Source organism: Mycobacterium sp. E787 (assembly GCF_001668725.1).
Taxonomy (GTDB): domain Bacteria; phylum Actinomycetota; class Actinomycetes; order Mycobacteriales; family Mycobacteriaceae; genus Mycobacterium.
In genome coordinates, this window is sequence record NZ_LZKL01000104.1 from 1 (window position 1) to 40,503 (window position 40,503).

Consider the following 40,503-nt stretch of genomic DNA (forward strand, 5'->3'; position numbering starts at 1 on the left):
GTCCGACCAGCACCCCCGCAAGCACCGCGCCACCCGCGCCGGCGACCACGTCGCCCACCTCCACCCAGACGGTGACTGCGCTCCCGCCACCCCCACCTAAGCCGGGCATCGACTGCCGGGCGGTGGCATGACCACACAACTCCAGCCGCCGGTCGCAGTCACCCCTCCGCTGCCTACTCGGCGCAACGCCGAACTGTTGTTGTTGTGCTTCGCCGCACTGATCACCGTCGCGGCGTTGCTCATCGTGCAGGCGAACCAGGACCGCGGCCTCCGCTGGAACTTGGTCAGCTACGGGCTGGTCTTCCTGGTCATGTTCGGCAGCGCGCACTTGGCGATCAGGCGCTTCGCCCCCTACACCGACCCGCTGCTGCTGCCAATTGTGGCCCTGCTCAACGGGCTTGGTCTGGTGATGATCCACCGACTCGATCTCGTCAACAACGAGTCGAGCGGCCGGCATCATCCCAGCGCAACCCAGCAGATGCTGTGGACCGTGGTCGGGGTTGCCGCGTTCGCCTTGGTGGTCACCTTTCTCAGGGACCACCGGCAATTGGCCCGCTACGGCTACATCTGCGGGATCGCCGGCCTGATTTTCCTGGCGATTCCGGCGGTGCTGCCGGCATCCATGTCCGAGCAGAACGGTGCAAAGATCTGGATTCGCTTCCCCGGCTTCTCAATTCAGCCGGCGGAGTTCTCCAAAATCCTGCTACTGATCTTTTTCTCGGCGGTGCTGATCGCCAAGCGCGGCCTGTTCACCAGTGTCGGAAAGCATTTCATGGGCATGACCCTGCCGCGCCCCCGCGACCTCGCGCCGCTGTTGGCGGCGTGGGTGATCTCGGTGGGCGTGATGGTCCTCGAAAAGGACCTCGGCACTTCGCTTTTGCTGTACGCGTCGTTTCTGGTGGTGCTCTACCTCGCCACCCAACGGTTCAGCTGGGTCGTCATCGGCCTGGTGCTGTTCGTCGCGGGAAGCGTTGCGGCGTACTTCCTTTTCGACCACGTCCGCGTCCGGGTGCAGATGTGGTGGGACCCGTTCTCCGACCCCGACGGCAGCGGCTACCAGCTCGTGCAGTCGATGTTCAGCTTCGCCACCGGTGGGATTTTCGGCACCGGCCTCGGCAACGGTCAGCCCGACACCGTACCGGCGGCGTCCACCGATTTCATCATCGCCGCGTTCGGTGAGGAACTCGGACTGGTGGGCCTGGCGGCGATTCTGATGCTGTACACGATCGTCATCGTGCGCGGCCTGCGCACGGCGATCGCGACGCGGGAAAGCTTCGGCAAGCTGCTGGCCGCGGGGCTCGCGTCGACGCTGGCCCTGCAGCTGTTCATCGTCGTCGGCGGCGTGACGCGCCTGATCCCCCTGACGGGGCTGACCACACCATGGATGTCCTACGGCGGGTCGTCGCTGCTGGCCAACTACATCCTGTTGGCGATCCTGGCGCGCATCTCGCACAGCGCCCGGCGCCCGTTGCGCACCCGCGCCCGTAACCCGTCGCCGATCGCGGCGGCCAGCACCGAGGTGATCGAGCGGGTATGAACACCTCTCTTCGCCGGATCTCGGTGACCGTGATGGCGTTGGTGGTGCTGCTGCTGCTCAACGCCACGATGACGCAGGTCTTCGCCGCGGACGGGCTGCGCGCCGACCCGCGCAACCAGCGGGTGCTGCTCGACGAGTATTCGCGCCAGCGCGGTCAGATCGTCGCCGGCGGCCAGCTGCTGGCGTACTCCGTGGCGACCGACAGCCGCTTCCGGTTCCTGCGGGTCTACCCCAATCCGGCGGTGTACGCGCCGGTTACCGGCTTCTACTCGCTGCGTTATTCGAGCACGGGGCTGGAACGGGCCGAGGATCCGGTCCTGAACGGATCCGACGAGCGCCTGTTCGGGCGCCGGCTGGCCGACTTCTTCACAGGTCGCGATCCGCGCGGCGGCAACGTCGACACCACGCTCATCCCGCGGGTTCAGCAGGCGGGGTGGGACGCGATGCAGCAGGGCTGCGGCGGGCCGCCGTGCAAGGGAGCCGTCGTCGCGCTGGAGCCGTCCACCGGCAAGATCCTGGCCATGGTGTCGTCGCCGTCCTACGACCCCAACCAGCTGGCGTCGCACGATGCGGACGTGCAAGCCCAGGCCTGGCAGCGGCTCCGCGACGACCCCGATAACCCGCTGACCAACCGCGCCATCTCCGAGACCTATCCGCCGGGCTCCACCTTCAAGGTGGTCACCACCGCGGCGGCGCTGCAGGCCGGCGCGACCGAAACCGAGCAGTTGACCGCGGCGGCCACGATTCCGCTGCCCAACAGCACCGCCACCCTGGAGAACTACGGCGGGCAGCCGTGCGGCAGCGAGCCGACGGTGTCCCTGAGCCAGGCGTTCGCCCTGTCCTGTAACACGGCGTTCGTTCAGCTGGGCATCCTCACCGGGGCCGACGCGCTGCGCAGCATGGCGCGGTCGTTCGGGCTGGACAGCACCCCCAGCGTCATTCCGTTGCAGGTCGCCGAATCGACCGTCGGGATCATCCCGGACGCCGCCGCGCTCGGCATGTCGAGCATCGGCCAGAAGGACGTCGCGCTGACGCCCCTGGAGAACGCCGAGATCGCCGCGACCATCGCGAACGCCGGGGTGACGATGCAGCCCTACCTGATCGATAGCCTCAAGGGACCGGACCTTTCCAACATCAGCACCACCGCGCCCTACCAACAGCGCCGCGCGGTGTCACCGCAGGTCGCCGCTAAGCTAACAGAGCTGATGGTCGGCGCCGAGAAGGTCGCGCAGCAGAAAGGGGCGATTCCCGGCGTGCAGATTGCATCAAAGACGGGTACCGCAGAGCATGGCACCGACCCGCGCAACACCCCGCCGCACGCGTGGTACATCGCGTTCGCGCCCGCGCAGGCGCCGAAGGTTGCCGTGGCGGTGCTGGTGGAAAACGGCGCCGACCGACTGTCCGCGACGGGGGGCGCGCTCGCCGCGCCGATCGGACGGGCGGTGATCGAGGCCGCGCTACAGGGAGGACCATGAGCCCGCGAGTTGGTGTGACGCTGTCAGGCAGATACCGCCTGCAGCGCCTGATCGCCACCGGTGGCATGGGCCAGGTGTGGGAAGCCGTGGACAGCCGCCTGGGTCGGCGCGTCGCGGTCAAGGTGCTGAAACAGGAGTTCTCCCAGGACCCCGAGTTCATCGAGCGGTTCCGCGCCGAGGCGCGCACCACCGCGATGCTGAACCATCCCGGGATCGCGCAGGTCCACGACTACGGCGAGAGCCAGCTGGACGGCGAGGGACGCACCGCTTACCTGGTGATGGAGCTGGTCAACGGCGAACCGTTGAATTCGGTGCTCAAGCGAACCGGACGGCTCTCGCTGCGACACGCACTGGACATGCTCGAGCAGACCGGCCGGGCGCTTCAGGTCGCGCATGCCGCGGGCCTGGTGCACCGCGACGTCAAGCCGGGCAACATCCTGATCACCCCGACCGGCCAGGTGAAGATCACCGACTTCGGTATCGCCAAGGCAGTCGACGCCGCCCCGGTGACCCAGACCGGGATGGTGATGGGCACCGCCCAATACATCGCCCCCGAGCAGGCGCTGGGTCACGACGCGACCCCGGCCAGCGACGTCTACTCGCTGGGAGTCGTTGGCTACGAAGTGGTTTCGGGCAAGCGCCCGTTCAGCGGCGACGGCGCGTTGACGGTGGCGATGAAACACATCAAGGAGCCGCCGCCGCCGTTGCCCGCGGAGTTGCCGCCCAACGTGCGCGAGCTCATCGAGATTACGCTGGTCAAAAATCCCCAGATGCGCTATCGCAGCGGGGGACCGTTCGCCGACGCCGTCGCCGCGGTGCGCGCCGGGCGCCGGCCCCCCCGGCCGAGCCAGTCACCGCCACCCGGGCGCGCCTCGCCCGCGGCCATTCCGTCCAGCCCGCACACCAGGGCGGCCGTCGCACCCGGCCGCAGCGTCCCGGCCCGTCGGTCCGGACCCTCCACCGGCCGGTCGCGGCCCCCGGCCAGGCGCACCTTCTCGTCGGGCCAGCGCGCCCTGCTGTGGGCCGCAGGGGTGCTCGGGGCGCTGGCGATCCTCATCGCGGTGATCATCGTCATCAATTCTCGCGCCGACCAGCAGCAACAGCCCCCGACCGTCACCGACACCGGGACCCCGCCGGCGACGGCGCCGCCCCCGGCGAGCAAGACCCCCAGCGGGGCGGCGCCGCGCCTGCGCCTCAATTGGACGGATCGCGGAAGCATAGGTAATTCTGGACTTCGGATTAGGCCGCACGAAAATGGCTGGGCTACCCCCTCCCCGCTCAGCGCATCGCCGGCCCGACTTGGAACGCCTCGATGACAACCCCGCAGCACCTGTCCGACCGCTACGAACTCGGTGAGATCCTCGGTTTCGGGGGCATGTCCGAGGTTCATCTGGCCCGCGACGTCCGTTTGCACCGCGACGTCGCGGTCAAGGTGCTGCGCGCCGACCTGGCCCGGGATCCCAGCTTTTATCTGCGCTTCCGCCGCGAGGCGCAAAACGCCGCCGCGCTGAATCACCCGTCGATCGTCGCGGTGTACGACACCGGCGAGGCGGATACGCCGACCGGCCCGCTGCCCTACATCGTCATGGAGTACGTCGACGGCGTCACGCTGCGCGACATCGTGCACACCGACGGGCCGCTCCCGCCCCGGCGCGCGATCGAGATCATCGCCGACGCCTGCCAGGCGCTGAACTTCAGCCACCAGAACGGCATCATCCATCGAGACGTCAAGCCGGCCAACATCATGATCAGCTCCACCAACGCGGTGAAGGTGATGGACTTCGGCATCGCGCGCGCGATCGCCGACAGCGGCAACAGCGTCACCCAGACTGCGGCCGTGATCGGGACCGCCCAGTACCTGTCACCCGAACAGGCGCGCGGTGATTCCGTCGACGCCCGGTCCGACGTGTACTCGTTGGGTTGCGTCCTGTACGAAATCCTCACGGGCGAACCGCCTTTCACCGGTGACTCGCCCGTCGCGGTCGCCTATCAGCACGTGCGTGAGGACCCGGTCCCACCGTCGAAGCGGCACGAGGGGATCTCCGCCGACCTCGACGCCGTCGTGCTCAAGGCGCTGGCCAAGAATCCGGAGAACCGATACCAGACGGCGGCGGAGATGCGCGCGGATCTGGTGCGGGTGCACAACGGTGAAACGCCCGAGGCGCCGAAGGTGCTCACCGACGCCGAGCGCAGCTCGTTTCTTTCTTCCGCGACGGGCCACGGCCCGCGCACCGACCCGCTGCCGCGCCAGGCGCTCGACGACACCGACCGCGATCGCCCCGGCGGATCCATCGGCCGCTGGGTGGTCGCTGTCGCCGCGCTGGCGGTGCTGACGATCGTCGTCGTCATCGCCTTCAACACCTTCGGCGGCACCACCCGCGACGTTCAGGTGCCCGACATGCGCGGCCAGGTGTCCGCCGACGCCATCGCCGCGCTGCAGAACCGGGGCTTCAAGACGCGGACCCTGCAGAAGCCGGACTCGTCGGTTCCGCCCGATCACGTGATCAGCACCGACCCGGGCGCCAACGCGTCGGTGAGCGCCGGCGACGAGATCACCATCAACGTCTCCACCGGACCGGAGCAACGCGAAGTGCCCGACGTCTCCTCGCTGACCTACACCGACGCGGTCAGCAAGCTCAAGGCCGCCGGATTCAGCAAGTTCAAGCAGGCGAACTCGCCGTCCAGCCCGGAGCTGCTGGGCAAGGTCATCGGAACCAACCCGCCGGCCAATCAGACGTCGGCGATCACCAACGTGATCACCGTCATCGTCGGATCCGGGCCGGAGACCAGGCAGGTGCCCGACGTCGCGGGCCAGACCGTCGACGTCGCGCAGAAGAACCTGACGGTCTACGGGTTCACCAAGTTCAGCCAGACGCCGGTGGACAGCACGCGGCCGGCCGGCGAGGTGATCGGCACGAATCCGCCCAAGGGCCAAACCGTTCCGGTCGACTCCGTGATCGAGATCCAGGTGTCCAAGGGCAATCAGTTCCTGATGCCCGACCTGACCGGGATGTTCTGGACCGACGCCGAACCGCGGCTGCGGGCGCTGGGGTGGACCGGGGTGCTCGACAAGGGGCCCGACGTCGACGCCGGCGGTGCCCAGTCGCACCGGGTGGTCTACCAGAACCCGCCCGCCGGCGCCGGTTGCAACCGGGACGGGATCATCACGCTGAAGTTCGGCCAGTAGCCGCCGCGTCCTCCGGGAAATGCGGCCGGACGGCCGCGCGGACCTCGTTCTCCAGCCGGCGCACCAGCGTATCGTCACGCGTCCAGCCGCAGTAGGACAACCAGTTCGCCAGCATCCGGTGCCCGCCCTCGGTCAGGATCGACTCCGGGTGGAACTGGACACCGTGGATCGGCAATTCGGTGTGCCGGACGCCCATGATGACGCCGCTGCGGGTGCGGGCCGTGACTTCCAGCGCCGCCGGCAGCGACTCCGGCAGGATCGTCAGCGAGTGGTATCGGGTTGCCGTGAACGGGTCCGGAAGCCCTTGCAGCACACCGACATTGGTGTGGAAGACGCTGCTGGTCTTGCCGTGCAGCAACTCCGGCGCGCGGTCCACGGTGGCGCCGAACGCCACGCCGATCGCCTGGTGTCCCAGGCACACCCCCAGCATCGGGGTGCGCAGCGCCGCGCAGGCCCGCACCAACGCGATCGAGGCACCCGCGCGTTCCGGGGTGCCGGGACCCGGGCTCAGCAGGACGCCGCCGAACTGGGCGGCGACGGCGTTCTCGTCGGAGAGCCGGGCGTCGTCGTTGCGCCACACCTCGGCCTCCACGCCCAGCTGGCCCAGGTACTGGACCAGGTTGAACACGAAGCTGTCGTAGTTGTCGACAACCAGGATCCGCATCGTGTCAGGGTACCGTCCGGCTCAGTACCCCACCGGGCCCGCCGGCTGCGCGAAGTGCGTGCGGACCGGTTCGGAGTGCCCGGCGACCTGCACGTCCGGCTTGACCTCTTCGTGGTAGCCGAGACCGAAGCGGACGACGTACTGCTTGTAGAGGATGACGAGGGGCGCGGCCGCCAGGGCCGCCTGCATGGCCGCAGCATTGCCGATCGCGGTGATGGTGTACGGCGGGCTGTAGGTGCGCCCGTTCAGCAACAGCGTGTTCCCGACGCAACGGGGCACCGAGGTGGCGATGATCCGCTGGTCCTGCATCTGGATCGCCTCGGCGCCGGCGCTCCACAGCGCGTTGAGCACCGCCTGGATGTCCTGCTGGTGCACGACGAGGTCGTCGGGCGAGGCGTCGCGGGGGAAGCGGCCGTTGGCGTCGCGCTGCGCGTCCTGCAGCGTCACCACCAGCCCCGGCCCGTGCACCGGGTCCATACCCGCCTCGGCCGCCAGCTCGGCGGCGCGGCGCAGCATCGCCGCGAGCGCGGCGTCCGAAGACCGGCCGTGCGCCGAATCGATCTTGTTGGTCAGTGCATCGCGCTCGGCGCTGAGGCGGGCCACCGACGACTGCGCCTCCCGGACCAGGTCGACCAGGCGCGGGGCGTCGCTGCGGCGGATCTCGGCGCCGCCGGAGACGCCGTGGGTGGCGGCCAGCAGCAACCCGGCCAGCAGGCACACCAATGGAACGCCGAAGCGCCACGGTGAGCGACGCCGGTCAATCATCGACTCTCCATTTCCTGGTCATGGCCCCAGGTGAGTTAGTCTCGTAGCCGAGCTATCCGTACAGCTGCCAATCGCTATCGTCGCACCCCGTCCCGTTCAACGTGTTGTTCAGGTAATACCGAGGTACACAAATGCCCAAGTCGAAGGTCCGCAAGAAGAACGATTTCACCGTCAGCGCGGTCAGCCGCACGCCGGTGAAAGTGAAGGTCGGACCGTCAAGCGTGTGGTTCGTCTGCCTGTTTGTCGGCCTCATGTTGATCGGGCTGGTGTGGTTGATGGTGTTCCAATTGGCCGCGGTCGGAAGCCAGGCGCCGGCCGCCCTTAATTGGATGGCGCAACTCGGTCCGTGGAACTACGCCATCGCGTTCGCTTTCATGATCACCGGACTGTTGCTCACGATGCGCTGGCACTGACCGCGACCGCGAGGGTAATGAATTCAACTTGCGGTCCGTCTGTAACTGGTTCAGCAACCATGCGACCACCCAATCACACGCGTGTGATTTATCCCCACTGTTGATAGCGCTTGTGGATAACCGCATAGCCAGTGGTGGGAGGGGTTAGCCAGCCCGTGCAGCAAACAGAATGGTCGCCGTCTGCGACCGGAGTCGCTGGTTGTGGGGTCGTCGGTGTTTTGATGGCTATCGCGAGTGTGACCATAGTCACAGATCCGCCCGGCCGCATTTTGGCGGGGATTGCCGCGGCCGGCCTGATCTTGTTTGCGGGCATGACGTGGCGCGCGCGCCCCAAGCTGGCAATTGGTCCCGACGGCCTGGTGTTGAAGGGCTGGTTCCGGACGCAGGTATTACGGCGCTCCGACATCAAGATCATCCGGATCACCGAGTTCCGCCGCCACGCGCGAACGGTTCGGCTGCTCGAGGTCGAAACGACCGACGGCGGGTTGGTGGTCCTCTCGCGTTGGGACCTCGGAACGAACCCGCTCGAGGTGCTCGACGCGCTCACCGACGCCGGCTACGCGGGCGGCAACCCGCGCTGACCGGCGGTCGGTTCAGGTGATGGTGATCGACTCGATGACGACCGGCTCGGTGGGACGGTCGTTGCCGTCGGTGGCCGTCGTCGCGATGGCGTCGACGACCTTCTGCGAATCCGGATCGGTCACTTCGCCGAAGATCGTGTGGCGCCGGTTCAGGTGCGGCGTCTGGGTCACCGTGATGAAGAATTGGGAGCCGTTGGTGCCCGGCCCGGCGTTCGCCATCGCCAGCAGGTAGGGCTTGTCGAACTGCAACTCGGGGTGGAACTCGTCAGCGAACTTGTAGCCCGGGCCGCCACGGCCCGTGCCGGTCGGATCGCCGCCCTGGATCATGAAGCCCTTGATCACCCGGTGAAATACCGCGCCGTCGTAGAACGGGCCGGAGGGGCCGCCCGATGCGTTCTGGGTCGAGTACTCCTTGGTGCCCTGCGCCAGGCCGACGAAGTTGGCGACGGTCTTTGGCGCGTGGTTTCCGAAGAGCGCGACCTTGATGTCTCCACGGTTGGTGTGCAGCGTTGCGGTGGCGGTCTGAATGGGGCTGTTAGTCACGGCGTTAGAGTCTGCCATTGCGGGCGGGCGGGCCCGCAGCCGGTACCGAAACCCGCCCACGCACAATGTGCCCGTCGGTGATCGATTGATGGCAGTCTGATGGGGCATCGGGCAGGCGGCACAGAAGGGCGGCAGATGAGGGCGAAGGCGGAAACCCGGTTAACCCCACGCGAGCGACTGGCCCGGGGCCTTACCTACTCGGCGGTGGGACCGGTCGATGTCACCCGCGGAGTCATCGGGCTCAGCGTCAACGGCGCACAATCGACCGCCTCCGCGCTCCGGCGCCGTTACCGGGAGGGGCGGCTCGCCCGCGAACTCGCCGCCGCCCAAGAGACGCTCACGCAAGAGCTGGCCGCCGCGCAAGAGGTGGTCGCCGGGCTGCCGCAGGCGCTGCAGGACGCGCGCCTGGCCCAGCGCCGGCGTCCCAGGCCGTGGCTGATCGCCGGGGCGGCCGTCGTGGTGGTGGCCGGCGCCGTCGCGTTCAGCATCGTTCGGCGCTCGATGCGTGAAGGCCGCGAGGAGCCGTCGCCCCTGCCGCCCAGCGTCGAGGTGCAACCGCGGCCGTAACCGTTATCGGACGGCCAGCCGCAGGCATTTCCGGCGCCGGACGAGGATGCTCGGCAGCCATTCGCCGACATCGATCGCCTCGATCCAGGTGGTGCGCTCCAGTAGTTTGCGCAACACGATGTGGGCTTCGAGGCGCGCAAGCGCGGCACCCACGCAGAAATGCACGCCCTTGCCGAAGGCGAGGTGGCCCTTGGCGGTGGCGCGATCGAGACGGAATTCGTTCGGTGAGTCGAAGTGCGCCGGATCGCGGTTGGCCGCGCCCCACATCAGCAGCAGATGGGAATCGGCGGGCAAATCGACCCCGGCCAGCGTGGTGTCGCGCCACACGTGTCGATAATGACCGCGGAACGGCGACTCGAGGCGCAATGTCTCCTCGATGAAAGCTGTTAGTAATTTCGGGTTTTCACGGAGCCGGCGTTGGATCGCGGGACGATCGGCGAGAATCCACGCGGCGCTGCCCAGCAGCGACGCCGTCGACTCCCCGGCGGCGCTGAAGAGCGTCATCATGATGCCCATGGCCGGGAGTTGCTCCAGTTCACCCGACGCGCAGCGCGTCGCCAGATCGGCGATCAAGCCGAATTCTCCTGTATCACAAGCCTTTTCGAAATGCTCGGTGACATACCCCGATAGTTCCAGTGCCGCCGCGAACGCCTGCTCGAGTTGGTCGGGGGTGACGATCCCGTCGAGCAATGTGGTGGTGGCATAGCCGAGCCGAATGAGTTTGTCGACGTCGTCGTCGGGCAGACCGAGAAGCCGGGCGACCACCATCATCGGGAGCCGGTTGGCGATGGCGCTCATCCATTCGATCTGACCGTCGACCAGGTTCTGCTCCCACAACCGGTCGGCGGTGCGGGCGGCGAAGTCCTCGATGATCCGCACCCGCTTGGCCGACAGGTGCGGCAGCAGGATCTTGCGGTGCATCGCGTGCACCGGATCGTCGGCGGTGGCCAGCGCGTGGGCGGCGCCTCCCGCCGGCCCCATGTCGAACGGGGTGACGGTGCCGTCCTCGTGAAAAACCATGGTGGCGGTCAGGTTTGACGAGAAGTCGTCGACGCGCTCGATGGCCTCGTGGACGGCGTCCCAGCCGCATACCGCATAGAAGACGGAGTCGCCGATGCGCTGCACCGGCAGTTCGGCGCGTATGCGCTCGTACAGCGGGTACGGATCCTGCAGCGCCTCGGGGCCTAGGAGCTCGCTCGGTTTGTCCAAGACCGGCATACGTTCAGGCTCGGTGCGCCCACCTGCGGCGTCAATGGGCCAGGACGAAGTTGAGGGGCGGCCGCGGCCGGCGTCACCATCCGTTGACAGGGCCCACCCGCCGCCAGCACTGCATTGGCGTGAGAAAAAGACTGTGAAAATTCTCAGGGTGCGAGAAGTATTTCTACCAGGTGCGACGGCGAAGGAGCACAGATGGCGCGCGACGACTGGTTGGTGGGACGTGATCGCCGTAGCGAAGCAACGGACAGGATTTATGGCGCGGCCGCCGATCTCATCTCGCGCAAGGGCTATGAGGGATTCACCATCGAGGCCCTGGCGGCCAGGGTGCACTGCTCACCCGCAACGATATACCGGCACGCCGGGGGCAAAGCGGCCATCCGCGACGCCGTCGTCGCCATCCAGGCGGCCCGCATTGTGGACACCACCCGGGAAGCGATCAAGGACCTGAGCGGCCCCGATCGCGTGGTGGCGGCCACGACCGTCGCCTTGCAACGCCTGCGGTCGGATCCGCTGGCCCGGGTCATGCAGTCCATCCACGCGACACCCGTCAGCGATTGGGTCATCAGCTCACCCACCGTGACCCGCTTGGCTGCCGAAATGCTCGGTCCGGACAAGGACGACCCGCTGGCCGCGCAGTGGCTGATCCGCGTCTTCCTGGCGCTGTGGAGCTGGCCCCTCAAAGACCCGGCCGACGAACGCGCCCTGGTTCATCGCTTCCTCGGTTCGCTTCAGGCAGCCGACAATTGCGGGTGACCGAGGTCGGCTCGGCGCCGGTACGCATGTGACCGATGGAGGCGACCGGCGATCGGAGCACCGAGCCGAGAATTCAGAGGTGCGCCCCGGTGGGTCCGGTGGTGCCGGCTGCTCCCAAGAGAATCCCGCCGTTGCCGCCGGCACCACCGGTCCCGCCGGAGCCGGTGCCCGCCGCGCCGCCCTCGCCGCCGTCGCCGCCGTTGCCGAAGAGCCCCACCGCGTTGCCGCCGGCGCCCCCCGTTCCCGGAGTGCCGAACACCGCCTGCCCGCCCGTGCCACCGTGACCGCCGTTGCCCGCAAGGAGCCCGCCGCTGCCGCCGGTCCCGCCGGGTCCTCCGGGGTTCACGGAACTGAAAACGCCGCCGCCGGTCCCTCCGGCCCCGCCGTTTCCGATCAGCCCGGCGTTGCCGCCGGCGCCGCCGCCGAGTCCCAGGGAGCCGTCGCCACCATCGCCACCATCGCCGAACAGCAGTCCGCCTCTGCCGCCGGAACCGCCCACGTTGCCGGCGCTGCCGAATCCGGCGTCGCCGCCGTCGCCCCCCACGCCGTAGAGCAGGCCGCCGCTGCCGCCGCCACCGCCCGCCCCGCCTGGGCCGGTGCCACTGTTGGCAACGCCGCCGGCGCCCCCGGTCCCCCCGGCCCCGAACAGCCCGATGGCGCTACCCCCTAGGCCGCCGTTGCCCCCTCGACCGTTGACGAAGTTGTTTGCGCCACCGCAGCCGCCCGCGCCACCGTTGCCGTAAAGCAGGCCACCGGCGCCGCCCGTGCCGCCGGTGCCCCCGGTGCCGCCCGCCACGTTGGCGCTGCCACCCGTGCCGCCCGCGCCGCCGTGGCCAAACAGGCCGGCCGGACCGCCGTTGCCGCCGTTTTCGCCGCCGGCCCCGGACCCGCCGTTGCCGCCATTGCCCCAGAGGATCCCGCCGGCCCCGCCGTTTTGCCCGGTCCCGGGGGCCCCATTGGTGCCGTTGCCGATCAGGGGGCGCTGCAACAGCAGCTCGGTGGGTGTGTTGATCACGCCGAGCACGTCTTGCAGGGCGGTTTGTAGCGGTGACACACTGGCCGCCTCGGTGCCGGCATACGCGGCAGCGCTCGCGCTGAGGCTTTGCACGAACCGCTGATGGAATGCCGCCGCCTGGGCGCCGACTGCCTGGTAGGCCCGCCCGTACTCGGCGAACAGCGTCGCGACCGCGGCCGACACCTCGTCGGCGCCGGCGGCCAACACCCCTGCTGTCGGGCCCCATGCGGCCGCATTGGCCGCGCCGACTGCGGCACCGATGCTTGTGAAATCGCTTGCGGCTGAGGTGATTACGTCGGGCATTGCGATGACGTACGACATCCCGGACCTCCCGAAGCGTCACGACCAGGCGGTCGGCACCTCAGCGGGATCGTCGGGTCATGCGGAATACAGAAAGCGTAGGAACGTCAATGACCAATCGCAACGGCCTATAAAGCGTTGGCCGCAGATTTGTCAGCTAACACCCGGAATCGACATGTGCATCACGCATCGTTCGGCAGTGGCCAACCCGGCCAGGTCCAGCGATGGACTTAGCAGTGGGGGGCCCAGCACCTCTGGTTGGGACAATAGGTCGAACGTGCGGTATTCACCAAAGATCCGACGTCCAGCAACGTCACACCCGCCGGATCCAAGTTGGCGTGGATTTGGTTGGCGATCTGCTGGGGCGTCCAACCCCACCCGAGATCGTCGCAGATGAGGTGCCCCATGCCGATGAGTGCCTCGTCGTGGCCTGCCGGCCAGCTGAGCCCGGCGGCGCGCAGTTGAGCGAGGTAGGCGTCATTGGTGGGATCGGCGGTGGCAGTCGCAGCGCCGGTGGCCAGCGCGACGCCGACCATCACGGGAATGCTCAATCCTGCCAGCCAGCGAGGTGAGGGCATTTGACGCACTTCCTTTCTTCTCGGCATCGAGGATGCCGTTGTGCGGTCCAGAGCGACACGAATATGAAGAATAAAGAAGTCTGGAGAAATACCGCTGATGAACAGCTGAATAATCGGCGTTTTGGACGATGGACCGCTGCCGGCACCTGTGCCGGGCGGACGTGATTTCACTTTGTGGAGCCTAGGGGAATCGAACCCCTGACACCCGCCTTGCAAAGGCGGTGCTCTACCAACTGAGCTAAGGCCCCTCGTCGTGGCTCGGCGGCTGATCGGGTGAATCGGCCACCGCCACGTGCCAGACCTCGACCCCGCGCCGTGACCGCACCACCGCCGCCGCTATCGCGACCACTGCCAGTGGCAATGCGAGCCTCACACAACGTCTGGACGGGCACATGGTTGTGGGCCTGGGAGGACTCGAACCTCCGACCTCTTCGTTATCAGCGAAGCGCTCTAACCGCCTGAGCTACAGGCCCTTACTCGCGTACGACCGAGCGACGAGATTACCGCACTCGCCGCCGGACCCCCAAAACCCCGTGATCGCCACTGGTCCGATGGCGTCGACCCACCGCGCCCGGCTGCGCCGCGCTTGTGATCGCCACTGGTCCGATGGTGTCGACCCACTAGTCCCGATCGGCCAGTGTGACTTCGATGCCACCGATCAGATCGGTGGTGAGGTTGTAGACGAACGCGGCGATGGTGGCCATCGCGGTCAGCAGCACGATGTTGACCAAGCCGATCAGCACGGCGCCGCCGAAGATGGTGCCACTCGAGACCAGTTCGCCGCTGCTGCCGCTGGTGTTGTTCAGCAGGTCGCCGACGTTGCTGTTCAACTTGGCCCACACGCCCATGCCGCCGAGCACGAGGTAGAGGAAGGCCACCGCGATCATCCACACGAAAAACAACGCCACCGACAGCAGCAGCGACACCTTCAGGGTGCTCCACGGATCGATCCGGCGGATCTGCATGCTGGCCCGAACGGGCCCGCGGGTACGCCGCGACACCTGCAGCCGGTTCTCCCGGCCCTCGCGGTTTTCCCGGCTCTCGGCCGTCGCCGTCCGGGCGGACGACGACGAGGGGCTCGGCGCCTCGGCGTTGCGGTCCGGTGCGGGTTTGCGCTGCGGGGGCCGCGGCAGCGGTCCGGACAGATCGGGCAGCTCGCTGGCGTAGGCCTCGGCGGGTGGGCCTTCGCCCCGCGCCGGTGCGGCATCGAACTCGTACGCCGGGTGCTTCGGGCGCGACCCCGCGCCGCCCCCCGGCGCCGCGGTGCCGAAGATGACGCGGTTCGTCCGCGCATCGGCACCGGAGGGCGGGCCCGCCGGCCGCGGCGCGGCCTGGGGTTCGGCTTCGCGATGCGCCGGCGCTGACGGCCGCGCCCCGCCCTGGGGGCCACCCGCCTGCGCGGGCGCCGCGCGGTGTGCACCGGCACGCTCGACCGCACCGTCCCCGTTGATGCTGTCGCCCTTGTTGGGGGCGCCCGGCTCGTTCGGTGAGGTCACCCCGACTCCTTAGGTCTTTTGCGATGGCTCCTGCGCGGCGGCAGTTGAATTATGTCTGGTCGGCCCGAGTTTATGCCTTAGGAATCCTGTCCGCCGTCGGCCTCCTCGACGACCTCGTCCGCGGCTTCCTCGGCGTTGCGCGCGATGGCCAACAAGGTGTTGTCCTCGCCCAGGTTCATCAGCCGCACACCCTTGGTCTGCCGTCCCGCCTTGCGGACCTGGCGCGCCGCCGTGCGGATGACGCCCCCTCCGGAGGTGATCGCGTACAGCTCGCTGTCGTCGTCGACGATCAGCGCGCCGACCAGCCTGCCACGGCGGCGGTCGTACTGAACGGTCAGCACTCCCTTGCCGCCGCGCCCCTGGACCGGGTACTCCTCGATCGCCGTGCGCTTGGCGTACCCGCCGGACGTGGCGACCAGCAGATACGTGCCCTCGCGGACCACGTTCAGCGACAACAGGTAGTCGTCGGCGTTGAACCGCATGCCCTGCACGCCGGACGTCGCCCGTCCCATCGGGCGCAACGCCTCGTCGGTCGCCGAGAACCGGATGGACTGCCCGTTGGCGGAGACCAGCAGCAGGTCCTCCTCGGACGAGCAGAGCACCGCGCCGACCAACTCGTCGCTGTCGCGCAGGTTGATCGCCACGATCCCGCCCGAGCGGTTGGAGTCGAAGTCGGTCAGTTTGGTCTTCTTGACCAGGCCGTTGCGCGTCGCCAACACCAGGTACGGGGCGTCCTCGTAGCTGCGGATCTGGATGACCTGCGCGATGCGCTCCTCCGGCTGGAAGGCCAGCAGGTTGGCCACGTGCTGGCCTCGCGCCGTCCGAGAGGCCTCCGGCAGCTCGTAGGCCTTGGCCCGGTACACCCGTCCCTGCGTGGTGAAGAACAAGATCCAGTCGTGGGTGGACGAGACGAAGAAGTGCGCGACGATGTCGTCCTGCTTGAGGCCGGCGCCCTGCACGCCCTTGCCGCCGCGTTTCTGGCTGCGGTACAGGTCGGTCTTCGTGCGCTTGGCGTAGCCCGTTTCGGTGATCGTGACGACGACGTCCTCGCGGGCGATCAGGTCCTCGTCACTCACCTCACCGTCGGCGGCCACGATGCGGGTGCGACGGTCGTCGCCGTGCTTGTCGACGATCTCGGTGAGTTCGTCGCGCACGATGGCCCGCTGGCGCTCCGGCTTGGCCAGGATGTCTTCCAGGTCGGCGATCTCGGCCTCGATCTTGGCCAGGTCGTCGATGATGCGCTGACGCTCCAGGGCCGCCAGGCGCCGCAGCTGCATGTCGAGAATCGCCTGGGCCTGGATCTCGTCGATGTCGAGGAGCTCGATCAGGCCGGTGCGGGCGATGTCGACGGTCTCCGACGCCCGGATCAACGCGATCACCTCGTCCAGCGCGTCGAGCGCCTTGACCAGGCCGCGCAGGATGTGGGCCCGTTCGTTGGCCTTGCGCAGCCGATAGGTGGTGCGGCGGACGATGACGTCGAGCTGGTGGGCGACGTAGTGGCGGATCAGCTGGTCCAGCCGCAGGGTGCGCGGCACGCCGTCGACGATCGCCAGCATGTTGGCGCCGAAGCTGGTCTGCAACTGGGTGTGCTTGTAGAGGTTGTTCAGCACCACCTTGGCCACCGCGTCGCGCTTGAGCTCGATGACGATGCGCAGGCCCACCCGATCGCTGGATTGGTCTTCGATGTTGGCGATGCCGGCGAGCCGGGCGTCGCGGACCTGCTCGGCGATCGAGGTGATGAAGTTGTCGTGGTTGACCTGGTACGGCAACTCGGTGATCACCAAAGACGTTCGGCCCCTGGCCTCTTCGACCTCCACCACGCCGCGCATCCGGATCGAGCCGCGGCCGGTCTTGTACGCGTCGCCGATGCCCTGCGTCCCGACAATCAGCCCTGAGGTGGGAAAGTCGGGTCCTTTGACCCGTTCCATGACGGCGGCCAGCGTGGCTTCCTCGTCGGCCTCGTGGTTTTCCAGGCACCAGAAGACCGCCTCGGCCAGCTCACGCAGGTTGTGCGGCGGGATGTTGGTCGCCATGCCGACCGCGATGCCACCAGAACCGTTGGCCAGCAGGTTGGGGAACCGGCTGGGCAGCACCGTCGGTTCTTGTACGCGCCCGTCGTAGTTCGGGATGAAATCGACTGTCTCCTCGTCGATTTCGCGCAGCATCTCCATCGCGAGCGGAGTCAGCCGCGCCTCGGTGTTGTGGCTGACGAAGCCGTTTGTGATGAACGCGTGGTCGTCGGTGTCGACGCGGAGGCTGTAGACGGGTTGCACGCCGGCCTCGGTGACCGCAGCGACTTTGGCGTAGTAGAACCGGCCGTCGGTGAGCTCGGTTGCGATCGCCGCGGCGTCTGCATCATCGCCGTAGTGAAGCAGGAACGCTGCCAGTCCGGGAACCTCATCGACCGTGGGGGCTGCGTACGCCATTGGCGGCGTGTTGCGTGCGTAGGCCCCATGCTCGGCGCTCATTACAGCGCAGTCGCCGGGTCGGATCTCGTCAATCAACTTCCACAGGAGTGTCGGCACACCGCCCACGGCCACGAGACACAGCAGCGGATGGTTGCCGGTGCCCGTAACCTCGCAGCCCTCGACCGTCCGCACGGTGTAGGTCTCGTGCTCGCCGGAGTGGAACAACCGGTCGGCGCGCACCGGATTGCCATGCCGATCAAGGACTTTGATGTCTATGACGTTGTCGGTGTTTGGCAGCGCGCCGGGCACGATGTCGGCGATCCGTATCGATTCGCCGGAAGCCAGCGCCACCGACGTATCCGCGCTGACGCAATACCTCATCGCGGCCGGCGGGTCGTTGCCCGGCGAGCCGAAGTTGCCCTGCCCGTCGACGAGCGGGTAGCGCAGCGACCACGGCTGGGCCATGCGCACCAACGTGTCGTAGATCGACGCGTCGCCGTGCGGGTGGTAGTTACCCATCGTCTCGGCCACCGACCGCGCAGACTTGGCGTGGCTGCGGTCCGGCCGGAACCCGGAGTCGTACATCGCGTACAGAACCCGGCGGTGCACCGGCTTGAGGCCGTCGCGCACCTCCGGCAGGGCGCGGCCCACGATCACGCTCATCGCGTAATCGATGTAGCTGCGCTGCATCTCCTGCTGGATATCGACCGGTTCGATGCGGTCGCCGGCCTCGTCGCCGGGTGGCAGCGTGGTGTCAGTCATCTATTCCTCGTTTTTCCGGGGTATGCGCGTCTGACCGATCAGACATCCAGGAAGCGAACGTCCTTGGCGTTGCGGGTGATAAAGCTGCGGCGCGCGTCGACGTCCTCGCCCATCAGGATCGAGAACAGCTCGTCGGCGGCCGCCGCGTCGTCCAGGGTGACCTGCCGCAGTACCCGCACGGACGGGTCCATCGTGGTCTCCCACAACTCCTTGGCGTCCATCTCGCCGAGACCCTTGTAGCGCTGGATCCCGTCTTCCTTGTTGATCTTCTTGCCGGCCTTCAGTCCGGCCTCCAGCAGACCGTCGCGCTCGCGGTCGGAGTAGGCGAACTCGGGATCGCTGCGCTGCCACTTCAACTTGTACAGCGGCGGCTGCGCCAAGAACACGTGACCGTTTTCGATCAGCGGCCGCATGAAGCGGAACAGCAGCGTCAACAGCAGCGTCGAGATGTGCTGGCCGTCAACGTCGGCGTCGGCCATCAGCACGATCTTGTGGTAGCGCAGCTTGCTGAGGTCGAACTCGTCGTGGATCCCCGTGCCGAGCGCGGTGATGATCGCCTGGACTTCGGTGTTCTTCAGCACCCGGTCGATGCGCGCCTTCTCGACGTTGATGATCTTGCCGCGCAACGGCAGGATGGCCTGGAACATCGAGTCGCGGCCGCTCTTGGCCGAGCCACCGGCCGAATCACCTTCGACCACATACAGTTCGGACTTGCGCGGGTCCGTGGAGCGGCAGTCGGCCAGCTTGCCCGGCAGGCCGCCGAGGTCGGTGGCGCTCTTGCGGCGCACCAGCTCCCGGGCCTTGCGGGCGGCGATGCGCGCCTGCGCCGACGAAACCGCCTTGTTCACAACGGTTTTCGCCTCCGAGGGGTTGGCCTCGAACCAGTGTGTGAGCTGTTCGTTGCACACCTTCTGCACGAAGGACTTGACCTCGGTGTTGCCGAGCTTGGTCTTGGTCTGCCCCTCGAACTGCGGTTCGCTGACCTTCACGGAAATGACCGCGGCCAGGCCCTCCCGGATGTCGTCGCCGGTCAGGTTGGCGTCCTTCTCCTTCAGCAGCTTCTTGTCTTTGGCGTACTTGTTCACCACCGAGGTCAGCGCGCTGCGGAAGCCCTCCTCATGCGTGCCGCCCTCGTGGGTGTTGATCGTGTTGGCGAAGGTGTGCACCGACTCCGAGTAGCCGCCGTTCCACTGCATCGCGATCTCGACCTCGTGGCCGGTGCCCTTGCCGTCGAAGTCGATGACGCTCTGCTGGATCGGGCTCTTGGTCCGGTTGATGTGCTTGACGAAGTCGACCAGCCCGCCGGGGTAGTGGAAGGTGCGGTGCTTGACCTTGTGCGGCGCACTCGACTCGGCCGCTTTTTCCTCGGCGCTCTTCGGGGCGTCGGCGGTGTCGCTGACGACCTCTTCGACGACCTCGTCCTGCTCCACCCGCTCGTCGGTGAGGTTGATGGTCAGACCCTTGTTCAGGAACGCCATCTCCTGAAGGCGGCGGGCGACCGTCTCGAAGTCGTAGTGGGTGGTCTCGAAGATGTCGGGGTCCGCCCAGAACCGGATGATGGTTCCGGTCTTCCTGGTGGCCTCGCCCTGTTTGAGGGTGCCGGGCACGGCGTGGTCGTAGAACTGCGACCACTCGTATCCATCGCGCTTGATGTCGACCTCGAGCCGGGTCGACAGCGCGTTGACCACCGAGACGCCAACGCCGTGCAAGCCGCCGCTGACGTTGTAGCCGCTGTTCTCACCGCCGAATTTGCCGCCGGCGTGCAGTTGCGTCATGACGACGTCGACGGTGGGGGCGCCGGTGGCGTGCATCGCCACCGGGATGCCGCGGCCGTTGTCGGCGACTTCCACGCCGCCGTCGTCGAGCAGCCGCACGTCGACCTGCGTCGCGTAGCCGGCCATCGCCTCGTCCACCGAGTTGTCGACCACCTCCCAGATGAGGTGGTGCAAACCGCGCTCGCCGGTGGAGCCGATGTACATGCCCGGGCGTTTGCGGACGGCCTCCAGCCCTTCGAGAACGGTAATCTGTTCAGCGCCGTATCCGGATTGGGGCTTCTTCTTCTGGGCAGCCACGGTCGGAATGCTCTCCTTGGGGTTTCATGCGGGCGGTTCGGTCACCGCTACAGCCGCACCCCACCACTCTACCGTGAACGGCCCTCGGCACCGACTCTGTGGGCGCGTTTCTACCCAGCTAACCGCGCCGTGCGGACGATTTCTTCGTTCCGGGCGCGTCCTGACGTGCGTTATGTAAGTCCGCGCGGTTGTGGCGGCTCTCAGCGCCCTGTTGATGCAACCGCGACTGGGGATCGTTCGGGCCGCGAAACGCCTCAGCCGTACGTGTCGCGTGGCCCGCGGCCGGCGATGTGACGTGGGCCCTTGCGCCACGACGGCGCGGTCGGCCCGGTGATTTTCAACGACGTGACGACGCCGTTGCCGACCGCCGCGGCGATCTTGGCCAAAAGTTGCGCCTGCATCATCCGCAGCTGGGTTGCCCACGCCGTCGACTCCGCCGTCACGCTGAGGACGCCGTCGCTGAGTGCGGTCGGGGTCGCATGGTCGGCGATCTGGTGTCCCACCACCGAGGGCCAGTGACCCAGCACCGTGCCTTCGGCGACGCGCGTCGACCAGCCGCGCTTTTTCGCCAGGTCACGCGCCAGCCGGCCCAGCGGCTGCGGATCGCGCGTGTCGGGCCCCGGGCCCGACCAGCTCCGTCGTTGGCCCGCCACACGCCGCGGCGCCGCCGGAGCCGACCGCCCGCGGCCGGCGTCCTTACCCTGCGCGCGCGCGGCGGCGCGTGCCTCCTCGAGCGTGCGGCGCACGAGATCGATCCCGGTCAGCCCGCCGAGGCGGTCGACGTCTTCCCCTTCACCGGCACCGGTCATGGCAGCACCGCCGACACCCGGCCCGAGTCGTCATCACGCAAATCGATGTGCACCCGTCGCGCGTCCCAGTCCGCCGGGATGTCTTCCGGCACCGCCGCGGTGACCAAAACCTGTTCGGCCGATTCGGCCACCGCCGCCAATGCGCGCCGACGCGTGGCGTCCAGTTCGGCGAACACGTCGTCGAGCAACAACACCGGGTCGGTGCCCTCGGCCCGCAACAACTCGTACGCCGCCAACCGCAACCCGACCGCGAACGACCACGATTCGCCATGGCTGGCAAAGCCTTTGGCGGGCTGGTCGCCCAGCCGCAACTCGAGGTCGTCGCGGTGCGGACCCACCAGACACATCCCACGGTCCAATTCGGCATCGCGACGCGCTGCCAGCGCCGCCAACAGTGCTGTCTCCAGGAATTCGCGGTCGCTCCCCTGGAAATCTTGCGGATTGTGATCGCCCAGGCTGGCGCGGTAGCCGATCGAGGCGGGCCGCGATCCGGGCGCCACCAACTGATAGGCCTTTTCCACTTCGGGCGCCAGCTCGTTCACCAGGTCGATCCGCGCCGCCATCAGTTCCGCTCCGTGCTGGGCCAGCCGGCTGTCCCACACGTCCAGGGTGTCCAGGGCGCCTCGGTCGCCGCGATACCGCGCGCCGGACAGGGACTTCAACAGCGCCGTGCGCTGCCGTAACACCTTGTCGTAATCGGCGCGCACGGCAGCGACCGTCGGCCTGCGCACCGTGGCCAAATCGTCGAGGTAACGGCGCCGGTCGGCCGGATCGCCGCGGACCAGCGCCAAGTCCTCGGGGGCGAAGAGCACCGCGCGCAGCACGCCGACCACCTCGCGCGTGCTGCGCACCGGCGAACGGTTCAGGCGCGCCTTGTTGGCCCTGCCCGCCGCGATCTCGAGGTCGATCGCGCATTCCCTGCCGTCGTTGACGACGATCGTCGACACCACCGCGCGCTCGGCGCCGGCACGAATCAACGGCGCGTCTGTCCCGACCCGATGCGAACCCAAGGTGGTCGAATACCACAGGGCCTCAATCAGATTCGTCTTCCCGAAGCCATTGGGACCGACGAACACCGTCCGGCCCGGCTGCAATTCGAGGTCGGCGTGTGCCCAGGACCGGAAATCGCGCAGGCCCAGATGCCGGACGTACACCTACCCGGGCAATCGAACTGGCATCAACAGGTACACGTAATCGGTGGGCAGTGCGGCGAACGGCCCGTTGCCGCCGGGGGAGCTGTCGTCGCTGGCCGCCGGGCGCAGCAACGCGGGCTTCCCCGGGGTCGTGAAACCAAACGACACCCGCTCCGAATGCACCGACGCGAGCCCGTCGGTCAGGTAGGTCGGATTGAAGGCGATCGTCAACGGTTCGCCCACGAAATCCACTTGAAGGTCCTCTTCGGCCCGGCCCACGTCATCAGCCCCCGCGGAAAGCCGCAGCGTTCCCTCGGAGAACTCCATCCGGACCTGCGCACCCCGGTCGGCCACCAGAGCCACCAACTTGATGGCCTCGGTGAGCTCGGCCACGTTGATGGTCGCGACGGCCGTGTGCTCGGCCGGTAGCAACTGCCGGAATTTGGGGAACTCCGCGTCCAGCAGTCGCGTCGTACTGCGTTTGCCGCTACCGCTGATGCCCAGCAGCCCCTCTTTCCCGACACCCGCGCCCGCTCCCAGCGACAACCGAACCTCAGACCCGTCGGCGCCGGCTTTGGCCGCCTCGGCCAGCGTCTTCGCCGGCACCAACACCGCGGCTTCGATGTCGGGCGACAACGCCGACCACGTCAGCTCGCGAACCGCAAGCCGGAACCTGTCAGTGGCAGCCAAAACCACCGTGTCGCCGGAAATCTCAACCCGAATCCCGGTCAGCATGGGCAGCGTGTCATCGCGGCCGGCGGCGATGGCCACCTGACCGATCGCCTCCGCGAACAGATCCGCCGGGAGGGTGCCGGTACCTTCCGGCAGTGCGGGCAGCGTCGGGTAATCCTCAACCGGCATGGTCGGCAGGGAGAACCTGGCGCTTCCGCACGTCAGCGCGACCCGATTGCCGTCCACATAGAAGTCGACGGGCTTGTTGGGCAACGCCCGAGTGATGTCCGACAGCAGCCTTCCGGATACCAAAACGCTTCCAGGAGAAGCGATTTCAGCAGCAACCTGGGCTTCGGCCGACACTTCGTAGTCGAAACCGGAGATCGTCAGCCCCTCGTCGGAACCGGACAACAACACCCCGGACAACACGGGAACCGCCGGCCGCGACGGCAAGTTCTTCGCCACCCACGACACCGCGTCGGCGAAGGACTCTCGCACCAGACGAAACTTCAAGTCGGTGAGGCCAGCTGTTGTCGTCGCCGCGTCCATAGCGTCCCTTTACCTGCCGAGTGTCGGAAAATCACAGTGGCTAGCCGCCCGTCGCTAGCAGTCGCTGAACAACCGTAGATCTTCTGCGGCCATCTTGAAAGCTAATCGCAAGGGCCGACAAGCCGCGTCGTCGACGGCGCGCACTGCGCCCGGGCGACGCGCGTCCCCAACGCCGTTCTTCAAAGAACAAACTACGGATAGATCTCAGTACTAGTAATAAGTGCTGTGCATTCTGGGGACAGCAGGACCTTGTCGCAGCTAGGGGAGTCATCGGGTTGTGGATGACACCGTTGACAACACTGTGCGCGGCCGTGGCGGGCTGGGGATCGGCGTGGGGTGTGCATGCGAACCCGCTTGGTGCACCGATCTTTGGACGGATTTTGCACAACGCTGCGCACAGCGTGACGGTGTGACACGTGTGACAGGGGAGTGAGAAGTTTTTCGAAAAAAATTTGGTGGATGCGCCGAAGTCAGCGCTTGGACCGCTGCCGGATCCGGGTGGTGAGTTCCTTGACGTGATCGAAGACCTCACGGCGCTCGGCCATCTCGGACAAGATCTTTCGTTGCGCGTACATGACCGTGGTGTGGTCGCGGCCGAAGGCCTGGCCGATCTTGGGCAGCGACAAGTCGGTCAGCTCGCGGCACAGGTACATCGCGATCTGCCGCGACTGGGCCAGTGCGCGGGTCTTGCCGGGGCCGCGTAATTCCTCGACGGTGGTGTCGAAGTACTCGGCGGTGGCGGCCATGATCGTCGCCGCGCTGATTTGCATGGTGCTGGCGTCGGCGATGAGGTCGCGAAGGACGATCTCCGCAAGGGACTTGTCGATCGGCGTCTTGTTCAGCGACGCGAACGCGGTCACCCGGATCAGGGCGCCCTCGAGCTCGCGAATGTTGCGTTCGATGCTGCTGGCGATGAGCTCGAGGACGTCGTCGGGCACGGCCAGCCGCTCCATTTGCGCTTTCTTACGCAGAATCGCGATGCGGGTCTCGAGTTCCGGCGGCTGGACGTCGGTGATCAGGCCCCACTCGAACCGGGTCCGCAGCCGGTCTTCGAGGGTGGCGAGCTGTTTCGGCGGCCGGTCGGACGAGATGACGATCTGCTTGTTCGCGTTGTGCAGCGTGTTGAAGGTGTGGAAGAACTCTTCCTGGATGCCTTCTTTGCCCTCGATGAACTGGATGTCGTCCACCAGCAGCACGTCGACGTCGCGGTAGCTGCGTTTGAAGGCCACTTTGCGGTCGTCGCGCAGCGAGTTGATGAAGTCGTTGGTGAATTCCTCGGTGGAGACGTATTTCACCCGCATCCCGGGGAAGAGGCGCTGCGCATAATTACCCGCCGCGTGCAGGAGGTGCGTCTTGCCGAGGCCGGATTCGCCCCAGATGAAGAGCGGGTTGTAAGCGCGGGCCGGCGCTTCGGCGATGGCCAGGGCCGCGGCATGCGCGAAGCGGTTGGAGGCGCCGATGACGAACGTGTCGAACGTGTAGCGCCGGTTGAGGCTGGTGCCGCCGGCGATCGCGGGGTCGGCCGCGTGCGGGCGTTCGGTGAAATAGTTGGGCCAGCTGTGTTCGGCGGCGACTTCCCCGTTTTCGTCGCCCTCGTCGCCGTCGATCGAGGTGTCGAGGAGGGAGTCGTCCGGCTGGCCGGCGGCCTGGATCTCCGGGTCCGCGGTGAAGGGCTCCGTGGCGGTGAAGGCTCCGTCGTCGCCGTCGTCGGCGGGTGGGGCGATGCGCACCCCGAGTTGGATCTGCTGCCCGAGCCGGCGGCTGAGCGCGTCGGTGATCGGGGCGCGCAGGTGACGCTCGATCTCGTTCTGCACGAAGCTGCTCGGCACCGACAACAGGGCGAATCCCTCGACGATGGTGAGCGGCTGGACGAGGTTCAGCCACGCCCTTTGCTGTGGGGTCAGCGGGGTGGCGAGGGCGGTGCGATTGGAAGCGATGCCGTCGGAGACCGAGTCGCCGTTCAGCTCGGAGACGACCGCGTTCCAAACTGTCGTGAATCCTGAACCGGGGTCATCGGTCAACGACGTAATCTCCCTGGTTCTCGCAGATCCCGGGTCGAGGGGCAACCACGCTTGCCGACGAAACGACTGTCCACATAGTTATACACAGGTGTGGACAGGATGATGGTAAACGAGCCGCAGCCTATCGGCGACGGCCCATGATCTCCGCGCTGAGGGCAACCCGTGCGAGTCGCCTAGACAGCTAGTCGATCCGCCATCCTCGCTTCGTCGTCGAGCGCCGCTCCACTCTGAAACGGCATTGCCAGAAGCTAACAGTTTTCCGCGCGGCTGCCAACCGTTCTGCTGCATTCCAATCGGCCTCTTTAGGGTTGTTTGGGGCCTGCGTATGTGTCGTCGACCCATCGTGCCGCAACGACGTCTGCGAGAACTCGGGTTTTCACGGATGAGGTCAGTTGGGTCCGTTGGGGGAGACCAAGTTTGACCCAGCGAAGCCGCGTCAGTACCCTCAAACAGTCGCCCGAAAGTCGGCGATACGGCTGCGACCCGGACGAAGCCCGGGGACCGCGCCGGCCAGCAGCAAGGCTTAACCTCCGATCGTCTCGCAGACGAACGCGGTCGGATGGTTCGAAGACGAGGAGAACGCCGTGGCCAAGGGCAAGCGGACCTTCCAGCCGAATAACCGGCGCCGAGCCCGCGTGCACGGCTTCCGGTTGCGGATGCGCACCCGTGCCGGGCGCGCAATCGTCTCCAGCCGGCGCCGCAAAGGTCGCCGCGCCTTGACTGCCTGATCGCAACACCGGGCTTTTCAGCGGTGCTTCCCGCGCGCAACCGCATGAGGCGGTCAACGGAGTTTGACGCCGCGGTGAAGTACGGGATGCGCTCGGGGCAGCCCGACGTCGTCGTGCATGTGCGACGCGCCCCGGAAGACGGCGCGGGTCCGCAGGTCGGGCTGATCGTCGCCAAAACGGTGGGGTCGGCGGTCGAACGTCATCGCGTCGCCCGTCGGCTCCGCCACGTCGTCCGCACCATGCTGGACGATCTGCACCAATCGGACCGGGTGGTGATCCGGGCATTGCCGAGCAGCCGCCAGGCGTCATCCGCCCGGCTCGAACAGCAGCTGCGGCGGGGCTTGCGTCGCGCCTTCGCCGCGGCGGGAAGCGACCGATGAGTGCACCGGCGCAGTCACGCGCGGCGAGCCGGGCCGCGGTGCGCGGACTGATCTTCCTCATCCAGCTGTACCGGCACATGGTGTCGCCGCTGCGCCCGGCGACGTGTCGGTTCGTGCCGACCTGTAGCCAGTACGCCGTCGACGCCCTCACCGAATACGGCTTGGTCCGGGGGAGCTGGATGGCCGCGGCCAGGCTCGCCAGATGCGGACCATGGCATCGGGGAGGATGGGATCCGGTACCGGATCGACACGCATGCCGGGCGAGCTTCGAATCCGCCGGCCCCCCCACTGGACAAGCGGGGGACCCCGCGCCGGAGCAACGGGAGAGTGAATCTTTTGTTTGATTTCTTCAGCCTCGACATCGTCTACTACCCGGTGTCGTGGATCATGTGGGCTTGGTACAAGTTGTTCGCGGCGTTGCTCGGACCGTCGAATTTCTTCGCCTGGGCCCTGTCGGTGATGTTCCTCGTGTTCACCTTGCGGGCCCTGCTGTACAAGCCGTTCGTGCGCCAGATCCGCACCACCCGGCAGATGCAGGAGCTGCAGCCGCAGATCAAGGCGCTGCAGAAGAAGTACTCCAAAGACCGCCAGCGGATGGCGCTCGAGATGCAGAAGCTGCAACGCGAGCACGGCTTCAATCCGGTCCTCGGCTGCCTGCCGATGCTCGCGCAGATCCCGGTGTTCCTCGGGCTGTATCACGTGTTGCGGTCGTTCAACCGGACGACCGGAGGCTTCGGCCAGCCGCACCTGTCGGTGGCCCAGAACCGGGCGACGGGCAACTACTTCTTCAGCCCGTCCGACGTGGCCCATTTCCTGGACGCGAATCTGTTCGGCGCGCCGATCGGCGCGTTCATGACGCAACATTCCGGGCTGGACGCCTTCACCCACTTCAGCCGCCCGGCGGTGATCGCGGTCGGCGCCCCGGTGATGATCCTCGCCGGTGTCGCGACCTACTTCAACAGCCGCGCATCGGTGGCCCGGCAGAGCCCGGAGGCCGCCGCCAACCCGCAGACCGCGATGATGAACAAGCTCGCGCTGTACGTGTTTCCGCTGGGCGTCGTCGTCGGCGGGCCGTTCCTTCCCCTCGCGATCATCCTGTACTGGTTCGCGAACAACATTTGGACGTTCGGGCAGCAGCATTACGTGTTCGGCATGATCGAAAAAGAGGACGAGGCGAAGCGGCAGGAAGCCGTTGAGCGCCGAGCGGCCAACGCGCCGGCGCCGGGCGCCAAACCGAAGCGCGGCCCCAAGGCGACAACGGGGAGCGACAACGGCTCGTCGACGGCGAGCAACGACGCCGAGCGGGAGACCGAGGAATCCACCGGCGGTGCGGGCGAGGCGGAAACGGCAACCGCGCGGCCGGACAAGCCGAGCCCGGCTCGCAACACTGGACCGACCAATCGCACCCCGCGACCCGGGGCGCGACCCAAGAGGCGAAAACGCTGACGCGTCGCCACAGCTTAAGGGGGACCCCGGGCGAATGGCCCGAGTCGGACGGGAACCCCGCGGATGAGGGAGAGAGAGAACGACATGACAGACGCCGAGACGACCGAACGCGACGTTGACGCGGAACTCGACACGCAAGCACCGGCAGCCGAGGACGAGGTGACGGCGGAACGGGACGCCGACCAAGTCGACGACCTGGAGGAGCGACTGGTCGCCGAGGGCGAGATCGCCGGCGACTATCTCGAGGAGCTGCTGGACCTGCTGGACTTCGACGGCGACATCGATCTCGACGTCGAGGGGGATCGGGCCGTCGTGAGCATCGACGGCAGCAACGACTTGAACAAGTTGGTCGGCCGCGGGGGTGAGGTGCTCGATGCGCTCCAGGAGCTGACCCGGCTCGCGGTGCACCAGAAGACCGGCGTGCGGAGCCGGTTGATGCTGGACATCGCGAGCTGGCGCCGGCGCCGGCGCGAGGAGTTGGCCGCCCTGGGCGACAAGGTGGCACGGCGGGTGCTGAACACCGGTGAGCGCGAGGAGCTTTCTCCCATGACACCGTTCGAGCGCAAGATCGTCCACGACGCCGTCGCGGCCGTTCCGGGGGTGCACAGCGAGAGCGAGGGGCAGGAGCCGTCGCGGCGCGTCGTTGTCCTGCTCGACTAGCGCGCCGAGTCACAGCCGTGTAATTCGCGGGGTTCAGCCGGACGGCCACAGGGATCGAGGATGTTTCACGTGAAACAGGAACGCGAGATGTTTCACGTGAAACACGGCGACGGGACGACCGGCCCGGGGTCCGGCGACGCGCCGGCCGACCCCGGCTCCCTGACCGACGCGGCTACCGCCGTCTTCGGCCCGGGGATCGACACCGCGCGGCGCTACGCCGAGCTGTTGGCCGGCCCGGGCGTCGAACGCGGGCTCCTCGGTCCCCGCGAGGTCGGCCGGCTGTGGGACCGCCACCTACTCAACAGCGCGGCGGTCGGGGAGCTCCTCGGACCGGGGGAGCGGGTGATCGACATCGGCAGCGGTGCCGGGCTGCCGGGGATACCGCTGGCGATCGCGCGGCCCGACCTGGAGGTCGTCCTGCTGGAACCGCTGTTGCGGCGAAGCGAGTTTCTCACGGAGGCGGTCGCCCAACTAGGGTTGTCGGTCGAGGTGGTGCGCGGGCGCGCGGAGGAGCGTTGGGTGCGGGATCGGTTCGGCGCCCGGGACGTCGCGGTGTCGCGGGCGGTCGCATCGCTGGACAAGCTGACGAAGTGGAGCATGCCGTTGCTACGGCCCGACGGGCGGATGGTCGCCATCAAAGGGGAGCGCGCTCCCGAGGAAGTGGAAACATACCGGCGTGTGATGGCGGCTGCGGGCGCCGTTGATGTCAGGGTGGTGACATGTGGCGCGAACTTTTTGCGTCCGCCCTCAACCGTGGTGTTAGCGCGACGCGGAAAGCCGTCGCGTCAAGGACCGACTCGTATCGCAGACAGGGGGACACGGTGAGTTCTCCACCCGAGTGGTCGGGCGGTTCCGCGCCGGCCGAGACGGCGGCGCCCCCGGACGGCGCGCACGGGGCCGATCATGTTTCACGTGAAACATCGGACGACTTCGATACGCCGATCGGCGCCGCCGCCGAGCGGGCCATGCGGATCCTGCACACGACCTACCCGCCGCTGCGACGGCCGGCCCACCGCCGCCTGTTCACCGTCGCTAATCAGAAGGGTGGCGTCGGAAAGACCACCACCGCGGTCAACCTCGCAGCCGCGCTGGCGGTGCAGGGGCTCAAGACCCTCGTCATCGACCTCGATCCGCAGGGCAACGCGAGCACGGCGCTCGGCATCCACGACCGTCAAGCGGGCACCCCGTCGTCCTACGAAGTCCTCCTCGGCGAGGTGTCGTTGCGGGACGCGTTGCGGCCCAGCCCACACAGCCCCCGGCTGTTTTGCGTGCCGGCCACCATCGACCTGGCGGGCGCCGAGATCGAATTGGTCAGCATGGTCGCGCGTGAGAACCGGCTGCGCACCGCCCTGGCCGAGCTCGACCAGTTCGACTTCGACTACGTCTTCATCGACTGCCCGCCATCGCTCGGGCTGCTGACGATCAACGCCCTCGTGGCCGCGCCGGAGGTGATGATCCCGATCCAGTGTGAGTACTACGCGCTGGAGGGCGTGTCGCAACTGATGCGCAACATCGAGATGGTGAAGGCGCACCTCAATCCGCAACTCGACGTCACCACCGTGATCCTCACGATGTACGACGGGCGGACCAAGCTGGCCGACCAGGTGGCCGAAGAGGTGCGCCGGTACTTCGGAACCAAAGTGCTGCGGACGGTGATTCCGCGCAGCGTCAAGGTTTCGGAGGCGCCCGGCTACAGCATGACGATCATCGATTACGACCCCGGTTCCCGGGGCGCGATGAGTTACCTCGACGCGAGTCGCGAACTCGCCGAACGTGATTGACCGCCATCCTGAAGGGACGACCATGACGCAGCCGTTACGCAAGAAGGGCGGCCTCGGCCGCGGCCTGGCTTCGCTGATTCCCACCGGTCCCGCCGAGGGCGACCCGGGCCCGGCGACGCTGGGTCCGCGGATGGGGGACGCGGCGGCGGACGTCCTGATCGGGGGACCGGGCCCGGACCTGGCGCCGGCGGGCGCGGTGTACCGCGAGATCGCGCCCACCGACATCGAGCGCAACCCTCGCCAGCCCCGGCAGGTGTTCGACGAGGAGGCGCTGTCGGAATTGGTGCACTCCATTCGCGAGTTCGGCCTGCTGCAGCCGATCGTCGTCCGGGCGGTGACCGGAACGCCGGGCGGTGCGCGATATCAGATCGTGATGGGGGAGCGGCGTTGGCGCGCGGCCCAGGAGGCGGGCCTCGCCACGATCCCGGCCATCGTGCGCGAAACCGGTGACGACAACCTGCTGCGCGATGCCCTGCTCGAGAACATCCACCGCGTGCAGCTGAACCCGTTGGAAGAGGCGGCTGCATACCAACAGTTGCTCGACGAATTCGACGTCACCCACGACGAACTGGCGTCCCGCATCGGCCGGTCCCGGCCGCTGATCACCAACATGATCCGGCTGTTGAAGCTGCCGATCGCGGTTCAGCGCCGGGTCGCGGCGGGCGTCCTGTCCGCGGGCCATGCCCGGGCGCTGCTGGCCCTGGAGGCAGGCCCGGAGGCTCAGGAGGAATTGGCCGGGCGGATCGTCGCCGAGGGTCTGTCGGTGCGGGCCACCGAGGAGGCGGTCACCCTGGCCAACCGGGGCGACGCGGCCAGCCCCGCCCCCCAGCGCCGCAAGCCGATCCAGATGCCCGGCCTGCAGGACGTTGCCGATCGGCTGTCGAACACGTTCGACACGCGGGTGACGGTCAGCCTGGGCAAACGGAAGGGCCGGATCGTGGTCGAGTTCGGTTCGGTGGAAGACCTTCAGCGGATCGTCGACGTGATGACCCCGCGCAAGGCCTGACCGGCGACACGGTGTAATTACGTCACTGTGACATTGCGCCGGCTGCGGGATGCGGATGAGCCGCACCCGTCATCGCATCGTGACCCAGTTGTGATGTGGCCCAGCGACTTTCGTGGTGCGGCCGATGAGGCGCGGTGCCCGACCGGAGTTTGCCGCGCCGGTTGAAGTGGTGCAGCAAACACTGGTCCGATGGTGGCCAATTCTCCTATCCTGGAGGGGTTGCCGGTGGCCCCGAGAATGGAAGGCCGCGGTACCGGACGGAAGCCAGGAGGCTAGTGTCTGCTCGAATCATGCCCTTGCGGCTCGAGGCTTTCGAGCAGCTTCCCAAGCACGCGCGCCGCTGCGTGTTCTGGGAGGTCGATCCGGCGACCCTCGGTAACCAGGACCACCTCGCCGACCCGGAATTCGAGAAAGAGGCCTGGCTGTCGATGGTGATGCTGGAGTGGGGCTCGTGCGGTCAGGTCGCGACGGCGATCCCGGACGAGCGCAGCCATGCCGAGCCGCCGTGCCTGGGGTATGTCCTCTACGCGCCGCCCCGCGCCGTGCCGCGGGCCCAGCGGTTTCCCACGGCGCCGGTGTCCGCCGATGCCGTGCTGTTGACGTCGATGAACATCGAGCCGGGGCAGGCCTCCGACGACCTGCCGCACGGGCTGATCGCCCGGGTCATCGACGAGCTGGTCCGCCGCGGGGTCCGGGCCCTGGAGGCTTTCGGCCGCACGCCGGAGGCCTCCGAGTTGCAGGATCCGCGGACGGTGGATCCCGATGTCCGGCCGGTGCTCGAAGCCCTCGGCGACTGCTCGGTCGACCACTGCATGATCGACGCCGAGTTCTTGAAGGACGTGGGATTCGTTGTGGTGGCGCCCCATCCGTTCTTCCCGCGGCTGCGGCTGGAACTGGACAAGGGGCTGGGCTGGAAGGCCGAGGTCGAGGCGGCGCTGGAGCGCCTGCTGTCCAGCGCCCAGCTGCAGGAGCCCGTCGGCGCGGGTGCGGCTGCTTCCTCCGTCACCTCGAACAGCGTGCAGACCGGGGAAGGTGGTTAGGAACCGCCCAGCCGGGATGCCCGTTCCACCGACAACTCGTGAGCCAGCAGTTCGGCGAAGGTGAAAGTGCCTGTGGGCCGGTCGTTTTTGCCGAGCAGATAGAGCCGTTTGACCGCGGCCAGGATGCCCTCGGCGATGGCGTCGCGGGTCTGCGTCGAAATCAGCATCGCCTGGTCACGGGGGTTGGTGATGTAGCCGACGTCGACCTGAACGGTCGGCATCCGGGTCAGCCGCAGCAGGTCCCAGGTCCGGCCATGCGTTCGGCAATCGCGTAAACCGGTGCGGGCCACCACTTCTCGTTGAATGAAGTCGGCGAGGTTGCGGCCGATGGTCGACACCGAACCGTGCGAGTTGCCGAAGTGGAAGGACGCCACGCCGTTGGCCGACGGGCTCGCCTGGGATTCGCAGCGCAGGCTGATCATCAGGTCCGCGCCGACGTTGTTGGCCGTCGCGGCGCGCTCGGGGTCCGACGGGCTGCGATTGGTCGGCCGGGACAGAAAGGTCTCCATGCCAATCGCGGTCATCCGGCCCTCGAGCCGGCTCGCCAAGTCCCACAACACATCCGCTTCGCTGATGGGTCCGGCCGGGCCCTGCATGATCAGGCCGCGATCCGCGCCGCCGCGGCCCGGGTCGATGATGATGCGCTTGCCCGACAATTTGGGGCCGGACCGGCGGACCAGCTCCTCCTCGCGGATGGCGTGTGGTGAGCCGCCGGTGACCCGCGAGCTCAAAAAATACAAGGAGCGCAAGGTTTCTGGACCGCAGATGCCGTCCGCGGCGAGCCCATACTCGCGCTGGTACGACATCAACGCGTTGTGGGTCTGCAGTCCGAAGTGGCCGTCGACCAGGCCGGTGTAGAACCCGAGGTCCTGCAGCCGCGCCTGCAGCGTCGCCACGTCGTCGCCGTAGAGCGGGGCACCGAACTGGTGGTACAGCGTGCGCGCGCCGAGCCGGTACGAGGCCTCCTTCAACGCGCGGTAGGTGGCCTCGCCGACGATGCCGTCTACCAGCAACCCGCGATTCTGCTGGAAAGCGCGCACCGCCTGATCGAGCTCGGTGTCGAAGACCTCGGGGGCCACATGCCGGCCGGTGGTCATGTCCTCGTCCGGATTGTCCAGCATCCCCAGCGTCGCGAGCGTCGCCCGGATCTCGGTCACGGCTGCGCTGCGGTCACCACAGCGCAGCGCGTCGCCGTCTACACGGCGCGGACTCGACATACCAAGGGCCCTCCGGGACAAGGCTGAACACGGGCAACAGCTAGCCGTTATTGTCGCAGACGCTTCTCAATTTTCGGAAAACCCCAGGCTAAGCCCGGGCGCGGCGTGGCGAGCCGGATAACGCCTCAGGTGAGGTTCGGAACCGCGTCGGAGAGCTCCCGCAGCAGCGCCGCCTTGCCCTTGGCGCCGACGATGCGCTTCACCGGCTGGCCGTCCTTGAACAGGATCATCGTGGGGATCGAAACCACCTGGAAGTCGCGAGCGGTCTCCGGGTTGGCGTCCACGTCGAGCTTGGCGACGGTGAGCTGACCCGCGCGCTCGCTGGCGATCTCCTCGAGAACCGGCGCGACCATCTTGCAGGGCCCGCACCACGTCGCCCAAAAGTCAACCAGCACAGGCGTATTGCTGCCCAACACCTCCGTGGAGAACGACGCGTCGGAGACTTCTATTGTGCTGCCGGATTTTTCGGCGTCGGTCATCGTGGTGCTCCAATCAGTGTGTCGGTACCCTCGGCGGTTGTTTCGTGCTCGGCCAGCCAACGCTCGGCGTCGATGGCCGCCGCGCAGCCACTGCCCGCGGCGGTGACCGCTTGCCGGTAGGTGCGGTCGACCAGGTCGCCGGCGGCGAACACCCCGTCGAGCGAGGTGCTGGTGGTGCGCCCCCGCACCAGGACGTAGCCGTCGGGATCGACGTCGACGACGTCGCGCACCAGGCCCGAGCGTGGTTCATGACCGATCGCCACGAAGGCGCCGGTGACCCGGAGCGTCGACTCCGCGCCAGTTACGTTGTCGCGCAAGCGAAGTCCCGTCACCGTCGTGTCGCCCTCGACGGCGAGCACGGCGACGTTGGTGACGAACTTGATCTTGTCGTTGTTGCGAGCGCGTTCGAGCATGATCTTGGACGCGCGGAACTCGTCGCGGCGGTGCACCAGCGTCACGCTGGTGGCGAAGCGGGTCAGGAAGAGGGCTTCCTCCATCGCCGAGTCACCGCCGCCGATGACCGCGATGTCCTGGTCGCGGAAGAAGAACCCGTCGCAGGTGGCACACGAGCTCACGCCGCGCCCCAGCAATTCCTGCTCGCCGGGGACCTGCAGGTAGCGCGCCGCCGCGCCCATGGCCAGGATGACGGCCCGGGCCCGATGGGTCTCGCCGTCGGCGGTGACGACCGACTTGACCGGACCCGTCAACGAGACCGATTCGATGTCCTCCATCCGCAGGTCCGCGCCGAAGCGCAGCGCCTGCTCGCGCATCTCGTCCATCAACGCCGGGCCGGTGATGCCGTCGCGGAAGCCGGGGTAGTTCTCCACCTCGGTGGTGGTCATCAGCGCGCCGCCGAACGAGGTGCCCTCGAAAACCAGGGGCTTCAGCTGCGCGCGGGCCGTGTAGAGGGCCGCGGTGTACCCGGCGGGACCGGAACCGATGATGATGACGTCGTGGACGGTGTCCTGGGTGTCGGCGGGGGTATCGGCAGTCATTCGAGCCTTTCGGGTGCGGAAGCTACGTCTACGAACGCCAGCGTAGGCGCCGGTGTTCCCGGGGTACTGGGCACCAGACTAAGGGCGCTGGACCTGCGTGTTGGCCAGCAACCCGGTGTCCGCGGCGCTGCAATTGAGCGCCACCGCGAAGACCGCCAGGTTGTCGGGCGTGTCGGCGGGCAGCACCAGCAGCACACCGGGGCGGGCGTTGATCTCGACCGGCCGCGCTCCGAGCACCCGCGTTGACGCGGGATAGCCGAGCCCGCCGAGGCACGACGCGCGGCGCGCGGGATCGGCGAGCGGGCCGTAGTCGGGACTGCGGTTCAGCAGCTCGAGGATCTCGTCCTGCGACAGCGGGATGGCCATCGGCGGTGTCGACACCGTGATGTGCTGCGCCGTCGCGGGGGTGCTGGGGGTGGGCTCCGGCGCGTTGAGCAGCGCCACCGTGCCCACCCCGATCGCCGCCAGTACCGCCCCCGCGCCGGCCACGGCGGCGGCCAGCCGCGCGGGGCGGATGTGCGGCCGCGCCGAGTGCTCGAGACCGACGCCCGGTTCGTTTCCTTCCCCATCCAGCGCCGCCGAGATGCGGGCGGTCACCTCCGGCGGCACGTCGGGGGCCCCGGAACCCGAGGTGTCGTCGGCACCCAGCGTGGCCACGTCGCAGCGCACCCGGTTGAGGGCGCGCAGGATGCCCTGGGCCTGCGGGTCGTCGCGGACCCGGCCGCGGATGCGGGCCGCGGAATCGTCGTCGAGCAGACCGGCCTGCAGGTCGGCCAGCAGCTCGACCGTCAAAGGCGGCTCGTCGTCGTCGGGTTCACCCATCCGCCCCAGTGTCCGTCATGCGCTGCTTGACGGCCATGGGTGCGGCCCGGTCGGGACCGGCGTTGAGGTAGCCGAGCAGCTCGGCGAGCCGGACCCGGGCGCGCGAGCATCGGCTTTTGACGGTGCCCTCGGCGACGCCCAGCAGCGCGGCGGTGTCGGCCACCGAGTAGCCCTGCATGTCGACGGCCACCACCGCCGCCCGTTGCTCCACCGGCAGGCGCATCAGGGCCCGTTGCACCACGATGGCCGTCTCGACCTGCGCCGTGCGATCGGCGACCGGATAGACGTCCTCCAGCGGCGCGGTCGGGTGGGCCTTGGTGCGGCGCAGCCGGTCCAGGCAGGCGTTGACGACGATGCGGTGCAGCCAGCTGCCCACCGCCGCGTCGTGCCGGAACGAACCCGCGCCCCGATGCGCCGAGAGCATCGCGTCCTGCAGCGCGTCTTCGGCGTCCTCGCGGGTGCGGGTGGTCAGCCGGGCCAGGCGGTGCAGCTGCCGTTGGTGGCGGTGAAACAACTCGCCGAAGGCGTGGCGGTCGCCGGCGACGTGGGCTGCCAGCAGTTCGGCGTCGGTGCGTTCGCCCTGGCTGTTCCCCCCGAGACCCACGGCCGGACAGTAACCAATCGGGGGGTCGCGCGGCACTTCACCAACGCAGGGTTTGTGAGTGCGTCAGGACGCTGCTTGAACGGTGATCTCCGAGAAACCCGCCTGGCTCTTGCCGCTGGTGGTGCCCAGCGTGGAGATCCACACCAGCAGGTTCGACGTCGGCGCGCCGGACCGGACCGGAATGACGTTGTGGCCGGGCTTGAGCGTGAAGGCCGGGGCGAGCACGGTGGTGTCTTCGAGCTTGGCGGGCGAGGCCGTCGACGACGAGCGGATCTCGACCTTGGTGCCGGTGCTGGGCGTGTCGATGGTGACCTGCCCGACCACCGTGGGCTGCGGAAGCTGCAGCATCAGCCCCTCGCCCTGCTTGAAGCTGGGGAACGGGACGGCGTCGGTATAGACCTCGGTCGCCCAGGCGGTGGAGGGGTCGCCGTCGATCGCCTGCCCGGCCGTGCCCGGATTGTCGGGATCGCCGTCGGGGGAGAAGACGGTGGCCTTGGTGGGTTTGACGACGCTCCCGGACGCCGCGGAAGCCGGCGCCGACGAGGATGTCGACGACGACGGCCCGTTCAGCCCCAACTCGTCCTTGTTGAGGCCGCCGACATTGCCGAAGATCTTGCTCACCACCGACGCCAGCACCAGCAGGGCCACCACGATGACGGCCAGGGCGGCGCCGACGCCGATCAGCACGTTGCGGCGCCGGCGCGCAAAGTTCGCATACTCGCGGCCCGAGGACGGCCGCGCGGTGGTCGGTGGCGGAGAGTCGTCGATCGGCCCGAGCACCTCGGTGCGGTCGGCCACCGCGGTGGCCTGCTGCAGCAAGTTCAAAAGCGTTGAGGCGCTGCGTATCCCGCCGTCCTCTTGAACCGCGCGAACGGCCACCGCGGAAATCTGGAAGGGGATGTCGCGGTCGATGACCATGGGTTCGACGGGATTGCCCGCGGAATCGCGCTCGGCCGATGCCAGCCCGCTGCGCACCCCGGACTCCGGCAGTGGCCACCGGTTGACCAGCAGGGCGTACAGCGCGGCGCCGATCCCGCGGATGTCGTCCTGCGGGTTGGCGTCGGGCATGGTCGCCGGGTAGGCGAGCACGACGTCGCCGTCGATGCTGACCCGCACCCGGTTGGGGTGGTCGATCGACAGGGCGACCCCGGCGCGATGGGCGGCGTCGGCGGCGGCGGCCAGCGACTGCATCGCCCGCACGGCGCCGATGGGCGACGGCGAGGTGTCGGCCACCTCCTGCAACGAACCGCCGCGGATCCACTCGGAGACGACCAGGCCGCCGGACCCGGTGTGCACCACGTCGAGCACCCGGGCGATGCCGGGCTTGTCGATCCTGCTGAGCCGCAGGGTGCGGGACAGGATGTCCTGCAGCACCTCGTGGGGCAGCGCTCCGTCCGGATCGACGAAGGTCAGCGCGACCTGCCGGTCCAGCGCGGTGTCCAGCGCCTGCCAGAACTGCAGGGGAGGCGCGCCGCCGTGGAAGACCAGCAGGCGATATCGCCCGCTGGCGATCCGCGCGCCGGGGACAAGGTGGACGTCCTCGGACGCCGATTCGCCGACCCGGTCGCGGGCGGCGTCGAATGTGCTTGGGCCGCGGGGGTTTTCGGCCGAGAGGTCGCCGTTGAGCCGGTCGGCTGGGCGGGGCGTCGGCCGGGGATCCGGCTCACGCGGAATGTCGGGCTGGAAATCGTCCGCGACGGGCCGCGGGCTGTCGGCGCCTGACCCCAGGCCGGATCCAGCGCCGGATGCGCTCTCCACTGGGCGGTCGGTCACCTCCGGTCCTTTCGCTACGCGGGCGCTGGCTACCCCATCCGGAGGCCTGCGCCGGATCGGCTCCTGAACCGCGTTGACCCCCGGCGGGGACGAATTCCTCTGCTCAGGGTACGTGACGTGGGCACGCTGAGACGATCCCTGACGTGCAGCCGGTTTGCGGGCCGGCGGCTGGGCGATCCGATCGCCGCCGAGCCACGGGACTCGGCGCCGGACGGCAGCGAGCGCCGCCTGCGCCTCGGGGACGTGCGCCCGCAGCATGACCGTCGCGAGGATCGGCGCCATGATGACCGCCAGCACCAGCAGGCGCAGCAGGGAGCCCCCGGCGCCGTGGGCGGTGAGCCGGCTCAATCCCAGCAGCCGGTCGGCGACGTGAGCGAGCAGACCGGCCAGCATCGACGCGACGATCGTCACCAGGATCGTCCGCACCGTGCCGACGTCGATCAGGTGTCCACCCTTCGGCAGCAGCGCGTGCCGTAACAGGTAGTAGCCGACGATCGCGCCGGCCAGGAAGCCGACACCGTTGGCCAGGCCCAAGAACCCGGCCACCAACTTCGGATCGCCGGTGAGGTGCGGCGCCAGCACCGAGCCGACGATCTTGACCGCCGTGATGACGAGGATGATCACGATCGGCGTCCAGGGCTGCTCGCGCGCATAGAAAACGCGCAGCTGCAGCAGCACCAGCCCGTAGGGGATCAGCGTGAACGCCGACAACGCGATCGCGGCGCCCAGGTAGCCGGCGTCGACCCCGCCGAAATGCCCGTAGGCGAACAGCGCGCTGCCGATCGCGGGTCCGCCGACGGTCATGAACGCGACGATCGGGATCAGCGTGATCAGCGTCAGCCGGGTGGCCAGCGACAGGTCGGCGAGCACGGCCTTGGTGTCGTCGGCCGCGGCGTTCCGGCTCAGCCGCGGCATCACCACGGTCAGCACGGTCACCCCGATCATGCCGAACGGCAGCATGAGCACCAGCCATGTGTAGTTGTAGATCGCCGGGCCAGAAGCCGCCGCGGTGCTCGCGATCTGGTTGCCGATCACCAGGCCGAGCTGGCTGATCAGCACGTAGAGCACCATCGCCGCCGCCATGGTGCCGAACCGCTTGAGGCGCTCGTCGATTCCCCACAGCGGGCGCAGGCTCACCCGCTCGCGCTGGAGCGCCACCAGCAGCACGGCGGTCTGCGCGAACACGCCCAGGGTGGTGCCGATGCCGAGCACCAGCAGCTTGGCGTTGCCCATCCGTACGGGGTCGACCGACAGCTCGCCCGGGACGGCCAGGTACACGCCCAGGGTGGCGAGCGCGACGACGTTGTTGACGACGGGCGCCCAGGCGGTCGGCCCGAACACGTTGCGGGTGTTGAGGATCGCCATGAACACCGAGGTCAGGCCGTAGGCCAGCACCTGGGGCAACAGCAGGTAGGCGAAAGCGGTGGTCAGCGGCTCGTTGACCTGCGGGGTGCGCCCGAGCATCAGCCGCACCAACAGCGGCGCTGCCACCACCGACAGCGCGGTGGCGATGACCAGCAGCGCGGTGGTCAGGGTGACCAGGCGCCGCACGAACGCCGCGCCGCCGTCGGGGTCGCTCTGTTCGGCGCGGGCCAGCACCGGCACGAAGATCGCGGTGAACGTCGCCTCCAGCACGAGCGCCGCGACCAGGTTCGGCAGCTGATTGGCCACCGAGAAGGCGCTGGACAGCGCCGCGCCCAGGATGGCGGCCAGCACGACGATCCGCGCGAAGCCGGTGATGCGGCTGACCAGCGTCGCGAACGCCATCCCCCACGATCGCGAGACCAGGGCGGCGTCGGACAGTTCGGGCCGCCGGCGCGCCAGCTCGGGCACCGGCGGAAGGGGGCCCGTCGGCGGCCCGGGGCGGATGCGGCGTGCCGAGGGTGGCACGCGCTGCGGCTGCCGCGGTGCCTGGGCGTGGGTGCGGCGGGCGGTCGGGCTCATACCCGGTGTTGCTGATCGACGCGACCGCCGATCTCGTCGTGCAGGGCCGCCCGAGCATCAGCCGCACCAACAGCGGCGCTGCCACCACCGACAGCGCGGTGGCGATGACC

General features: G+C 68.2%; 36 protein-coding genes and 2 tRNA genes. 17 read left to right on the forward strand and 21 right to left on the reverse strand.

Going from position 1 to position 40,503, the window contains the following annotated elements:
- Nucleotides 1-127: 127 nt before the first annotated feature.
- The 4 genes from A5705_RS20660 to pknB are packed head-to-tail and all read left to right on the forward strand — an operon-like array spanning nt 128 to nt 6,199.
- Nucleotides 128-1,537 (forward strand): FtsW/RodA/SpoVE family cell cycle protein, encoded by a 1,410-nt coding sequence (locus A5705_RS20660; RefSeq protein WP_068279662.1) that lies wholly within the window; start codon nt 128-130, stop codon nt 1,535-1,537.
- Nucleotides 1,534-3,012: a D,D-transpeptidase PbpA gene (gene pbpA / locus A5705_RS20665; RefSeq protein WP_067871654.1), complete on the forward strand. Its 1,479-nt coding sequence runs from the start codon at nt 1,534-1,536 to the stop codon at nt 3,010-3,012. Before A5705_RS20660 ends, pbpA begins: the two co-directional genes overlap by 4 nt.
- Nucleotides 3,009-4,328, forward strand: coding sequence for a serine/threonine-protein kinase (locus A5705_RS20670; RefSeq protein ID WP_067871657.1), 1,320 nt, complete (start codon nt 3,009-3,011; stop codon nt 4,326-4,328). The genes pbpA and A5705_RS20670 overlap by 4 nt, the downstream gene beginning before the upstream one ends.
- Nucleotides 4,325-6,199, forward strand: coding sequence for a Stk1 family PASTA domain-containing Ser/Thr kinase (gene pknB, locus A5705_RS20675; protein ID WP_067871661.1), 1,875 nt, complete (start codon nt 4,325-4,327; stop codon nt 6,197-6,199). The genes A5705_RS20670 and pknB overlap by 4 nt, the downstream gene beginning before the upstream one ends.
- Here the strand turns inward: pknB and A5705_RS20680 are convergent.
- Nucleotides 6,177-6,863 carry an aminodeoxychorismate/anthranilate synthase component II gene (locus tag A5705_RS20680; protein WP_067871664.1) on the reverse strand — a complete coding sequence of 229 codons (687 nt, stop codon included), beginning with the start codon at nt 6,861-6,863 and terminating at the stop codon, nt 6,177-6,179. The two genes, pknB and A5705_RS20680, sit on opposite strands and share 23 nt — an antisense overlap.
- Nucleotides 6,864-6,884: 21 nt before the next feature.
- On the reverse strand, nt 6,885-7,628 hold the full coding sequence (locus tag A5705_RS20685) for a DUF881 domain-containing protein (protein ID WP_067871667.1): 744 nt from the start codon (nt 7,626-7,628) through the stop codon (nt 6,885-6,887).
- Nucleotides 7,629-7,759: 131 nt separating this feature from the next.
- On the opposite strand from A5705_RS20685, the gene crgA reads away from it, so the two are divergent.
- Nucleotides 7,760-8,041: a cell division protein CrgA gene (gene crgA, locus A5705_RS20690; protein ID WP_066917062.1), complete on the forward strand. Its 282-nt coding sequence runs from the start codon at nt 7,760-7,762 to the stop codon at nt 8,039-8,041.
- Nucleotides 8,042-8,196: 155 nt separating this feature from the next.
- The gene (locus tag A5705_RS20695) at nt 8,197-8,622 is read left to right on the forward strand and encodes a PH domain-containing protein (protein ID WP_067871670.1); all 426 of its coding nucleotides are present in this window, start codon (nt 8,197-8,199) and stop codon (nt 8,620-8,622) included.
- A 12-nt stretch (nt 8,623-8,634) separates the two neighbouring features.
- Here the strand turns inward: A5705_RS20695 and A5705_RS20700 are convergent, their stop codons facing one another.
- On the reverse strand, nt 8,635-9,183 hold the full coding sequence (locus tag A5705_RS20700) for a peptidylprolyl isomerase (RefSeq protein WP_067871684.1): 549 nt from the start codon (nt 9,181-9,183) through the stop codon (nt 8,635-8,637).
- Nucleotides 9,184-9,300: 117 nt separating this feature from the next.
- Between A5705_RS20700 and cwsA the strand changes: the two genes are divergently transcribed.
- Nucleotides 9,301-9,732 (forward strand): cell wall synthesis protein CwsA, encoded by a 432-nt coding sequence (cwsA, locus tag A5705_RS20705; RefSeq protein WP_068279665.1) that lies wholly within the window; start codon nt 9,301-9,303, stop codon nt 9,730-9,732.
- A gap of 3 nt (nt 9,733-9,735) precedes the next feature.
- Here cwsA and A5705_RS20710 read toward each other — a convergent pair whose 3' ends face one another.
- A complete protein-coding gene (locus A5705_RS20710; protein ID WP_068279669.1) occupies nt 9,736-10,950 on the reverse strand; it encodes a cytochrome P450 in 1,215 nt (404 codons plus the stop codon).
- Between the two features lie 192 nt (nt 10,951-11,142).
- On the opposite strand from A5705_RS20710, the gene A5705_RS20715 reads away from it, so the two are divergent.
- Nucleotides 11,143-11,703 (forward strand): TetR/AcrR family transcriptional regulator, encoded by a 561-nt coding sequence (locus A5705_RS20715; protein WP_067871678.1) that lies wholly within the window; start codon nt 11,143-11,145, stop codon nt 11,701-11,703.
- Between the two features lie 73 nt (nt 11,704-11,776).
- On the opposite strand, the gene A5705_RS29050 is transcribed toward A5705_RS20715, so the two are convergent.
- The 11 genes from A5705_RS29050 to dnaA all read right to left on the reverse strand — a co-directional run bounded on the left by A5705_RS29050 (nt 11,777) and on the right by dnaA (nt 25,518).
- Nucleotides 11,777-13,039 carry a PE family protein gene (locus A5705_RS29050; RefSeq protein WP_068279671.1) on the reverse strand — a complete coding sequence of 421 codons (1,263 nt, stop codon included), beginning with the start codon at nt 13,037-13,039 and terminating at the stop codon, nt 11,777-11,779.
- A 209-nt stretch (nt 13,040-13,248) separates the two neighbouring features.
- A complete protein-coding gene (locus tag A5705_RS20725) occupies nt 13,249-13,767 on the reverse strand; it encodes a DUF732 domain-containing protein (RefSeq protein ID WP_156738549.1) in 519 nt (172 codons plus the stop codon).
- 4 nt (nt 13,768-13,771) lie between these two features.
- Nucleotides 13,772-13,844, reverse strand: a tRNA-Ala gene (locus A5705_RS20730).
- Nucleotides 13,845-13,995: 151 nt separating this feature from the next.
- Nucleotides 13,996-14,069, reverse strand: a tRNA-Ile gene (locus A5705_RS20735).
- 147 nt (nt 14,070-14,216) lie between these two features.
- The gene (locus A5705_RS20740; RefSeq protein WP_067883207.1) at nt 14,217-15,092 is read right to left on the reverse strand and encodes a DUF3566 domain-containing protein; all 876 of its coding nucleotides are present in this window, start codon (nt 15,090-15,092) and stop codon (nt 14,217-14,219) included.
- Between the two features lie 77 nt (nt 15,093-15,169).
- Nucleotides 15,170-18,262, reverse strand: a complete 3,093-nt coding sequence (gene gyrA / locus A5705_RS20745; RefSeq protein ID WP_067883208.1) for an intein-containing DNA gyrase subunit A — start codon at nt 18,260-18,262, stop codon at nt 15,170-15,172.
- Nucleotides 18,263-18,300: 38 nt separating this feature from the next.
- Nucleotides 18,301-20,334 carry a DNA topoisomerase (ATP-hydrolyzing) subunit B gene (gene gyrB / locus A5705_RS20750; RefSeq protein WP_068279674.1) on the reverse strand — a complete coding sequence of 678 codons (2,034 nt, stop codon included), beginning with the start codon at nt 20,332-20,334 and terminating at the stop codon, nt 18,301-18,303.
- Between the two features lie 254 nt (nt 20,335-20,588).
- Entirely contained in the window at nt 20,589-21,143 is a 555-nt protein-coding gene (locus tag A5705_RS20755; protein WP_068279677.1) for a DUF721 family protein, read from the reverse strand.
- Nucleotides 21,140-22,297 carry a DNA replication/repair protein RecF gene (gene recF / locus A5705_RS20760; protein WP_068279680.1) on the reverse strand — a complete coding sequence of 386 codons (1,158 nt, stop codon included), beginning with the start codon at nt 22,295-22,297 and terminating at the stop codon, nt 21,140-21,142. Before recF ends, A5705_RS20755 begins: the two co-directional genes overlap by 4 nt.
- A complete protein-coding gene (gene dnaN / locus A5705_RS20765) occupies nt 22,298-23,497 on the reverse strand; it encodes a DNA polymerase III subunit beta (RefSeq protein ID WP_068279683.1) in 1,200 nt (399 codons plus the stop codon).
- 470 nt (nt 23,498-23,967) lie between these two features.
- On the reverse strand, nt 23,968-25,518 hold the full coding sequence (gene dnaA, locus A5705_RS20770; RefSeq protein ID WP_068279684.1) for a chromosomal replication initiator protein DnaA: 1,551 nt from the start codon (nt 25,516-25,518) through the stop codon (nt 23,968-23,970).
- A gap of 584 nt (nt 25,519-26,102) precedes the next feature.
- Between dnaA and rpmH the strand changes: the two genes are divergently transcribed.
- The 9 genes from rpmH (at nt 26,103) to A5705_RS20805 (ending at nt 32,559) form a co-directional block, all read left to right on the forward strand.
- The gene (gene rpmH / locus A5705_RS27450; RefSeq protein WP_079219747.1) at nt 26,103-26,246 is read left to right on the forward strand and encodes a 50S ribosomal protein L34; all 144 of its coding nucleotides are present in this window, start codon (nt 26,103-26,105) and stop codon (nt 26,244-26,246) included.
- 23 nt (nt 26,247-26,269) lie between these two features.
- Nucleotides 26,270-26,626 (forward strand): ribonuclease P protein component, encoded by a 357-nt coding sequence (rnpA, locus tag A5705_RS20775; RefSeq protein ID WP_082956601.1) that lies wholly within the window; start codon nt 26,270-26,272, stop codon nt 26,624-26,626.
- Nucleotides 26,623-26,970: a membrane protein insertion efficiency factor YidD gene (gene yidD, locus A5705_RS27455; protein WP_082956602.1), complete on the forward strand. Its 348-nt coding sequence runs from the start codon at nt 26,623-26,625 to the stop codon at nt 26,968-26,970. Before rnpA ends, yidD begins: the two co-directional genes overlap by 4 nt.
- A complete protein-coding gene (yidC, locus tag A5705_RS20780) occupies nt 26,954-28,072 on the forward strand; it encodes a membrane protein insertase YidC (protein ID WP_068279686.1) in 1,119 nt (372 codons plus the stop codon). The genes yidD and yidC overlap by 17 nt, the downstream gene beginning before the upstream one ends.
- 84 nt (nt 28,073-28,156) lie before the next feature.
- Entirely contained in the window at nt 28,157-28,732 is a 576-nt protein-coding gene (locus A5705_RS20785) for a R3H domain-containing nucleic acid-binding protein (RefSeq protein WP_067883215.1), read from the forward strand.
- An 87-nt stretch (nt 28,733-28,819) separates the two neighbouring features.
- Nucleotides 28,820-29,557 (forward strand): 16S rRNA (guanine(527)-N(7))-methyltransferase RsmG, encoded by a 738-nt coding sequence (rsmG, locus tag A5705_RS20790; protein ID WP_067883224.1) that lies wholly within the window; start codon nt 28,820-28,822, stop codon nt 29,555-29,557.
- A complete protein-coding gene (locus A5705_RS20795) occupies nt 29,452-30,513 on the forward strand; it encodes a ParA family protein (RefSeq protein WP_156738550.1) in 1,062 nt (353 codons plus the stop codon). The genes rsmG and A5705_RS20795 overlap by 106 nt, the downstream gene beginning before the upstream one ends.
- A 22-nt stretch (nt 30,514-30,535) precedes the next feature.
- Nucleotides 30,536-31,519 (forward strand): ParB/RepB/Spo0J family partition protein, encoded by a 984-nt coding sequence (locus A5705_RS20800; protein WP_067883216.1) that lies wholly within the window; start codon nt 30,536-30,538, stop codon nt 31,517-31,519.
- 275 nt (nt 31,520-31,794) lie between these two features.
- Complete coding sequence (locus tag A5705_RS20805) at nt 31,795-32,559, forward strand: acetyltransferase (RefSeq protein ID WP_067883217.1); 765 nt, start codon at nt 31,795-31,797, stop codon at nt 32,557-32,559.
- Here A5705_RS20805 and A5705_RS20810 read toward each other — a convergent pair.
- From A5705_RS20810 to A5705_RS20835, 6 genes are all read right to left on the reverse strand, one after another.
- Complete coding sequence (locus tag A5705_RS20810) at nt 32,556-33,776, reverse strand: N-acetylmuramoyl-L-alanine amidase (RefSeq protein WP_067883218.1); 1,221 nt, start codon at nt 33,774-33,776, stop codon at nt 32,556-32,558. The genes A5705_RS20805 and A5705_RS20810 overlap by 4 nt on opposite strands.
- Nucleotides 33,777-33,901: 125 nt before the next feature.
- Entirely contained in the window at nt 33,902-34,255 is a 354-nt protein-coding gene (gene trxA, locus A5705_RS20815; RefSeq protein ID WP_067883219.1) for a thioredoxin, read from the reverse strand.
- On the reverse strand, nt 34,252-35,250 hold the full coding sequence (trxB, locus tag A5705_RS20820; protein WP_067883220.1) for a thioredoxin-disulfide reductase: 999 nt from the start codon (nt 35,248-35,250) through the stop codon (nt 34,252-34,254). Before trxB ends, trxA begins: the two co-directional genes overlap by 4 nt.
- Before the next feature lie 78 nt (nt 35,251-35,328).
- On the reverse strand, nt 35,329-36,072 hold the full coding sequence (locus A5705_RS20825; protein ID WP_067883221.1) for a hypothetical protein: 744 nt from the start codon (nt 36,070-36,072) through the stop codon (nt 35,329-35,331).
- Nucleotides 36,065-36,676, reverse strand: a complete 612-nt coding sequence (sigM, locus tag A5705_RS20830; protein WP_068279689.1) for an RNA polymerase sigma factor SigM — start codon at nt 36,674-36,676, stop codon at nt 36,065-36,067. The genes A5705_RS20825 and sigM overlap by 8 nt, the downstream gene beginning before the upstream one ends.
- A gap of 63 nt (nt 36,677-36,739) precedes the next feature.
- Nucleotides 36,740-40,216, reverse strand: coding sequence for a lipid II flippase MurJ (locus A5705_RS20835; protein WP_369829616.1), 3,477 nt, complete (start codon nt 40,214-40,216; stop codon nt 36,740-36,742).
- Between the last annotated feature and the right edge of the window lie 287 nt (nt 40,217-40,503).

Coding starts and splice junctions, on each gene's coding strand:
- gyrA (WP_067883208.1), bottom strand. CDS start 18,262: ATGACTGACACCACGCTGCCACCCGGCGACGAGGCCGGCGACCGCATC.
- A5705_RS20700 (WP_067871684.1), bottom strand. CDS start 9,183: ATGGCAGACTCTAACGCCGTGACTAACAGCCCCATTCAGACCGCCACC.
- A5705_RS20660 (WP_068279662.1), top strand. CDS start 128: ATGACCACACAACTCCAGCCGCCGGTCGCAGTCACCCCTCCGCTGCCT.
- A5705_RS20800 (WP_067883216.1), top strand. CDS start 30,536: ATGACGCAGCCGTTACGCAAGAAGGGCGGCCTCGGCCGCGGCCTGGCT.
- A5705_RS29050 (WP_068279671.1), bottom strand. CDS start 13,039: ATGTCGTACGTCATCGCAATGCCCGACGTAATCACCTCAGCCGCAAGC.
- A5705_RS20785 (WP_067883215.1), top strand. CDS start 28,157: ATGACAGACGCCGAGACGACCGAACGCGACGTTGACGCGGAACTCGAC.
- A5705_RS20710 (WP_068279669.1), bottom strand. CDS start 10,950: ATGCCGGTCTTGGACAAACCGAGCGAGCTCCTAGGCCCCGAGGCGCTG.
- A5705_RS20755 (WP_068279677.1), bottom strand. CDS start 21,143: ATGACCGGTGCCGGTGAAGGGGAAGACGTCGACCGCCTCGGCGGGCTG.
- A5705_RS20685 (WP_067871667.1), bottom strand. CDS start 7,628: ATGATTGACCGGCGTCGCTCACCGTGGCGCTTCGGCGTTCCATTGGTG.
- yidD (WP_082956602.1), top strand. CDS start 26,623: ATGAGTGCACCGGCGCAGTCACGCGCGGCGAGCCGGGCCGCGGTGCGC.
- A5705_RS20825 (WP_067883221.1), bottom strand. CDS start 36,072: ATGGGTGAACCCGACGACGACGAGCCGCCTTTGACGGTCGAGCTGCTG.
- pbpA (WP_067871654.1), top strand. CDS start 1,534: ATGAACACCTCTCTTCGCCGGATCTCGGTGACCGTGATGGCGTTGGTG.
- trxA (WP_067883219.1), bottom strand. CDS start 34,255: ATGACCGACGCCGAAAAATCCGGCAGCACAATAGAAGTCTCCGACGCG.
- dnaN (WP_068279683.1), bottom strand. CDS start 23,497: ATGGACGCGGCGACGACAACAGCTGGCCTCACCGACTTGAAGTTTCGT.
- A5705_RS20715 (WP_067871678.1), top strand. CDS start 11,143: ATGGCGCGCGACGACTGGTTGGTGGGACGTGATCGCCGTAGCGAAGCA.
- trxB (WP_067883220.1), bottom strand. CDS start 35,250: ATGACTGCCGATACCCCCGCCGACACCCAGGACACCGTCCACGACGTC.
- A5705_RS20810 (WP_067883218.1), bottom strand. CDS start 33,776: ATGTCGAGTCCGCGCCGTGTAGACGGCGACGCGCTGCGCTGTGGTGAC.
- A5705_RS20670 (WP_067871657.1), top strand. CDS start 3,009: ATGAGCCCGCGAGTTGGTGTGACGCTGTCAGGCAGATACCGCCTGCAG.
- cwsA (WP_068279665.1), top strand. CDS start 9,301: ATGAGGGCGAAGGCGGAAACCCGGTTAACCCCACGCGAGCGACTGGCC.
- A5705_RS20680 (WP_067871664.1), bottom strand. CDS start 6,863: ATGCGGATCCTGGTTGTCGACAACTACGACAGCTTCGTGTTCAACCTG.
- pknB (WP_067871661.1), top strand. CDS start 4,325: ATGACAACCCCGCAGCACCTGTCCGACCGCTACGAACTCGGTGAGATC.
- crgA (WP_066917062.1), top strand. CDS start 7,760: ATGCCCAAGTCGAAGGTCCGCAAGAAGAACGATTTCACCGTCAGCGCG.
- rsmG (WP_067883224.1), top strand. CDS start 28,820: ATGTTTCACGTGAAACACGGCGACGGGACGACCGGCCCGGGGTCCGGC.
- A5705_RS20835 (WP_369829616.1), bottom strand. CDS start 40,216: ATGGCGTTCGCGACGCTGGTCAGCCGCATCACCGGCTTCGCGCGGATC.
- A5705_RS20795 (WP_156738550.1), top strand. CDS start 29,452: ATGTGGCGCGAACTTTTTGCGTCCGCCCTCAACCGTGGTGTTAGCGCG.